We start from the raw sequence: 57,520 nt of genomic DNA, 5'->3' as shown, positions 1-57,520 counted from the left end.
TCCACCGCGCTGAACGGCTCGTCCATGAGGAGCACGGGCGGATCTGCGGCGAGTGCGCGCGCCACGCCGACGCGCTGCTGCTGGCCGCCGGAAAGCTGTGACGGGTAGCGCCCGCCCAGGGACGCCGCCAGGCCCACCACGTCCAGGAGTTCCCTGGCGCGCTTGCGGGCTTCCGCTTTTGAGACCCCGTTCAGCCGCGGGACGGTGGCAATGTTATCCAGGACGGAGCGGTGCGGCAGCAGTCCGGCCGACTGCATCACGTAGCCCATGGACCGCCGAAGTTCCGCAGCCGGTACGGAGGTGACATCGCGGCCGTCCACGGTGATGGTCCCGGACGTGGGCTCCACCATCCGGTTAATCATCCTGAGCGATGTTGTCTTCCCGCAGCCGGATGGGCCAACGAAAACGGTGACGGACCCTTTGGCAATGGACATGGACAACCCGTCCACCGCCGGCTGGCCACCCGGATACTGCTTGGTAACGCTCTGGAACTCGATCATCGCCTGGTCCATGGTGCGGACTTACCTGTTCTCTTGGACGGGCTGTTCCCAGCACCGCGACACTGCCATAAGCACGCTGATAGTTACGGTAACCCAAACGGGGTCAGGCTTCAGCAGCTGGGGCCCTAATCCGCGCAAAGGAATCCCTACTGTAACCATTCGGTACCCCGGCAGGGATGGATGGGTTTCCCGGGGTCCGGCCGTCCGGCGGCTCCTGTCGGGGCGCCGCGGCCGGGCCTACAGTGGAGGCGTGACCAACTTGGAAGTTTCGCCCCAGCAGGAAGTTTGCCCGCCCGCCCCGGAAAGAGGGATGTCCGGCCCCTGCCTGCAGCTGTGGCCCGAACGCGAAGTACCCCTGGGCGGGGTCCGCGCCATGAACGTCAAGCGCACGCTGCCCCAGCGCGGCCTTCCCACGATCGGGGCCTGGTGCTTCCTGGACAGTTTCGGCCCGGACCGGACGGCGATGTCCGTCCTTCCCCACCCCCACATCGGGCTGCAGACGGTCACGTGGCCGCTGGCGGGGCATATCCGCCACCGGGACAGCGTGGGCAGCGACGTGGTGGTGCGTCCCGGGGAGCTGAACATCATGACAGCCGGCCACGGCGTCTCGCACTCCGAGTTCGCTGTGCTTCCTGCCGACGGCGGGGAGTTGCCGGTGCAACGGGGCCTGCAGCTGTGGGTGGCCCTTCCTGGCGGGGACCGGCACCGGGAACCGGCATTTGAGCAGCACCGCGAGCTGCCACGCGCCGCCGGACCGGGCTATACGGCAACGGTCATGGTGGGCGAGTTTGCCGGGGCGGCCTCCCCCGCAACAGTGTTTTCGCCGATCGTCGGCGCGGACATTTCGTGCGAAGGGGAGGCGGCGCTGCCGTTGAACCCCGGCTTTGAACACGGCATCCTGGTGCTCGACGGCGGCCTGGCGGTGGATGGGCAGGACCTGCCGGCGGGGCCGCTGGGCTACCTCGGCACCGGCCGCAGCGAATTGAGGGTGGCGGCACTGCCCGGTACGAGGTTCCTGCTGATTGGCGGTGAGCCGTTCGCCGAGGAACTGCTGATGTGGTGGAACTTTGTGGGCCGCACGCATGATGAAGTGGAAAAGGCGAGGGACGACTGGGAGGCGCAGGCCGGCCTGCCGGACGCTGAAACAGCAGCGGCCCGCTACGGCCTGGTCCCGGGACACGGACCGGATGCCCGGGCGGAAGCCGGACGCATCCCGGCTCCCCCGCTCCCTGGCGTCCGGCTGACGCCGAGGAAGCGTTCGGTGGGCTAAGCGGGTTCTGCCACCAACTGCAGCACTCCGAATACCGGTTCCTGATCCAGCACCCTGACGTCCGTGACCCCGGTTTCGGCGAGGTGCCGGCGGAAGGACTCCTGCAGGGGTGCCACATTCATGCCCAGCCCGCCGCCCAGGATCACCGGACCTTTGATCTTCAAGAGGCCCAGCACCTGGCCGGCCAAGGCAGCGAGGTCCTGCCCGGCCTGGTCCAACAACGTTGCGCTGTCCCGGTGCCCGGCAGCCGCGGCTTCCACGACGTGCCTGGCCTGCTGCGCCCAGAAGCGCCTCCCGGTGTCCGGTGAGTGGAACAAGGCGATGAGCTTGTTGGGATGGTCCAGCCCGCAGGACACCAGGAGTGCCTCCGTGAGCTGGTCGACGGGCAGCCCCTGGTTCATCCTGCGCAGGCTGTGCCGCACCGCTTCCCTGCCCAGCCAGTAGCCGCTGCCTTCATCCCCCAGCAGGTAGCCCCAGCCGCCGGCCCTGGCCTCACCGCCGTCGGCATTGCGTCCCCAGGCGGCCGAGCCGGTGCCCGCAATGACCGCCACGCCCGTGGTGGCGCGTCCCGCGGCCAGCAGGAGGCGGGAGTCATGGACAACGGTGACACGTGCTTCGGGGGCAAGGGGCTGGATCAGCGCGGCGAGGGCGGCGGCGTCCTCGTCGGTATCGATTCCGCCGGATCCCGCGTACACCCGGTCCACGGGTCCTCCGCCGATCCTGGCGAAAAGGTCCGCGAGGTTGCGTGCGGCCTGCTCCCGGCTGACATTCTGGACGTTCGAGCTTCCGGCCGATTCGTCGGCCACGGGGACACCGTCCTCGAAACGGATACCGTGCGTTTTGGTGCCGCCGATGTCCAGCCCGATCGTGATGCCGTGCAATGGACTGGCCGGGGAACCTGCCGCTTGGTCAAACGGAGCGGCAGGGGGCTTCTGGGTGTTTGTCACGTCACAAGGGTACTTGCCTCGTGCTGTTTGGTGCCCTGGCCCTGGGCCCCGGAAGCCAGCCCGCCGCCGTCGGGCGCTTTCTCCGCTCAGCGTCCTGCCCTGGTGACCAGCCCGGCCAGCAATCCGGCGCCCTGCCCCACCACCATCTCCCGGAAAAGCCGGGCAGGGACCGGTTCGCTCCCCGGTTTCCGGCGGCGCCAGCTCACGCCGACTTCCCGGAAGGCGAGCGGCGAGTCCAGCGGAAGTTCCACCCACCCCAGGTCCCCCGTTTCAGGACGCGGATTCCGGCCGGGGGGATCGCCGCCGGGCGGGAGGATACTGACGCCAAGGCCCGCGGAAACCAGCCCCCGGACGGTGTGGGAATCCTGGCTTTCGAAGGCGATCCGCGGGCGGAAGCCGGCCTCGCGGAAAAGTGCATCCGTGAGGGAACGCAGCCCGTAGCCGGGCCCGAGCACCACGACGGGTTCCGTTCGGATGTCGGCCAGCCGGGCCATCCGCTGCCGGGCGAGCGGATGGGCGTGATGCACCACCAGGCGCAGCGGCTCGCGGTACAGGGGTGCGGAGTCCAGGTTCTTGCCCGGGGGCGCAACGGGTGCCGTGAGGGCGAGGTCCGCCTCCCCCGCTGACAACTCATCCAGGCAGGTGTCGCGGGCCCCCTGGCTGAGGCGGAATCCAGTCCCGGGATGCCGTGCCCGGAAGGCACTGATCAGCAGCGGCAGGGTGGCCTCGCCGAAGGTGTGCTGGAAAGACACCGATATTGTGCCCCTGACCACCTCGGATTCATTGCGCACCAGGTCCAGTCCGGCCTGGAACTCTGCGAGCGCCTGCTCGATGTAGGGCAGCAGTGTGCGGGCGGCAGGAGTCAGCCGGACACCGCGTCCGTCCCTGACCAGGAGGTCGGTGCCGACGGCGGCGCTGGCGGTCGCCAGCGCCCGGCTCACCGTTGACTGGGGTACTCCGAGCAGTTCCGCCGTTTCCGTCACGTGCTCGGTCCGGCCCAGCTCTGCAAGCACCGGCAGCAGCGGGAGCAACTGCGCCAGTTGTTTCCGGTCCGGCTCCATCGGCAGTTCCTTCCAGGCAAAAACAATCCATATTTGCTATTACTTTGGCATAAAGCATGCATTGGAGGCATCCATCTACCGGGACTACGCTGGCTGGATGCCTCAGAACGCAAGCGCCGGAACTGATGCGTCGCCTCTCTGGACCGGCCACGCCAAGGGATCCAGGGCGTACGGGCGGATCCTTGCCGGCCTGTCCTGCGCGGGCGTGGCCACCTTTGCCCAGCTCTACTCCACCCAGGCGGTCCTCCCCCTCCTGGCCGCGGACCTGCGCATCACGGCCGCCGAGGCCGCCCTCACCATTTCGCTCGCCACCGTTGGCCTGGCTGCCACGGTGATCCCGTGGTCCTTCCTGGCGGACAGGATCGGCCGGGTCAGGGCGATGATGTGGGGTATCACCGCGGCCACCGTCCTGGGGCTGCTGGTGCCGATGGCCAGCAGCTTCACCATGCTGCTGGCGCTGCGGCTCCTCGAGGGAATGGCCCTGGGCGGCATTCCCGCCATCGCCATTGCCTACCTCAACGAGGAAGTCAGCAAAGCCCACGCAGCCGTTGCCGCGGGAAGCTATGTCGCCGGCACCACACTGGGAGGACTGTCCGGGCGGCTGGTCGCGGGGCCGGTTGGGGAGATCTGGGGGTGGCGGTCGGCAGCCCTGGCCGTGTCCCTCCTGGCGACGGTTGCCGCCGTCGCCTTCCTTGTCCTGGTACCGCGGGCCCGGGGGTTCCTCCCGGCCCAGGCCTCCGGCTTCCGCAGTGCGGTCCGGACTCTCGGCGGACACTTGCGGAACGTCAGGCTGCTGGCCCTGTACGCGCAGGCCTTCCTGATGATGGGCGGATTCGTGGCCGTCTACAACTACCTGGGCTTCCGGTTGTCCGGTGCACCGTTTGGGCTTCCGGCCACGGTCATCAGCCTGATCTTCCTGGCCTACCTGTCCGGAACCTTCTCCTCCCGCTGGGCCGCGGGCATGACCACCAGGTACGGCCGCCGGAACGTGCTGCTGGCAGGACTGGCGCTTGCCCTGGCAGGACTTGCCCTGACCCTCACTCAGTCCCTGGTCCTGATCCTGGCCGGGCTTGTGGTGTTTACCGGCGGCTTCTTCGCCGCCCACAGCATCGGCTCCGGCTGGACGGGCGCCATCGCCAGGACCGGACGGGCGCAGGCGGCGTCACTGTACAACCTCGCCTACTACCTCGGCTCCAGCCTGCTGGGCTGGGCCGGCGGCCTGGTCTTCCAGGCCTGGGGGTGGAACGCCCTTGCGGGAGCGGTCATGGTCCTGGCGTGCCTGACTGCGGCAACTGTCGCCGTCGTCCATCCCGGGACAGAGCACACCCTGACGCCGTAACCTGCCGGCGAATTAACCGGTTACGAGCAGCCCCCGGGGTGTCAGGATGTTCGGCAGGACGCGCTCCTGCTGCGCAGCTTGCGGCGATTCTGCGGTCTAGGATGAACTAGGACCGCTTGGAAGGAACCGCAGTGAGTACGAATGCAAGGAACACCAGGCCCGGGGCGCACCTGGAGCCGCTGGACGCCATCGACGAGCGTCTCCTCGCGGCCCTGGTGGCGGATGCCAGGATTTCGAACAAACAGCTCGCCGAGATGGTGGGAATCGCCCCCTCCACAGCCCTGATGCGCACCCGTGCCCTTTCGGAGCGTGGCATCGTCCAGGGTTACGAGGCGAAGCTGAGCCTGTCAGCCATCGGCAGGTCCGTGCAGGCACTGGTGGCTGTTCGGCTCCGCGCCCACGACCGCGACCAGATCGACCGCTTCACCGCCCGGGTGCCGCACCTGCCCGCAGTTCTTTCCACATTCCACACCTCAGGTTCGGTCGACTACCTGCTGCACATCGCCGTCGGGAGCACCGAAGACCTGCGGGACTGGGTCCTGGACAACCTGGCCACCGACCCCGTGGTGGGCCACACCGAAACCACCCTCGTCTTCGAACACATCCAGGGCAACCACGGACCACTTCCGGACTAGCACCCGGGGCGGCCGGGGCCGTTCAGGAAACCTTCCGCCGTGCCGATTGCACCAGCGTCACGGCTGCAAGTCCCAAGGCCGCCCCGCCGCAGAGCAGGACGAAGCCCTGCACGGCCGCTGCCATCCCAAACGCCGCGCTGGCCCAGCCCAGCCCCAGGACGGGGACTGCGCTTCCCAGGTAGGTGATCACATAGACGGTGCTGATGATCTGCGCATGGCGGGCCGGTTCCACGCGGGCCGCCACATCGTTAAAGACGGTCCGGAACGCCAGCCCCTGCCCCACCCCGGCGGCGACGGCGGCGCTGACCAGCATCATGGGACTGTGCCAGGCCCCTGCGGCACCCAGCAGCATGACAGAGACGCCCAGGACCGCCAGGCCAGCCGGTACCGTCCGCCGGCCGTGCACGGTCACCAACTGGCTAAGGGCCGACGCACCGAGCGGCAGGCCCGCGAGGACGCCGATCAGTGGCCGGGAGTCGGTGCCCAGGACCTGTGCGAAATAACCCGGGGCCAGTGAGAGTGAGAAGCCGAACACGGCGAAGCTGAGGAAGCCGACGCCGGATGCCAGCCAAAAGGGGCCCCTCGCCTGCCGCGACACGGAGGGCCGGCGGGGCGCCAGGGCATGCAGCGGCCGGGACACCGCGGGAACCATGATGGCCGGGCGGGCACGGATCAGGTACAGCGGCACCAGCAGCCCGGCCATCAGCAGGGAATGGACGGCATAAGGTGCCGTGGTGGCTCCGGGAAGCAGCGACAGCAGGCCGCCGATCACGGGTCCCGCCGCCACTCCCCCGGACGAGGCCAGCAGCGTAAAGCGCGAAGCCCACTCTGGCCGGGACGGAAGCAACTCCCGCAGGGCGGCCGCGCTGGCTCCTGTGGCAAGCGCAACTGCCGCGCCCTGAAGTGCCCGGCCGGCGCACAGTGCGGCCAGCGAGTGGGCTTCGGCAAAGATCCAGCCGCCCGCCAGTCCCGTCAGCACGGCGACCAGGAGGGCCGCCCGGCGGCCGATGTGGTCCGACCAGTGCCCGGCCAGGAGCAGTGTTCCCACCAGCGCCAGGACATAGCTGGCGAACGCTGCGGTCACCTCCAGGCTGGACAGTCCCAGGTTGGCCTGCAGCAGCGGGTACAGCGGGGTGGCAAGGTTGGCGCCCACCAGGAGCATGAAGATCACCGCCCCGGAGATCACCAGCCGCGCAGTGGTGGAGGCATTCCAACCGCGGGGCATGGCTGTCGCCGGACGCATGCGCAATTCGCTGAAGACCGTCATTTGTGCCGCCTTAGGGGTTCGCCGCGGCGGGTGGTCCTTGTGGGAGCCCGGCGCGGATACAACTGTGTTGGTTCAAGAGTGCGGCAGTGCTGAGTAATTCATCCAATAACAGGTGGATAATTGAGCAAAATAGTCAACATGGGCATTCCTGGATGATGGAGAGTGACGTTCTTGAACAAATTGGACCCCACGGATTTGAGGATTCTGCTGGCGCTCATCAGGGATCCCCGGATCCAGATCGGAGAGCTCAGCGATTCCCTGGGCATCGCCCGCAACACGGCGCAGTCGCGTGTGCGGCGCCTCCTCCGCGCCGGCGTACTGCGGCCGGGCGGCCGCGAGGTTGACCTCGAAGCGGTGGGTTACGACGTCGTGGCGTTCGTGACCATTGAAGTCTCACACCGCGAGCTCGACGGCGTCGTGGGGGCGCTGCGCCTCATTCCGCAGGTTCTGGAAGTCCACGAAATTTCCGGCCGCGGGGACGTCTGGTGCCGGGTGGTAGCCACCGATACCCACAACCTGCAGTCCTCCCTGCGGCAGGTCCTGAGGATCAAGGGGGTCATCCGGACAGAAACCGTCCTGGCCCTGCACACCCACATCCCGTACCGGACCGAACCCCTCATCAGCGGTCTCAGCAGTGCCGCCGCCCCGGCTAGGATTTCCTGAATGACCATCATCGATAACGCCGTCTACGTCAACGGCGTCCGCCACGCGGAGCCCGAAAGCCTTGAACAGACCTTCGAGACCCTCGCCAGGCACGGAGGTATGGCCTGGATCGGGCTGTACCGGCCCACCGCGGAAGAGATGACCGCCGTCGCCAACGAATTCGGGCTTCACGCCCTGGCAGTGGAGGACGCCGTGTCGGCCCACCAGCGCCCCAAGCTTGAACGGTACGACGACAACCTCTTCACCGTCCTGCGGCCCGCAAGGTACCTGGACGTGGATGAGACGGTGGAGTTCGGCGAGCTGCACGTCTTCACCGGGAAGAACTTCGTCGTGACCGTCCGGCACGCGGAAACGGCTGGCGTGGCCCGGGTGCGGCAGCGGCTGGAGGCACGGCCGGACCTGCTCCAGCACGGGCCGGAAGCGGTTCTGTACGCCCTGCTGGACCGTGTGGTGGACGACTACGCTCCGGTGGTGGCCGGACTGGAAAACGATATTGACGAGATCGAGGACCAACTGTTCAGCGGCGATTCCTCGGTGTCGCGCCGGATTTACGAACTGGCGCGGGAAGTAATCCAGTTCCAGCGTGCCATCCATCCCCTGCCGGAGATGCTGGACCAGCTGAAGAAAGGCTTCGAGAAGTACGGGGTGGAAACCGAACTGCGGCACAACCTCCGCGACGTTGAGGACCACGTGGAGCGGGTGATCTCCCGGGCCGACTCGTTCCGGGACTTGCTGCAGAACGCCCTGACCCTGGACGGAACCCTGACCGCCAACCGGCAGAACGAGGCCAGCGCCGAGCAGAACGAACAGGTCAAGAAGATCTCATCCTGGGCAGCAATCCTGTTTGCGCCGTCCTTCGTCGCCGGCATCTACGGGATGAACTTCGACAACATGCCCGAACTCCACTGGGCCGCGGGCTATCCCTACGCCTTGATCCTCATGGTTGCGGCCGGGGCCCTCATGTACGGAATCTTCAAGAAGAAGGGCTGGATCTAGGGCCGGATGTCCCGGGTTCCGGTACATCCAGCCCGGGGTCTAACCGGCGCCGCTCAGGCGGCCACTCCGGCGCCCCGGACGCTCTTTGCCCGGGCCGGCCGGCCCGCGGCCAGCGCAACCCGGGCGTTGCCCGCGGCGTGGACGATGGCAGCAACAACCAGGAACGCAACCAGCACCTGTGCGGTGGAGACAAACACCGTCGCCCACCCGCCGTCGAGCGTTGGATCCAGGAAATCGTAGACGTACCACCCGTCGAGACCCCCGCGGATCCAGGAGAACGCCAGGAAAGCCACGGGGTAGCCAAGCCACGCCAAGGGCCCCCACCACGTCCCGCGGACGGTCCTGGTGACCAGGAGCCAATCGAGCGCGGTCACCAGCGGAGCAAGGCGGTGGTGGACCATTTGGGGCCAGTACAGGTCCCAGCTCCACCAAGGCTCCCCCGGCGGAGCCACCAGCACAACGTAGATAATCCCCGTCTTCACCAGGTAAAGGACCAGAGCGCCGAAAATGTGGTCCCACCACAGGGGCAGCCGGCTCCGTGGCCGGACACCCGAAAGTATCAAAACGAGCCCTAAGGCAAGGTTCCCCTGCACGGTGAACTCCGAGAACAGTTGGGCAACATCCACATCGTTACCGGGAAGGGTGGCGTCAAAGGTCTTCTGGACCTGCGCTGCGAGCACGAAAATCCCGACGGCGATGCGCACGGCCCGGATCCAGGGGCGGTCAGGGTGCAGGGCACGGTTGGCGGCTGTGTTCCTGCGGACGGGCGGAAGAAACTCCCCGGGACCGGATGCGGATTCTCTGCGGCTCATGGGGAAAGCATGGTGCGGCCTGCCGCCGGCGGGCTAGGGTCTTTTGGCCGCCCGGGCCACCCGCGTGCCGGACTGAAAGTTCCCGGTCCGGCAGGCGGATGTTGCTCAGGCGTTCGTTTTGCGCTTCAGCCAGCCCCAGACGCCGGTGGCGACGAACAGGACCAGGCCGATGATGGCGAGCCAGATGAGGCCTTTGACGACGAAGCCGACGATGGACAGGATGAGCCAGATGACCAGAAGGCCGATGATGATTCCCATGGACCCACTCTAGGCCGCCAAATTTCCCCTGCCCCTCATCAGGCGCCGCGTTTTGCACTTCTGCGGCTGGATCGTGCCCCGCCAGCACGAGTACCACCGGACGAACCTTCCAGTGTTACTGACGGGCTTCTGGAAGTCATAGACCATCCCGAACAACAAGACCGGCCGCTGGACTGGGTGTTCGTCATTCGCGGGACAGCATTCATGGTCCTCCGGCTCACGGTCGCAGTCATTGGATGGCGATCCAGGTGGAGCGGTGGCCGCCATCGGGAAGTGCCTCGGACGCGGCCTCGGAACCGTCCTTAGGGCCTGCTAGTCCACCTCGAAGATCACGGATTCGACGGTAGCGCCAGCATCCTGAGGCGGTCATCCCTGGACCCTGATTTACGCGGGTACCCGCACCGCGCGCCTAATGGTCAGGTGGAGGGAGTCGGCGTTCCTTTGGACGATGCAAAATCAATCTCCGGAGGTTGTGGCGAGCAGTTCACGAAGCTGGCCGACCGGGTCAGGGACTTCGGGTCCGTGTGAGAAGAGCATCCTGGCGGGTTGCAACTCGGAGAGTCTCCGCAGTGAGACTTCGGCTCTTGTAGCATCCGCGGTGAACTGTGACGGGGCCCTGGCCATAGTCCCGGTAACAGTCCCGACTGCGTCACCGACAAAGAGAATCCGTTCCTCTTCATGCAGAAGGCTGATGTGGCCCTTCGTGTGTCCTGGCGTCTGCAGCACACGTAGGCCACGAACATAATCGCCTTCCGAAGCTGGGCGAAGCGGCGCCTTTGAAAGTATGTCCCCAATATCTGGTGCGCCGGCCCAGAAGGTGGCACGTTGGGCTTTCGAGGCCACCTGGTCCAAGCCGCCGACGTGGTCCGCGTGTGAATGGGTCAGAATGACGTCAGTGATGTCCGACCAAGTCGCACCAACCCGCCCCAGCGCTTGACCTATTTCGGGAGCACCGCCCTCAGGCCCTGCGTCGACCAATACCAGTCCGGTTGAGCCTCTGACAAGGAAGCACCGTACCTCAAGGTCCAGCACAAATGGCCCCACAATTCCCTCCGGCAACTGAAGGTGTTGAATGACCGGCACCACCTCGGTGTGATGGTCAGCAAAAGGTCCTCCGAGTTCGTTCTCAGCCATGAGGCATGATCTCAAACAGGGCCGGTTCTGGAAGAGCCGTTTAATGGATAGCCCTATGACGGAAATCCAAGAAGGCCCCGCCGGAGGTCAATACCGTCCTGGCAGATAGCGATCTGGCGGCCAAATGAGGCTAACTTCCTGGAGGCTGCCTAAGACAACCCCGTAGGTGAGGCCGAGAAGCAGCGCTCCAGTGAAGCAACTGCGCAACGGGAGGCATTCACGGTGAACAGCGACCCCGGGCTTCGACTTCGGTCTGATCGCCAAGGTCTTCGAGGGAGGCGAACTGGGCGTCCAGGGATGAGGCGGTCAGTTTCTGCTGGCCGGACAATCAAGGCCCAGAAAAAGGTCCGGCCGGCTCGGGCCGGTCGGACCTTCTCAGGGCGCGTTCGGCGCCGGGAACGGACGGTTATCCGACCTTGCCCGAGAGTGCCACGAGCACACCGGCGGTGGCGAAGTACTTGTTGCTTCCCAGGTCGCGGATGGTCTTGATGCCCATGCCGGCGAGCAGTTCGTCGTGCTTGTCCGTCAACCCAGCCAGGGCCGAGGGCGGTGCTGCGAGGACTTCGTCGAGGCTCGCGTTTTCGTAGGCCTTGTCCAGTGCCTTGCCCAATTCAATAGAAACAGCCATCTGCATTTCCTTTCATCGATACGGACCAGCGGCACACCCGCCACCGAACCTGCCAGGCAGGCAAAAGGGGGCTTGCCCGAACGCCGGACAGTTTCCCGCGCCCTTGCCGGATACGCTATCGCAGCGCGGCTCGACCGCGGTCTAGCCACGCCCCGGACCGACACGGCATTAGCGACGAGTTCGTTGCCGCCGATCGTCAGTTTCGCGTTGGACGCCGTTCAAGGCGTCCGTCCCCGTCAAGCATGCGTGGAAGGGAGCCCCACCACAGTTTTGGCAAAACTTTGCGTTGATCGTGGATTTGCCGTTTAGGAAGCCGCCTATATTGGGAGAAATGTCCGGCTGATAAGCACATGCCGTTAGTCCCTGTTGGACCCCTGCCGCTCAGGGTATCCCTTGAGGGCAGTTGCGCCGTGTCAGCCAGCCTGACAGACCAGGAGCACCCATGGCAGGAGACACTCCCTCATTGAGCACCGGCCACATGCGTGCAGGGCTGAGTCCTTTACAACGGGTTCTGGTGCTCGTTCTGTTGGCCGCGGTTGCGAACCACTTCGCCGCCTTCGTCCTTGATGCCGTCACCGGGCGGGACAGCATGTACCGTCGGCTCGGCGGTGTCCTGGTGTTCACCGCCATGGCGGTTGCTGTTGCCGCCTTCACGCGATTCCCCTTCACGTGGAACGTCCGGTCCGGCCAGCTGCTGAGCCTGGCGGCGGTCCTGGCCGTACTCCCGGTATTCGCCAGTGTCCAGTCGGTCGAAACGACCGTCCTGACCGCCATTGTGATCGGAGAAGGAACTTTAGACCCGCAGGGCCTCTGCATGCTTTGAAGGCCGCCCAGCAGCATTAGCGAAAACCGCTGACAAACAGTGGAGCTAAGGAGATTCGAACTCCTGACCTCTTCGATGCGAACGAAGCGCTCTACCAACTGAGCTATAGCCCCGGACGTATCCGCGTCCTGCAGGTTTGCTGCCTGCCGGTGCGGAACCGGTGTCCCTAGGCTACAAATTTTCGTAGCCCAACGCCAATTGACGCGCGGGAGCTGGGGCGGCGCCCCGCAACCTTATGCGCGGCGGCGCTGCAGGACGTCGTCGAGGTTGCTGAGGGCGCTTTGGGCTTTGGACAGCTGCTGCGCTTCCGTTGCGGCAGCTGCCTCAACGGCCGGAGCGGAAGTGGCGCCCTGTTTCAGCGAGGGCTTCCCCACTGCCTTTGGTGCTTCCGGGAGCTCCAGCGGCTTCGGTTCGGGACGCTCGGCCTTGGGAGCCTCAACATAGACGGGCTTGGGAACCTCTACGGGCTCCCATGGGGTGTTCAAGGGAACGGCAGGTGCGGACGCGCCTGCGCTGGTGTCGCCGGCCGCAATGGCGACGGCGAGGGCTGCTTCCCGCAGCTCCACAGCGGTCAGTGGCTTGGCCTTCGGCTCCCCTGCCTCGGCGTCGAAAAGCGGGCTGTCACGCCGTGTGGGGGCGCTTTCGGGCTTCGGCGGGATTGCCTCCGCGGTGTCGGGACGGCGCGCCGGGGCGCTCATCGCGGAGCGGAAGGCGGCGTCCACCTTCGCCTTGCGGTCACGGACGGCGAGCCAGCGCAGCAGTGCCACGGACGCAACCGTCAGCAGGGTGCAGGTGAGCGGAAGGGCGGGCGAACCGATGCCGAAAAGAAGAATCACGCCGGAGATGAAGGCGGTGACGAGTGACAGCAGCCCCACGAGAGCCAACGATGTCCGGCCGTAGCGGATGCGGAACGGCGCCGCAGGTGGAGTACTTGCAGTGCCGGCAGCGGATGCGGCGCTCTTCCTGGGTTCCATGGCTTTCTCCTGCTGGGCGGCGACGTTTCGGACCAGGCCGGACTGGGGGTCCGGCCGCTCATCGGCGGGGGCGTCTGCGAGGAAATCGACGGCGGGCTGGAACTTTTGCCGGCGGTTCCGGAGGACGTAGGGGGCAACCCACACAATCCAGAGCGCGACGGCAACCACAAGGATCACTGAGCTGCTAAGGGGGAAGTCCACACTCAAAACCGTATGAGCATCATGCCTGCTCAGGCCGCATTAGCCGCGGTGTGTCGTGTCCGCATAGGCAAACCGTTGGATTTATGACCGGCGCGATGCCAGCCACGGGCCCAGCAGGCCTTCCGGGACCTCTTCCGAGGTGAGCGCAAACGACCTGTGGTCAGCCCATTTGCCGTTGATGTGCAGGAAACGGGGCCGGTAGCCCTCGTCCCTGAACCCCAGCTTCTCCACCACCCGCAGGCTCGGGCCGTTCTCGGGCCGGATGTTGATTTCCATCCGGTGCAGCCCGAGCGCCCGGAAGCAGTGGTCCGTTACCAGCGCCACGGATGTGGGGGCTATCCCGCGCCCGGCCCGGGACTGGTCCACCCAATAGCCCAACGTAGCCATCATCGCCGAACCCCAGACGATCGAAGACACTGTCAACTGGCCCACGATGGCCGGGCTCCGCAGACCCGGCCTCCACTCGGTGATGAGGAAGGGAAGCGCGGTGGCCTGGGCGGCCTGGATATTCAGGGACCGCACCATGTGCCGGTAGTCAGGAAGTCCGCCCTGCGGGTCCGGGTTGGAGGCCTCCCACGGCGCCAGCCACTCGCTGTTCCGGTACCGAACTTCGGTCCACTCTTTTTTGTCGCGGTACCGGATGGGCCGCAGGACCAGGTCGCCGCACTCAAGGGTGACCGGCCAGATGGTTCCAGTGCGCACGGCGCTACCGGGAAAGGCCGGCGGTGAAGCCCGGCAGCCATTCCCGCAGGCCCGGGCCCAGGTCCTCGCTGTCGATGGCCAGCTGGACGCAGGCCTTGAGGTAGCTCAGCTTGTCGCCGGTGTCGTAGCGGCGTCCACGGAACACCACGCCGTACACTCCGTGCCCCTCGCCGTCACCGGTGGCCAGTTCCTGGAGGGCATCGGTCAACTGGATTTCGCCGCCACGGCCGGGCTTTGTGTGCTCAAGGACTTCGAACACGGCGGGGTGCAGGACATAGCGTCCGATTAGCGCAAGGTTGGACGGCGCTTCCTCGGGCGAGGGCTTCTCCACCAACCGGTTGACCCGGACGTAGTCTCCGCCGTCGATCTCCTGGACGTCGGCGCAACCGTAGGCGCTGATCTGGGACGGTTCCACTTCGATGAGGGCGACGACGGACCCTCCGGTTTGGGCCTGCACGTCGATCATGGTGCTGAGGAGTTCGTCGCGGGCGTCGATGAGGTCATCGCCCAGCAGGACAGCGAAGGCTTCATTGCCCACATGCTGCTTTGCCCGGAGCACTGCGTGCCCCAGCCCGTGCGGATCGCCCTGCCGCACGTAGTGGATATCGCCCAGCTGGCTCGCTGCCTGAACGGACGCGAGCTTTTCGGTGTCGCCCTTTTCCCGGAGGGTCGATTCGAGGGATGGCACCCTGTCGAAGTGGTCCTCAAGGGCCCGCTTGTTGCGGCCGGTAATCATCAGAACGTCGCTGAGGCCCACGTGGACGGCTTCCTCCACGACGTACTGGATGGCAGGCTTGTCCACGACGGGAAGCATTTCCTTGGGCATAGCCTTGGTGGCAGGGAGGAACCTGGTGCCCAGGCCCGCTGCGGGAATGACGGCTTTGCGGACTCTGGGATTACTGGTGTTCACCGGACTAATCTAACGTCAGCGTCAAGTATTTCAGTAACTACCGGTGCGACGGGCCGGCACCCGGGCTGCAGGCTGCGGACTACGGGGCGACGCAGGGAGGACAACATGCTGCAGGAGTCGAACGCCATCAAGGACGGGATCCGGGCCAGTCATCGCCGCAGGCGGGCAGGCCTCGCGCCGGCGCAGCTAGAAGCAGCGGGCCTGGCTCTGGCCACCCACGGGGACGCGTGGGCGGGATCGGTAACGGAGGGCCGCCCAGGCATTGCGTGCGTCTACCTTGGCGTGGGCCAGGAGCCACCGACCCTGCCGCTGATCAACGCCCTGTACCGCAGCGGGCACAAGGTCCTGCTGCCGGTGTGCGAACCCGCACGGGAGCTGAGCTGGGTTTTCTGGACGCCGGACACCGGCTACGAACGCAGCAGGTATGCCCCCATTTTGGAGCCTGCGGGGCACCGCCATGGCCCCGAAACCGCGGGCGATGCGTCGGTGCTATTTATTCCGGCCACAGCGGTGGACCTTGCCGGCAACAGGATTGGCCAAGGCGGCGGTTACTACGACAAATTCCTGGGGCACCTGGCCACGGCCGGGAAGGAAATCCCTTTGTCCGCTGTTATCTACGACGATGAATTACTGCCCGCCGGCAGCATCCCGGCAGAGGAGTTCGACCGGCCCGTTCCGGCCGTTCTTTCGCCCGCCGGGCACCGGCCCCTGTTTGGGGCAGCCTGAGCACACGGCCGGTGGCGCAGTGATAGAATTAGCACTCAGGCCCTGCGACTGCTAATGGTTAACCATGTGGCAGCACGGGACCTCTCGTTTGCCCAAGAGGAGGAGCACCAGTGCCAACATATGCTTACGCCTGCAAGGACTGCGGCCACGCCTTCGACATCGTGCAGTCGTTTTCGGACAGCAGCCTGACATCCTGCCCTGAATGCCAGGGCACGTTGCGCAAGAAGTTCAATAGCGTTGGCGTGGTCTTCAAGGGCTCCGGCTTCTACCGCACGGACTCCCGCGATTCCAAGGGCAGCTCCGTCTCCCCCGCTTCGGCTCCGTCCGCACCCGCTGCCGCCCCCGCCGCGGCGGCACAGGCAGCTGCCGCGAGCTAACGGGCACATTCTTTCGACGGCGGCCGGCGCGTTCCAGCGCCGGCCGCTTTTGTCCACATAGCCGCAGTCCCGGCCCCCGGGCGGTTGCGGCTACAGCTAGCGTGGGCGCATGCCTATATTCCCCCGCCGTGGCCTCGCCGGCCTCAGGTATCCAACGAACACTGGCGGCGTCGGCCGCAGCGCCAGGAAGCGTCCGCCTGCGGCCCGGCTCGCCGCCTGGCTGAACCGCAACCGCAGGCTTGCCGCTGCCCTGCTGCTGTCAGCAGCCGCCGCTGTCGCCGTCCAGCAGGTCACCCCCGCCCCGCTCTCCACAGCTACTGCGCTGGCCGCTGCCCGCGACCTGGCCGCGGGGACAGCGGTGACCGAAGCGGACGTGGCGCGGGTCCAGGTGCCGCCCGGCATGGTCGCCGATGGATTCCTCCAGGATGAGGCCGCCGCCAAGGGCAAGCAGCTGGCCGCGCCGATGCGGAAGGGCCAACTTTTGTCCGATGCCCAGCTGGTGGGCCCTGGGCTCCTAGCAGGGACGCCGCCTGGGTCTGCCGCGGTGCCACTGCGAATGGCTGACCCTTCGTCCATCCAACTGGTCTCCCCCGGCCAGCTGGTCAATGTGGTGCTCACATCAGCCAACGGGTTCGACCAGCAGGGTCCCTCCGAAGTACTGGCGTCCGCGGTCCCGGTACTGTGGACCTCCAACAAGGGCGGCCAGAGCGGACAATGGCTGGGTACCTCGGAGACGGATGGCCTCATCGTGGTGGCAGCCACGGCCGAACAATCATCCCGTCTGGCCGGAGCCTCCACCCAAGGCAGGCTGTTCTTTGTTTTGGTCGGCCCGCAGTGACCTGGTGGCGGTCAGCCCCAGTGCGGCGGCTTCTGTTCCTTCAGCCACGCGTCGTGGTCCTCCTCGCGGTCACCCCAGCTGCGGGCATCGTCCTCCGCGGCCTTGGTGGGGAGGTCCGCCCCGGTACCACCCGGAGCCGTCCGGGACGTGGGGGTGGCTGCGGCCGGCCCCGCAGGGACTCCGCCATCAGCTGCTGTTTCCGGCTGCTTGTTCACGTTCTCGTCCTGGCGCATCTCTTCCTCGCGGCCGTTTTCCTCAGGCCTGCCGTCTGCAGGCTTCTTTTCCTCAGTCATGGGGTCCGCCTCCTGGCGTCCACCGCCGCCGTCCCGTGCTGCGCCGGAATCCCGGGACAGGTAGGAAGCTCCCGCGGCCGGCGCAGAATCAATTCCATTGAGCGCCTGGTCAACGTCGTCGTCAAGGAACCCCACGGACTGGCTGGCGCGGCCCGGAAGCACCATCTTTTCCAGGCCCAGGTAGCCGGCAATACGGTCCGCGCAGGACGAGGGGTCCGTGAAGACCTCGATGGTCCACAGCGGCATGTACCGCCAGCCGAGGCGTTCCAGCAGTTGCGGGCGCAGCCTGCTGCGCTCACGCACGCTCATGGTGCGGTACTGCGCAGTTCCGTCGGACTCGATCGCTACGGGTCGCGGAATGTCGGAATCATCCTGACCCATCGTGTTCAGGGGGTCCGCGGCCGCAACCACGTCAATGGCACCGTCGTATTGGTGCCAGACCCTGGCGCCACGGGCACGCAAACGGTCGCCCAGGTCCGCCACCAACGGGTCCGCGCCAAGTGCCTGTTCACTGGCGGCAGCACGGGACGCGGGGGTACCGAGGTCCGTGTTGCCGGAGATTTCCCGGTCCAAAAGCGCGTACAGGTCCACCGCGCCGTGGGTAAGCCGGGTGTGATCCAGGTCTTCGGGCCGGAAGCAGGTGAGCACGTGCAGGGAACGGCGGGCCCGGGTCATGGCCAGGGCGAACTTCTCCCGGCCGCCTTCAGCGGACAGCGGCCCAAAGTTGTGGAGCGCACGGCCGTGCGGGGTCCGCCCGAATCCGGGCGAGAAGATGACGTGGTCGCGGACCAGGCCCTGGGCTCGTTCCAGGTCCACCACGCGGAAGGACTCCGGGCCGGCGCCGAAGAACCCGGCCAGGCCCGGCTGGTTGGACAGCTGCAGCCTGATGGACTCGCCGATCCGGGCGGCGTGCCGCAGGCTGGCGGTGACGACCGCCAGGGAGGTCCGCGGACGCAGGCGGGCGTGTTCGAACACCAGCTCCACTACCCTGTTGACCTCCGCCACCACGGACTCCACGCCCTCGTGGTCAGCGCTGGGAAGGCCGGTGCCGTCCGGCAGGTATTCCACCAGCAGGGACCGGTCCAAGCCCGTGGCTGACTGGCCTTCGGGCAGACGGCGCAGGCCGCCGTCGTAAAAATTCTTGCTGAGCTGCAGGACCAGGTCCTCGTCCACTGCCCGGTACACCACGTTGAGCCGCCACACCGGCAGCACTGCAGAGAGGGCGGTGAATGCGCTCTCGACGCGGTGATGGGCGGGCTCTCCGGCGGCCAGCCGCTCCACCCCTACCGTGAACGTCCGCGGCGTGGCAATGCGGGGATCGCCGAACGCAATCACCTGCCGTGACCGGGCAATGGAGGGCAGGACAGCCTGCAGCGAAGTGGCCTCGGCGTCAAGGATGACGACGGCGTCAAAGTGCTGTTCGGCCGGTAGCAGTCCGGTCATCAGGTAGGGGCTGACCGACCACACCGGAACCAGGGTGCCGATCAGCTCCGGTGCCTGGGCAGTCAGGGACGCCAGGGAAACCCTGCCGTCCTTGAGCAGGCTGCGCAGGAGGTCTGCCTGGCGCGGCTGGGCAGAGATGGCTGTGCGCCACCGTTCCGCGAGGTCCCACCGCAACCGGGCGGCGCCGCTGGCAATGTGCGCGTTGTCAGCCAGCCGGTACTCTGCCTCGAGCTGGCGGAGGGCATCGCCGTCGGACATTGCCAGGTAGTCGTCGCCGCTGATCATCGCCTCCAGGGCGGACTGCCACCAGGCCAGCTCCAGCTCCGCGGCGACGGATCGTTCCGGAACTTCCCGTTCGGCGAGGTCGGCGAGAAGTTCACCCAGCCCGTGTTCGCGCATGTTCTCGATGAGGAGCGTGCGTTCGGGCAGCGTCTTGAGCGTGTCGGTGTCCGCTACCAGGCGTTCCAGGCGCTCCATCAGCTGCGCGTAGGGAACGGTGGAAAGTGCCCCGCCGTCCTCCGTGTGCCGCAGTGCCTCGCCCAGCTGTGCCAGCTCCTGGTCAAGGGACCGGTACATGGCAATCATCTCGGCCAGGCCTGAGGGAACAGCGGGATGGCGCTGCGTGGTGGCGTAGGCCGCCCAGAGGGCACGCTGTTCCTGGACCAGCACCAGGGACGAGTGCAGGTCGGCGATGTGGACACCCGGACGGACGTACTCCTTGGCCACCCGGCGCAGCCTGGAACGCTGCATGGCGGTCAGTTCAATGCCGCGCTCACGCCGCCAGGCGGACGGCGCCGTGGCGGAGATGAGGTCGGTCACCGGCCGGTCGAAGATGTCAGGGGTGAACTTGTCCAGGCTGCCGCGGACGGCCACCAGCAGTTCAAGCTGTTCGCCCCACTCGGCGAAGGATTCGCCCAGGCGGATTTCGGCGTGCTCCGCTACGGCGTCCATGCGGTCGCGCAGGGCGGGAAGGCTCTTGGCCACGGAGCGGACCAGGTCCTGGGCTTCCTCGGTTTCCTTGCGGGTCAGCAGCCTGGCGCCGTGCCACGGGCTGGTGGTGGCGGCCTTGCTGAAGCTGCCCAGTTCGGCCGCGCGGCGGAGGCGGCCGGCCAGTTCTTCACGGTCCCGGATGCTGTCCAGGACGCTTCGCTTGAGCCGGACGGTGGTGGCCGGCGCAGGGTGGATGGAGGTGAGTTCGGCAAGCGACTGCATTGCCTGGTAGGGCGAGCAGCCCCACCGCTCGCGGACGTTGTGGAGCGATGCCACGTGGTCCATGAGGGCATGCCGGTGTTCGGTCAGGGTGGTATGGAGGTTTCCAAGTTGCGGTTCCAACGACTTTTCGTTGCGGACGATTGCCCGGACCAGTTGGCCCTTCAGCTGTTGGGCCGTGACGTTTCCGGTCAGCTGGAACAGGATGGATTCCAGTCCCAGCGACTCCAGGTGTCCGGAGACCTCATTGAGGCTGGCGCGGCGGTCGCCCACCACCAGCACCGTCTTGCCGGCATCCACCAGCGCGCCGATGGTGTTAATGGCGGTCTGGGTCTGGCCGGTTCCCGGCGGGGCGCTGACCACCAGGGAGTCGCCCGCCCGGGCGGCGTCGACCACGTACTGCTGGTCCGTATCGGCGTCCAGCAGCAGCAGTTCGTCTTTGGGGTGCCGGTTGTCCAGGTGCGGGAAGCGGGACGGGTCCGGATCCTCAACATCTATCACTTCACCGCCGGCAGCGGTGGCCAGGGCGGAGACGATGGGGTTGGAATCGTTGATCCAGGGGTCGTCCAGGTTGCCGGACAGGTCGGCAAAGGTGGACACCAGCAGGTTGTGCTGGGTTTCGGCGCCGTGGATGGGCCGGATAAGGGTGGCCAGCCGGTCCAGGACGGGCTGGGGGTCGAACCGGGCGGTGCTGTAGGCCAGGCGGGTCACGGCATTGACGTCGAAAACGATCCCGTGGATGTTTTTCAGGTGCCGGACCAGGGCGGGATTGATCTGGGCCTGTTCGGTGAGCTGCAGTTCGAAGTCATCCTCTCCCGGCCGGACCGTGAGGGAGATGGCGGTCAGCATGACCGGAGCGGAGACGCGCTGGGGTTTGCCTCCGACGGCGGACGTCCACACTACGGTGCCTGCGGACAGGTACCCGGCGTCGATGCCGCGGTCGTTGGCGAGTTCGAAGATCTTGGACCGGATGTTGCGCGACGCCCTGGCGGCCACGACATACTGCTGCCGGTCACGGATCAGGGTGGACAGGCGTGTGCGGCGCCCGGCCATGAGCTGGGCGAGGCCTGAGGGGTGCGCCGAAGTGAGGTCGATGGAACCTTCCGGCGTCTTGGTGAAGCGCAGCATCGTGTCCGCGCCGGTGACGGGTTTGAGCCCGGAGAGCCATTTACGAAGCTCTTCGGAGCCTTCCGGGTGGCCTTGACCAACTGACACTTCTGCCTTCTTTTCTGCGTTTGCACGTGACGCCCTGGACCATACCGGCATAGATTCGAGAGTAGCCGCTCCGGCGCCGGACTTGAGAGACCGCAACACTGGGGCACGGGAAATTGCCGGGGAATTCGCTGGGAAAAGGCAGTGGCCGGCCTCCGCTGACGGAGGCCGGCCACTAGGACGCTATTCCCACTCGATGGTTCCCGGCGGCTTGCTGGTAACGTCCAGCACCACCCGGTTGACGCCGTCAACCTCGTTGGTGATCCGGTTGGAGATGCGGGCCAGCAGGTCGTACGGCAGGCGTGACCAGTCGGCGGTCATCGCGTCTTCGGAGGACACCGGACGGAGCACGATGGGGTGGCCGTAGGTGCGGCCGTCGCCCATGACGCCCACGCTGCGGACCTCCGCGAGCAGGACCACGGGCATCTGCCATACTTCGTTGTCCAGCCCGGCTGCGGTCAGTTCGGCGCGGGCGATGGCGTCGGCCTTGCGGAGCAGTTCCAGCCGCTCCTTGGTGATGTCGCCGACGATCCGGATGCCGAGGCCTGGGCCGGGGAACGGCTGGCGGCCGACGATTTCCTGCGGCAGGCCGAGCTGGGCGCCCACGGCACGGACCTCATCTTTGAACAGTGCGCGCAGCGGCTCAACGAGCTCGAACTGCAGGTCCTCGGGGAGGCCGCCCACATTGTGGTGGCTCTTGATGTTGGCTGCACCTTCGCCGCCGCCGGATTCGACGACGTCCGGGTAAAGCGTGCCCTGGACCAAGAACTTGATCTTCTCGCCGTGGGCTGCGGCCTCGGCGATGATGGCCAGTTCTGCTTCTTCGAAGGCGCGGATGAACTCCCGGCCAATGATCTTGCGCTTGGTCTCGGGATCGCTGACGCCGGCCAGCGCGGACAGGAAGCGTTCCTGTTCGTTGGCCACGTACAGCTTCACGCCGGTGGCGGCCACGAAGTCGCGCTCCACCTGTTCGGCTTCGCCTTCGCGCAGGAGGCCGTGGTCCACGAACACGCAAGTGAGCTGGTCGCCCACAGCGCGCTGGACCAGGGCTGCCGCCACGGCGGAATCGACGCCGCCGGAGAGGCCGCAAATGACACGGGCATCCCCGATCTGCCGGCGGATGCGCTCCACCTGTTCTTCAAGGATGTTGCCGGTGGTCCAGTTGGGTTCGATCTTGGCGCAGTTGAACAGGAAGTTCTCGAGCACCTGCTGGCCGTAGGCGGAGTGCTTGACCTCAGGGTGCCACTGCACACCGAAGAGGCCCTTTTCCTCGTTGGCGAAAGCGGCCACTTCCGCGCCCGCCGTCGTGGCCAGGACTTCGAAGCCTTCCGGCGCCCGGTGGACGGAGTCGCCGTGGCTCATCCAGGTCTTCTGGTGCTGGGGCATGCCCTCCAGCACGGAGCGCCCCTCGCCCAGGATGGTGGTTTCCGTGGATCCGTACTCCCGCAGCCCGGTCTTGTCCACCTTGCCGCCCAGGGCGTTGGCCATGGCCTGGAAGCCGTAGCAGATGCCAAAGACGGGAACACCCGCTTCGAAGAGGTCGGCACCCACGCTGGGGGCGCCGTCGGCATAGACGCTGGAAGGTCCGCCGGAAAGGATGATGGCGGCGGGATTCTTGGCCAGGAGCTGCTCGGTGGACCAGGTATGCGGAACCACTTCCGAATACACGTTCGCTTCCCTGACGCGGCGGGCAATCAGCTGCGCGTACTGGGCACCGTAATCAACAACCAGCACCGGCTTCTGGGAAGTCTGGGATGCAGTGGGAGTAGTCACCGTAATAGCCTACTTTGCGCCCTTGCACCGGCGCACCTTGAGAGGCCCGGCTGTGACGGAGCAGACGTCCGACGGCGGGTGGCCGGCGGGCGCGAGGCACGTTTCAGTAGCGCTGAGGTGCCTGCGGGTTGGCGGCCAGCTCGGCCTCCACCTCGGCGTGGAACTTCTTTTCGACGATGAAGGACAGGAACGGCACCACGCCGCCCAGTGCCAGCAGGACAAGTTTCAGGAACGGCCAGCGCATCAGGGACCAGAGCCGGAAGTTCGAGATCAGGTACACAACGTACATCCAGCCGTGGACGATCAGCACGGTGACGGAGACGTTCATGCCGTTGAGCACCCCCGCCGGTTCGGCGTCGGCAAACCCGAAGCCGAACGGGTGCCCGGTCACCGCGTTGGTCCCCCCGGCGAACAGGTACTGCCCGAAGCCGTAGCGTGCCACCAGTTCCGCACACAGCAGCAGGAGCATGGTGCCGGTGAGGTAGGCCATGACCTTGTAGAACTTCAGGGCCGACCGGATCTGGGCCTCGGTACCGCCGAAACGGCGTTTCTTCCCGGAGCTCTTGCCGGAGGCCTGCGATGAGGGGGTGGCCGGTTTCGGATCAATCATGGCTGTACCTTCTGCTGGTGCTGGTCAGGCTGCTGGTGCTGTTTGGCCTGCTGTGGAAGCTGGTGCTGTTCGTCGTGCCCGTCATCGTCGGCGTCGTCAAGGGCCTCCTCGAGGTCCCGGTGGTAGTCATCCTTGACCAGGCGCCACCAGATGAAAAGCGCGAAGCCGGCGAAGACAACCCACTCGATGGAGTAGAAGAGGTTGAGCCAGTTGATGTGCTGGGCGGGCGGCTGGGGTCCGATGTCCAATGGAAGGAGGTTCCCTGGCACCGCGGAGGCACTCACGTCCTGGCCGCCCACCACCTCTGCGGTGGCGGAGACGAAGCCGGGATAGCTGCTCACCTCCCAGTAGTTGATGAGTTCCGCCACGGAGACGGCGGAGGCCTCCCCCGCTTTGGGTGCTTTCCCGGCCACCGGCGCTTCGGACGGCAGCAGCCGCCCGGTCAGTTCAACAAGGCCCGACGGCGGTGCTGCCGCGTCCCCGGGTTCCGCGACCCACCCGCGTGCCACCGGGATCCAGGTCTGCGGTGAGGCGCCTGCACCGGCCAGGGCCGGGGCATCTTTGACGGCGAAGGCTGAAACGACCCAGTAGCCGGTCTTGCCGTCGTGGAGCCTGCCGGGAACCAGGACCTGCTTGTCCGGGCTGTACGTCCCCTGCGCGGTGACCATTTGGTCGGCTACGCTGCCGTGGAAGAATTCACCCGGCTGCAGGGTGGTGGTGAGTGGCTGTACCTGTTCAGTGGCGGGGTTGACCGGAACCTCGGGCTGGGTGGAGCGGCCGAACTGCCACTGGCTCAGCAGCACGAAGACCCCGGAGAGAGCGATCGCGAAGATAAAGCCTGCGATCCATCGGGGCTTAAGGGCTGTTTTCCACACGTCTTAACCGTACTTCGTACTTCTGTAGAACAACTAAACGCCAAGGGCGTCCGGGCTCGGAGGCGGGACCCGGGATGCGCCTAGTGATCGAAGAACACCAGGCTGGAGTTGATGAGCTCGGCGATTACTTCTGCGTCATAGGCACGCCGCAGCGACTCGCGGAATGATTCCTTGGAGAGTGACCGGGCCAGTGTGGCCAGGACTTCCAGATGGTCGGAGAACGAGCTGGCCGGGGTGGCGATCAGCAGGATGACCGTGGCGGGGCCGTCGGCGGCTCCGAAATCCAGCGCGTGGCCGTACTTGGCAATGCCGACGGCGATGGAGGTTTGCGATACGAACTCGCTGCGGGCATGCGGCAGCCCGATGCCGCCCGGGAGCCCCGTGGCCAGCTGATGCTCCCGGGCGTTGACGTTCTTCAGGAACCCGTCAAGATCCGAGATCCGCCCGGCGGCGTAGAGCCGCTCTGCCAGTTGGTTAGTGGCGTCGGTCTTGTCCTTCGCCTCCATTTCCAGGATCACCATGTCGGCGGTGGTCAGGTGGGCGTCATACGGGTCCAGTGGTTCCGCCAAGGCGTATCCCTTCGGTCAGCAGTGGGGCGAACGGCCCCTCAACGCAAGGGCACGATGTCTTCCGCGCCCAGGCGGGCGGCGTCTGCGGATTCGTCGTCCGGCTGTTGCTGGCTAAGGCGTTCGGCCTCCACGCGGGCAAGGTAGTGGCGGACTTCGTTTTCACGCTGCGTGTCACTCCAGCCGAGGACGTCACCCATCAGTTTAGCGACAACGGGAGCGGCCGACACTCCGCGGTCCCAGGATTCGATGGAGATCCTGGTGCGGCGGGTGAGGACGTCCTGGACATGGCGGGCACCTTCATGGCTTGCGGCGTAGACCGCCTCTGCCTGCAAGTAATCGTCGGCGCCGGGGAGTGGCTCCGCCAGCTCCGGGTTCTGCTCAATAATGGCCAGGACCTCAGGCGTCATGGAGCCGTACCGGTTGAGCAGGTGCTCGATCCGCGCCACGTGGACACCGGATTCCTCTGCGGTGCGGTTCCGGCGGTTCCAGGCCGCCCGGAAACCGCTGGCACCCAGCAACGGGATGGTCTCGGTGCAGCTCGGCGGGACCCGCTCATCCATGGTGCGGGTGGCCTCGTCGACGGCATCCTTGGCCATGACCCGGTAAGTGGTCCATTTTCCACCGGCAACCACCACCAGCCCGGGGACGGGGTGCGCCACGACGTGTTCGCGGGAGAGCTTGGCGGTGGAGTCGTTTTCGCCGGCCAGCAGTGGCCGCAGCCCCGCGTAGACTCCTTCGACGTCTTCCCTGGTCAGGGGCCGTTTCAGCACCTGGTTGACGTGTTCCAGGACGTAGTCGATGTCCTTGCTGGAAGCGGCAGGGTGGGCCTTGTCCAGGTGCCAGTCCGTATCGGTGGTGCCGATGATCCAGTGCCGTCCCCACGGGATGACGAACAGGACCGATTTCTCGGTGCGCAGGATCAGGCCAACCGTGGACTGGAAGCGGTCGCGGGGCACCACAAGGTGGATGCCCTTGGAGGCGCGGACCTTCAGCTGGCCGCGGTCGGTGACCATGGCCTGGGTTTCGTCGGTCCATACGCCGGTGGCATTGATGACCTGTTTGGCGCGGATGCTGAACTGGCTCCCGTCTTCGCGGTTTTCCACTTTGGCACCGACCACCCGCTCGCCTTCGCGGAGGAAGTCCACCACTTTCATCTGGTTCACGGCATGGGCGCCGTAGTAGGCAGCAGTGCGGACCAGGTTGGCGCAGTATTTGGCGTCGTCCACCTGCCCGTCGTAGTACCGGATGGACCCCACGAAGGCGTCGTCCTTCAGGCTGGGCGCGGCGCGCAGGGTGCCCCGCCTGCTCAGGTGCTTGTGGAACGGGACGCCGCGGCTGTGCCCACTGGAGATGGACATGGCGTCATAGAGGGCGATGCCGGCACCAACATAGGGCCGCTCGATGAAGGGTTTGGTCAGCGGATACAGGAACGGCACCGGCCGGGCCAGGTGGGGGGCAATCTCGGAGAGGAGCAGCCCGCGTTCCTGCAGGGCCTCCTTGACCAGGGCAAAGTCCAGCATTTCCAGGTAGCGCAAGCCACCGTGGATAAGTTTTGAAGACCGGGATGACGTCCCCGCAGCCCAGTCGCTTGCCTCGACGATGCCGACGCTCAACCCCCGGGTCACGGCGTCAAGGGCGGCTCCCGTGCCGACGATGCCGCCGCCCACAATCAGGATGTCGAGTTCCTGGCCGGGTTCCGTGGTGGCGCGCAGCCGCTGGATGGATGCTTCCCTGGCTTCGGGGCCAAGGACCCCGCCGTTTGCAGGAACACTCTTCATTGAACGCCTCCAGTGCCTCTAGTGCCGGTAGTAAACCCACACTACTTGCTCGTGGCGTGCTTGGGCAGGGCGGGCCAGCGCCCGCCCTGCCGCGGAGCCTTAGTTGCCGGCGTAAGGCGACACCACGACGTCGACCCGCTGGAATTCCTTCAGGTCGGAATATCCGGTGGTGGCCATGGAGCGCCGCAGGGCGCCAATGAGGTTGGACGTGCCGTTGGTGTGGTGGCCGGGCCCAAAGAGGACCTCCTGCAGCGGGCCGACGGTGCCCACGTTGGCGCGGTCTCCGCGGGGCAGTTCGGTGTGGTGCGCTTCCTGGCCCCAGTGCCATCCCTTGCCCGGTGCTTCTTCTGCCCGGGCCAAGGCACTCCCCAGCATGACGGCGTCGGCGCCCATGGCGATTGCCTTGACGATGTCGCCCGAGGTGCCCATCCCGCCGTCGGCAATGACGTGGACGTAGCGGCCGCCGGACTCGTCCATGTAGTCGCGGCGGGCGGCTGCGACGTCGGAGATGGCGGAGGCCATGGGTGAGTGGATGCCCAGGGCGCGGCGGGTGGTGGTGGTGGCGCCGCCGCCGAAGCCGACCAGGACGCCTGCGGCGCCGGTGCGCATGAGGTGCAGCGCCGGGGTGTAACCTGCTGCGCCGCCCACGATCACCGGGACGTCGAGTTCGTAGATGAACTGCTTGAGGTTCAGCGGCTCGTGGTCCTTGGAGACGTGCTCGGCGGACACGGTGGTGCCGCGGATGACGAAGATATCGACGCCGGCCGCCAGGACGGTCTTGTAGTGTTCCTGGGTGCGCTGCGGGGTCAGGGACCCGGCAACGGTGACGCCGGCCTCGCGGATCTCAGCCAGGCGGGAGGTGATGAGCTCCGGCTGGATGGGGGCCTGGTAAAGCTCCTGCATGCGCCCGGTCACGGCGGGGCTGTTGGTTTCGTCCTCCAGCGCCGCAATTTCGTCCAGGACCGACTGCGGATCCTCGTACCGGGTCCAGAGGCCTTCCAGGTCCAGCACGCCAAGGCCGCCCAGCTTGCCGAGGGCGATTGCGGTGGCCGGGGACATGGCCGAGTCCATCGGCGCGGCGATCACCGGCATCTCGAACTGATAGGCGTCGATCTGCCAGGAGACGGAGACGTCCTTGGGGTCGCGGGTGCGACGGTTGGGGACGATTGCAATGTCATCCAGGGAGTAGGCACGACGCCCACGCTTGCCACGGCCGATCTCGATCTCATAAGTCACTGCTCTAGGTTATCCCAGCGGCTTCGGTGAACTGGCCCGGCTGTGTCCGTCCGGGTAGCGCTGCCGGTTGGAGCGTTGCCATCGAAGGCGGACCCGTCCTGGCCTCCCATTAGAGTGGCGTGATGGGCGCACGCTGGATTTTCGACGGGCACATCGCCGGGATTGGCACTGCCTCCGGGCTGCGCACCGTCGTGGGCATCTGGCAGGACTCCCCCTTTGGTTCATTTGCCGATGTCATGGTGCAGCAGCCTTCGGGGCACCGGATGCTGCTGGCTCCCTCACCCGAAGTGGCTGGCTTCATATCGGCCACATACAGCTTTGACGAGGTACAGGTCGGGGAGGTTCACGCCTCGCTCGCCGGACAGGTGTTGACGGTCGACGCCGGCCCGCTGGCCATCCGGGCTGCCACCGGACCGCGTACCCTTCTCGGAACAGCGCTGCGGGCAGTGCCCCGGCGCCTTGCGGTCCATCCCCGGTGGCTCGCCGCGGTCAATCCGCTCGCCGCCCTCGCGGCACCCGGCGCCCGCACGTACGGCACTGCCGGCAGCGGCAGGGCTGAGTTCTACGGGGTGACTGACCTGCACCACGTGACCTCCGCCGTCGTCAGCTGGGAAGGATCCGACGCCGGGGCGCTGGCTCCCATCCGGCCCGCCGTCACGTTCGGCTTCAGCAGCGTGCCGCCGCGGCCAAGCCTTGCCCGTGTCCGAACCACAGTTGTGGAGGCATGACGGGCAGCCGCGTCAGACTTCTTCAGGTTCATCGACCGTCAGCTGCGATTCGAACATCCTGAAGTAGCGGCCGCGCAGGGCAACCAACTCCTTGTGCGTGCCCTGCTCCACCACTTCCCCGTCCTCCAGCATGTACACGACGTCCGCCTTCTCGATGGTGGCGAGCCGGTGGCTGATAGCGATGATGGTGCTGCTGCGGTCCGCAAAGAGCCGGGTGAAGATGCGGTGCTCGGCGAGGGCGTCGATGGCGGAGGTGGGCTCGTCCATCACCATGAAGGACGCGTCCCGGTAGAAGTTCCTGGCCATGGCAAGGCGCTGCCACTGGCCTCCCGAAAGGCCGCTCCCCTTCCGCCCCCGTGGATCCTCCATCCAGTTGCTGACGTGGTTGTCCAGGCCGTTGGGCAACCTGTTGATGAATTCCAGGGCCTCCGCGTCCGAGGCCGCCCTGCGGATGCGTTCATCATCCCGGGCCGAGTCGACGTCCCCGAAGTAGATGTTCTCGGCCGCCGTGGCGAACTCATACTTGAGGAACTCCTGGCTGAGCACGGCCAAGTGCCGGTGCCAGGAGGTGACGTCGACGGCGGCGAGGTCCACGCCGCCGAGCAGGACCTGGCCGGAGTCAGGCCGGTAGAGCCCGGCGAGGATGCGGATCAGCGTCGACTTCCCGGCCCCGTTCTCACCCACGATGGCGATGTGCTGGCCCCGCCGGATAGTGAGGCTGATGCCCCGGATGACTTCGATGTCGCTTCCGGTGTAGGTGAAGCGGATGTCCTTCAGCTCAATTTCCCGCGGGGCTTCCAGCAGCGGCGGGGCATGCTCAAAGTGCACGGGCATCGCCATGAACAGCTCGTAGTCCTTCAGGTTCGCGAGGTCTTCGTCAATGGAGCTGAGCGAGGACACCAGGTTATTGGCCGTGGACAATGCACGGCTGACGATCTGCTGTACGTAGAGGAACTGGCCCACCGGGGCTGCGCGGGCAATGATCTGCCCCACCACCCAAATCAAGGACACCACCTCGGCACCGTACTGCAGGGCGTCCGCAGCCAACTGCCTGGGAATGTACCGGCGCTGGTAGTCCAGCCGGCGACGCTCGTCCGCATCACGAAGGCGCGAGCGAAGGTCCATGAGGAAACTGACGATGCCGTAAAGCCGCATTTCGGCAATGTGCTGCGGCCGGAGGAGGTTGGTCTCGATCATGCGGCGCTGGCGGCGTGAATCAACCTGCGTGTTCCAGTGCGCGATCTGCTCCCTGGACAGCTTGAACTGCAGGTACACGCTGGGGACGATGGCCACCAGGACGATGACGGCGATCCACCAGCTGACCAGCAGCAGGGCGCCGATGGCCAGGATGACTGAGATCAACTGGGTGAAGATTGCTGCGATGCGGTCCAGGACGCGCGCATACGAATCCGAAAACCGTTTGGCACGGTCGTAGAGGTCCACTGTCTCCTTGTCGTCGTACCGCCAGAACTCGAGGGCAAGGAAGCGTTCGTACATCTGGTCACCGACGATGGCCCCCACCTTGAAGCTCATCAACTGCTGGATATACCGGTCGATGCTGTTGAAGGCGCCCCAGAAGAGACCCAGCGCGGCAGTGACGACGACGTAGACGATCGCAAGGCGCCCCGCCGCGGCGTCGCCCGCGTAGGCTGCCGCCAAAGCCGTGGTGGTGAGGGACGCGAAGTAGGTGGTGACCAGCGGCAGCACGGCCGAAATCAGCGAGCCAAGCACTTTCATGACCACCGCGCCCGGGGAGGCGCGGAAACTCACCCGGAGAACCTGGGCCACGGCCTTGGCATAGGGACGCAGCGCCAGCCGCTTTTGCGGGTCGCGTTTAGGGGCCAGTTCCGCCGGATGGCGCGGTTGGGACATGGAATCAGCCTAGCGCCGGACTGGACATGAAAGACGGCCGCTAGCCAGCGAGACGCAGCACGAGTGCTTCCTCCAGAATGCTTCTTTGCCCTGGCAGGCTTCCTGGTGGCCAGTGGGTTGGTTCTGAATCCTGGTGTTCCGGGTTGTAGAAGCGCCCGGTGGGTGAGGTCCAGCCCGGTGGGTCCTTGCTCGTGGCCGGGCCCGGGGTCCATTGGCTGTGATGTTTGAGCCGATGATGCTTGCGGCAGAGCTGGGCCAGGTTGCTGACGTTGGTGGTGCCACCGTCTTGCCACGCGGTGAGGTGGTCGGTTTCGTTGTCGGGGGTGCGGTTGGTGCAGCCGGGGAACGTGCATTGGGCATCGCGCAGCCTGATCCAGCGTTTGATGGCCCCCGTGAGCCGGTAGTTCTTCCTGCCGATCTCCAGGGGCGCCCCGTCCCGCGGGTCGACGAGGACCCGGTAGAACGACTCCGCCCCACCGGCGACGAGTTTCCGTGCCATCGATGCCGGGATCGGCCCCAAACCATCCAGCACTGCGGGTTCGTCAGTGAGGCCGAGGAGCGAGAACACGGGCACGGTGACCAGCACGTCGGCCCGTGGGGTGGGAATTTCAGCAAGGTCGGTGGCGGTTCCAGCCCCCAGCAACAGGGATGCGGCGATGTCGGGGCGGAGTTGCGTAAGCGTGCGGGGTTCGTTGGGGCCCTGGAGGCCGCGGGCGGTCGCGGTGGTCCGGTTCCAGATCGCGCACGCGGTATCGCCGGGAAGGTAGAGGGAGACCCAGGCCATGCCGTCCCGGTCCGGGGTGTATTCCATCCGCCGGTCAGCCACCCCTTTCGCATGGCGCTTTTGGATTGATTCGGGGTGGTGGCGTTCCCGCCAGCCCCGGATCTTGGCCCGGAACCGGGACGGGACCAGTTCACCGGGCGCGGCACCCCGGGCCGGATCGGGGGTGGCGGGGTCGAAGAAGTGCGCCACCAGCCCGGCAGCCCCGACAGCGTCAAGGCCCTCGGTTTCGTCCGCGACGACGCGGGCGTGCTGCCAGGACATGGTTCCGGTGGACAGGGCCTGGAACACCGGCGGTAGGGAACAGATCCGGCGGGACTGCTCCACCAGCGCCCCGGCTGCGGCGGAGCTGATGGTGAGGACCGCGGCGATCTCCTCCACCACCGACATCTGCGCGTACGTGCGGTCCTGGACCGAGGCGTCCGGCGGGGTCATCGCCTCCTGGAACCCGGCGGCGTCGGCGGCGTCCCGTGCCTTCATCCCTGCAAGCTGCGCCTCCAGCCGGGACGTAAGCTCCAGCCGCTCCAACCGGATCTCATACCGCCGCTGCAACACATCCACACCGGCACCAACACCGAAACCAACATCCAAACCGGCAGCCAGGGAGGCGTCCTCCCGCTCCAGCGCATCAAGGGCAGCAACAGAGGCACGAACACCCTCCAGCACCACCCCAACACCACCGCCGATTCCCATACCCACAGCATCCAACGAGGGTCCGACATTCAAGGACGAGAAGGGCTCCGCGGAGGAAAAGAAGAGGAGGCAAGGTCAAAACCTTGCCTCCTCTATTCAGTCCTGTGTCTAGCGCGAGCCGTAATTCGGCGCCTCGACGGTCATCTGGATATCGTGCGGGTGCGATTCCTTCAGCCCGGCGGAGGTGATCCGTACGAACTTGCCCCGGACCTTCAGCTCGGGGACGGTGGGTGCACCGGTGTAGAACATGGTCTGGCGCAGGCCGCCCACCAGCTGGTACGCCACGGAGGACAGCGGGCCACGGTACGCCACGCGGCCTTCGATGCCTTCAGGGATCAACTTGTCGTCACCGGAGACGTCAGCCTGGAAGTAGCGGTCCTTGGAGTAGGACGTGTTCTTGCCGCGCGACTGCATGGCGCCCAGGGAACCCATTCCACGGTAGGACTTGAACTGCTTGCCGTTGACGAAGATCAGGTCGCCAGGGGACTCGTCGCAGCCTGCCAGGAGCGAACCCAGCATCACGGTGTCGGCTCCGGCCACCAGGGCTTTGCCGATGTCGCCGGAGTATTGCAGGCCGCCGTCGGCGATCAGCGGAACTCCTGCCGGAATGGCAGCCTTGGCGGATTCGTAGATGGCCGTGATCTGGGGGACGCCGACACCGGCCACGACGCGGGTGGTGCAGATGGACCCGGGACCAACGCCCACCTTGATGCCGTCGGCACCGGCGTCGATCAGGGCCTGGGCGCCTTCGCGGGTGGCAGCCTGGCCGCCGATGATGTCCACGTGGGCGGCGACGGGGTCGGACTTCAGCCTGCGGATCATGTCCAGGACACCCTGGGAGTGGCCGTTGGCGGTATCCACGAACAGGGCGTCGACGCCGGCGTCCACCAGGGTCATGGCGCGCTCCCAGCCGTCGCCGAAGAAGCCGATCGCGGCACCCACGCGGAGGCGGCCCTCATCGTCCTTGGTGGCAAGGGGGTACTGCTCGGCCTTGGTGAAGTCCTTGGTGGTGATCAGGCCCTTGAGCCGGCCCTGCTCGTCCACGAGCGGGAGCTTCTCGATCTTGTTGGTAGCCAGCTTGTGCGAGGCTTCCTCGCGGCTGATGCCTACATGCCCGGTGACCAGGGGCATCTTGGTCATGACGTCGCTGACCAGCCGCAGCGGGAAATCGGACTCCGGCACAAAGCGGGTGTCGCGGTTGGTGACGATGCCAAGCAGCCGGTTGTCCTCATCCACCACGGGAAGGCCGGACACGCGGTAGTGGGCGCAGAGATCATCGAGCTCGCGCAACGTTGCCTCGGGCCGGATGGTCAGCGGGTTGGTGATCATCCCGGACTCGCTCCGCTTCACCCGGTCAACCTGGTCCGCCTGGTCGGCGATGGACAGGTTGCGGTGCACCACGCCCAGGCCGCCCTGGCGGGCCATGGCGATGGCCATCCGGGATTCCGTCACGGTGTCCATGGCGGCGGAGAGCAGCGGGGTCTGGACCGTGATCCGCTTGGAAATCCGCGAGGACGTGTCGGCCTCGGACGGGATGACGTCCGTGTGCCCCGGCAGGAGCAGGACGTCGTCGTAGGTCAGGCCGATAAAGCCAAAGGGATTGTGTTCGGGCTCGGTCATGAGTGCGCCTCTTACCTTGGTTGCTGGGTCACGGGTAGGGGTTGCAGCCGATGACCAGCCCGTGATTACGGAACTGGCCTGTGCAGACGATCCTGCGGGAGCACCGCGCAGGACGGCGTTCCGGGGGCAGAAAGTGTTGAGTAAATATTAGAACCTCGGCGCCGATCCCCCTATTCCACGCCGCCAATGTGAGCAACCCCACCCACGGTCCGGCAACCGTGACGGCTCAGCTCCAGCCGGTGGCAGCCAGCAGCCGCTGTTCGAACATGGGAATCATGGACTCGACATAAGTCCTGGTGAGGTGGTTGTCGTCCTTGTAGACGTACACATTCCCCACCACGGCCGGGCAGACGCCCCGTGCGCAGATGAAGTCGCTCATGTCCATCAGGTGAAGCCCCGGAAGCTTGCCGCGGTAGTTTTCCAGCGGCGACGGCTCCACCAGGGACTCGGCCAGAGGCGGGTTGCACGCGGGTGCGCCGGCACCGTTACGTTGGGCGCACTGCGGCATATTGAAGGTGAACCGGGGGTTGTCCCGGATGCCGACGATCTCGATTCCAGCATCCGCGAACGGCTTCACACCATCGAGGTATCCCGGAACCTCAGTTTCGAACGGGGCCTCCTCGTGGGTCAGCGACGCCACGGTGAACACGGCATCCGGCAGGTGCTCCAGGACGTAGGCGGAGCTGGCGCGGTTGTAGGCGTTGCATTCAGCGTTCCTGGCGTCCGATTCGGCTCCGAAGCGGCAGGCAGGCATCAGCAGGGTGACAATCTCCCAGCCACGGGCGGCCGCCACCGGCGCCAGGGCGGCAAGGTACTGCTGGGCGTGGGAGTCGCCCAGGACCACGATGCGCCGGGTGGCCGGTTCCTCGGGAAGCTCCTGCCGGCAGCCCTCCAGGATGGGGTCGGCCGTGGCGTTGGCACCGGTGCAGGGCGAGTCGATGCCGGCCCAATCGTTGTCCAGGGCCGTGGGCCCGGGGATGGTGCGGGCCCTCGGCGCGGGCGAGTCTTCGTTCTCCGGGGTGAGCGCCAGCGCCCCGGGCGTGAGCTCCCTCGGTTGTGCCGCCGTCGCACTTTCCTCAGCGGTGAGTGATGTCTGCCAGACCGCGACGGGCCCGGCCAGGACAGCGCCACAGGCAACAACGACGACGGCGGTCCGCCACGTTCGGAGCTTGGGCCAGTGCCAGTCCCGCAACGGCTTTTCCACGAAGCGCGTGGTCAGGACGGCGAGGACGATGGCGGCTCCAACGATGCCGAGGCCCTGCATGAGGTTCGGCGCTTCGACGCCGGTGGCCGCGAGCGCCAGCACCAGGACGGGCCAGTGCCACAGATAAAGGGCATAGGAGTTGTCGCCCAGGGCCACGGCGGCCCGGCTGCTGAGCAGGCGGTCAACGCCGAAACGGCTGCCGGTCTGCCCGGCAACGATGATCGCGGCGGCCGCAAGCGTAGGCCACAGTGCCACGTACCCCGGGAAGGACCGGTCAACGGTCAGCACCAGTCCGCAGGAAATCATCGCGGCCAGTCCGGCCCAGCCCAGGGCAATGCGCACCATGCGTCCGGGCCGCAGGTACGGCAGCGCCAGCGCCAGCAGGGAGCCCAGTGCAAACTCCCAGAGCCGGGCGCGGGTGTCGAAGTAGGCGTAGGCCTGGTTGGTGGCTGTCTGGTCAACGGAGTAGGCCAGTGACACCGCGAAGACTGCACCGAAAACCAGGGCCAGCAGGCCGCGGTACGTCAGCCCTTGCAGGCGGGATACCCTGCGCAGCCCGGCCAGAACGGCTGCCGTGGCGGCAAAGACCAGCGGCCACAGGATGAAGACCTGCCCTTGGATGGACAGGGACCAGAAGTGCTGCAGCGGGCTGGCACCGGCGTGGTCCTGCGCGTAATAGTCCACGGATAAGTCCGCCAGGAGCCAGTTCTGGCTGTACAGCAGGGACGCCCAGGCCTGGTCCAGTACCTGCGGCCAGCGGCCCTGCGGCAGGATCAGCCAGGTGCCGGCGAGCACGCCGAGGATCACCACGACGGCGGCCGGCAGCAGCCGCTTTAACAGGTGCAGCCAGTGCGCCGGCAGCTTGAAGGGTTTGCCTGACTCGGCTTTCCGGACGAACGACAACGTGAGCAGGAAGGCCGAGATGAGCAGGAAGATATCGACTCCGCCGGACACCCGGCCCAGCCACACGTGGTAGGCCACCACCATCAGGACAGCCAGCGCCCGGAGCCCTTGGACCTCCGGACGGAAAGTGGGCTTCCGCGGGCGTTCAGAGGGGCCGGATCCGGGTGCCTTCGGGGCTTCCGTTACGGACACTAGAACCCCTCACAACAGCCGCCAGCCAAAGCATCAAGCCTAGCCAACGCGCTGTCCAACAGCCAATCACGCCGCCGGTTCAGACTATGCTGGGCCCAGTCGTGGAAGGGAGCGGGCGTGGTTGTCCAGCTGCGGATTTGTGTGCCCGGGGAGCTGTCCGACGTGACCGTGCAGACGTGCCGCGACCAGCGTGGAACGGCAGAGGTCACTGTGGTCCGGGGTGCCTCCGTGGTGCCAGAGGGCGATGTCATTGAGGTCCTGGTCGCCCGGGAATCGGTGGAGGAACTTCTGGAGAAGCTCAGCATCCTGAAGGTCCGCGATGTTGGGTCCATTTCCATGTCCACACCCGAATTCGTGCTGTCCCGGAACGCCGACCAGGCTGAGCGCGCCGCCCCGGGTGAGGGCGCAGACGCTGTGATCTGGGAGGACGTCACCCGGCAGACCGGCGAGGACTCCCGTTTGACCTGGAACTTCCTTGCCTTCCTGGTCCTGGCAACCCAACTCGCCGGAATCGGTATTGTGACCGACTCCCCCATTGCCATTGTGGGCGCCATGGCAGTGGGTCCTGAGTTCGGGCCACTGGCCGCCCTCGCGGTTTCGATCGCCACCCGAAAGTGGAGGCTTGGCCGCCGTGCCGCAGTAGCCCTGGCCGTGGGCTTCCCGGTTGCGATGCTGCTGGCCGCACTGACGGCGTGGCTGTCGATCCCGCTGGGCCTCTTTCCGCGCGATGCCCTGGACAAAGGCTCGGCAGTGGAGTTCATCTACCACCCCGGCCCGTATTCGTTGATCGTTGCCATCCTGGCGGGGATCGCCGGGATGCTGTCCATCATCGGCCGCCGCTCGGCCGCCCTGATCGGTGTCTTCATCTCCGTGACCACCGTGCCGGCGGCCGGATACGTGGCGGTAGCTTTGGTACTGGGCGAATACCCGAAGGCTGCAGGCTCCGCGCTCCAACTGCTGCTCAACCTTGTAGGCATCGTGGTGGCCGCCGTCGCCGTCCTGCTCTTCTACCGCATGATCTCCAAGCGCCTGCCGGATGGTGAGGCCCGGACCCTACGGCGCCAGGGCAGCAGAAGCCGCAACTGACGGACAACGGTTCCTTGCCATTACGAGCGCAGCAGGGAGCGGAGGGTCTGGATGGTGTCCGCTTCGGCCGGGGCCTTGTCCTCCCGGTAGCGCTTGACCCGGGCAAACCTCAGGGCGATCCCGCCCGGGTAGCGCGGCGACTGCTGCACGCCGTCAATGGCTATTTCGACGACGGTCTTCGGCTCAACCCATACGGTGCCGGCGGTGCGCCGCACCTCAATTTCCTGGAACCTGGCCGTCTGCCAGCGCAGCAGTTCATCGGTAAGGCCCTTGAAGGTTTTTCCCACCATCACGTAGCCGCCGGGTTCGCCGAAGTCGCCGCCGGGATCCAATGCCCCGAGGTGCAGGTTGGACAGCATCCCTGTCCGGCGTCCCGAGCCCCATTCGCAGGCAAGCACCACCAGGTCGTAGGTATGCACCGGCTTTACTTTCACCCAATTGGATCCGCGCCGGCCGGCGGCGTAGACCGAGTCGATCGCCTTCACCACCACGCCCTCATGGCCCGCGGCCAGCGCATCCTGGGAAACGCGCTCGGCGACGGCGGGGTCGGCGGTGACCTCCCCCGGGATCCGGTGTGCAGGGGCCACGCGGTTGAGGATGTCGATGCGGGTGGCCAGTGGTTCATCCAGCAGGTCACGGCCGTCGATGTGCAGCACGTCGAAGAACCAGGGGTGCAGCAGCGTCTCCCGGACTGCGTCTGCGCCAAAGCGCGACATGGTTTCCTGGAAGGGCCGCGGGGCGCCCTCTTCATCCAGGGCGAGGGTTTCGCCATCGAGGATGACGTCCTGTACCGGCAACCCGCGGACCAGGTCCACCACCTCGGGCAGGCGGTGCGTTACATCGGCAAGGTTGCGGGTGAAGATGCGCACGTCGCTGCCGGACCGGTGCACCTGGATGCGGGCGCCGTCGAGCTTATATTCCACCGAAGCCTCCCCGGTGGCTTCAAGGGCCGCGCCCGCGCTGCCGGCGGTGGCCGCGAGCATGGGCTGCACCGGCCGGCCCACCACCAGGCCGACGGCATCAAGTTCCGCGGCGGTGCCCATCAGTGCAAGTAGCGCCGTACCGCCGAGGTCGCCGGAGAGCATGGCCGCACGCCGCACTGCGTCGACGGGCCGGTCCGAGGCGCGTGCGACGGCGTCCGTCAGCACTCCTTCGAGGGCGCCGGTGCGCAGTTCCCCAAGCAGGACGCCGGCGATGAACGACTGCTCGGGTTCGGTGGCGGCAGCCATGAGCGTCCGGAGGATGGCGGCCCGTTCCGCACCCGACCCGCTGCCCGCTGTTGCCAGGAGCCTGTCCAGCGCGGTATCAAAATCCGACACGGTGAGGCGTGGCTCCGCTGCCGGATCCGCCTTGGCCGCAGCCACGGCGCTCCAGCCAACCCCAACCCGGCCCTGGCGGGGTTTGGCACTGAGCAAGCCCACCGCCGTCGGAATCTCCGCCGGTTCCAGCCGGCGCAGCAGGTGGGCCAGGGCGTCCACCTTTGCCAGCCGGGAGCGGGTTGATGCGACGGCTTTAGTGGTTTCCACGAGCTCAAGGAGCAGCATGGCACCATCCTGCCACGGGCACTGGACCGGCACCCTGGATCGGAGCACTGGACAGCGTGCAGGCGCGGGTCCACAATGTGCGCGTGGGGATCATCGTGGCAAACCTGTTCATCACCCTCGACGGCGTGTACCAGGCGCCGGGCGGCCGTGAAGAAGACCCGGAAGGCGAATTCGCGTTCGGCGGCTGGCAGGCGCCGGTGTCCGACGACGAGGCCGGCGCTTCGATAGCGGACGAGATCAGCCGGATGGATGCCCTCCTCCTCGGCCGGAAGACCTACGACATCTTTGCGTCCTACTGGCCGCACCAGTCCGGTGACATTGCCGATGCCCTCAACCGGGTCCCCAAGTTCGTTGTCTCCGGCACAATGGCGGACCCGGACTGGGCCGGCACCACTGTCCTGCCGGATGCCGCGGCCGCGGGCGGCCTACGGGACGGGTTTGGGCAGATCCATATGTTCGGCAGCGGGGTACTGATCCGGTCCCTCATGGCGGCCAATGTGCTGGACCGGCTCCATTTCTGGCTGTACCCGGTGGTCCTGGGCCAGGGAAAGCGCCTGTTCGGCACTGGAACGGTGCCCTCCACCTTCACGCTGGCCGAGCCGGCCCGCAGCTTCCCGAAAGGGGCGGTCTCGCTGGTGTACGAACGCGCAGGAGAAGTGGAGACGTCCGAGATGGTCCCCACCGCAACCTAGCCTGGCATCCTGTGAAGGGCATGAAAAAGGCTGGCCCGGCAGATGCCGGACCAGCCTTTTCAGCGGAAAGCCGCTAAGGTGCAGCCCTAGTGGCTGTGGCCTGCGTGCTCGTCCTCTTCGGCCGGCTTCTCCACGACCAGGGTCTCGGTGGTGAGAACCAGGGCGGCGATGGAGGCCGCGTTGCGGAGGGCTGCACGGGTGACCTTGACCGGGTCGATGACGCCCGCGGCGATCAGGTCCTCGTACTCGCCGGACTTGGCGTTGAAGCCGTTGTTGGTCTCCAGGTCGGCAACCTTGGAGGTGACAACGTAGCCATCGAAGCCGGCGTTCTGGGCAATCCAGCGCAGCGGCTGCACCAGTGCGCGGCGGACGATGCCCACAGCTGCGGCGGCGTCGCCTTCGAGGGCCTTCACGGAAGGTTCCTCGTCCAGTGCCTTGAGGGCGTGGATGAGGGCGGTACCGCCACCGGCCACGATGCCTTCTTCAAGGGCAGCGCGGGTGGAGGACACGGCGTCCTCGATGCGGTGCTTCTTTTCCTTCAGCTCAACCTCGGTGGCAGCGCCAACCTTGATGACGCCGATGCCGCCGGCAAGCTTGGCCAGGCGTTCCTGGAGCTTCTCGCGGTCCCAGTCGGAGTCGGTGCGGGTCAGCTCGGCGCGCAGCTGGGCGACGCGTGCAGCCACGTCCTCGGCCGAACCGGCGCCGTCCACGATGGTGGTGTTGTCCTTGGTGACGGTGATGCGGCGGGCAGTACCCAGCACCTCCAGGCCTACGGAGTCCAGGCTCAGGCCCAGTTCCGGGGAGACAACCTGTGCACCGGTGAGGGTGGCGATGTCCTGCAGCATGGCCTTGCGGCGGTCGCCGAAGCCGGGAGCCTTGACGGCCACAACGTTCAGGGTGCCGCGGATGCGGTTGACGATCAGCGTGGACAGGGCCTCGCCCTCAACGTCCTCGGCGATGATGAACAGCGGCTTGGAGCTCTGCAGGGCCTTTTCGAGCAGCGGCAGGAATTCCTGGATCGAGGAGATCTTGCCCTGGTTGATCAGGATGAGTGCGTCCTCGAGGACTGCTTCCTGGCGCTCCGCGTCGGTGACGAAGTACGGGGACAGGTAGCCCTTGTCGAACTGCATGCCCTCGGTGAGGACCAGTTCGGTCTGGGTGGTGGAGGACTCTTCGATGGTGATGACGCCATCCTTGCCCACCTTGCCAAAGGCCTCGGCGAGGAGCTCACCGATCTCGTCGCTCTGCGCCGAGATGGCGGCAACGTTAGCCACCTGGGTGCCCTCGACCGGGCGGGCGTTTTCGAGCAGGCGGGCAGCCACGGCCTCAACCGCAACCTCGATGCCGCGCTTGATCTGGCCGGGGGCAGCGCCGGCTGCAACGTTGCGCAGGCCTTCCTTGACCAGGGCCTGGGCCAGGACCGTGGCGGTGGTGGTGCCGTCGCCGGCAACATCGTTGGTCTTGGTGGCTACTTCCTTGGCCAACTGGGCGCCAAGGTTCTCGTAGGGATCGTCCAGTTCCACTTCGCGGGCGATGGTGACGCCGTCGTTCGTGATGGTGGGGGCGCCCCACTTCTTGTCCAGGACGACGTTGCGGCCGCGGGGGCCGAGCGTCACCTTGACGGTGTTCGCGAGCTTATCGATGCCGGCCTCAAGGGACCTGCGGGCAGCGTCGTTAAACGCAAGCTGCTTTGCCATGGTTTTGTCCTTTCAAAGACAGAAACCCCGCACTGCCGGCCAGCATGAGCATGGCCGGCAGCACGGGGATCCGAAGAGTTACTTGACGACGATTGCCAGGACGTCGCGGGCGGACAGCACGAGGTACTCGGTGCCGCCAGTCTTGACTTCAGTTCCGCCGTACTTGGAGTAGATGACGACGTCGCCAACTGCTACGTCAACGGGAACGCGGTTGCCATCTTCGAAGCGGCCGGGGCCAACTGCAACAACTTCGCCTTCCTGCGGCTTCTCCTGTGCGGAGTCCGGGATGACCAGGCCGGAAGCCGTGGTCTGCTCGGCTTCGAGCGGGCGGACAACAATACGATCCTCAAGAGGCTTAATAGAGACCGACACTCGGACCTCTCCTTTTCGTCAGCAAATTCGTGGACTGGAAAGCTTTCCGCCGTAGCTGGCAAACCGTCGTCGCGGTGCCGGCAGCAGCCTGGCTGGCAGCTCTTCATGTGTTAGCACCCTCCTAGGGAGAGTGCTAATGAAGACTCTATGTAAGGGTTAGCACTCGGTCAAGGTGAGTGCCAACGTTTCGTCATGGGCGTACACCCTCTGGCGCCCGACGGCGGTGGGCCGCCGGGGATGGTAGGCACCCCATCCCGGCAGCCCGGGTGGTCGGTGCCCCGCGTCGTCACCGGCCCAGGTCGTCGAAGTCCACGTCCTCGCCGCCCTCGGCATCGCCGTCGTCCTGGTTCCGTCCCCTGTACAGCACCCAGCCGGACACTGCCGCGGCGAGGAGCGCAGCAACGAGGAAGAAGATGCTCCCGGCCCGCGCGCCGTCGTACAGCCCTCGGATGTCCCTGGCCTCCTGGGTGTTGTCCTGGACGTTTTTGCCGCCCACCGAATAAACGGTCGCGTTGAAGGTGTCCAACAGGAAGATGATCACCATCAATGCGATGCAGACCACGGCCACCACGGCGGCGGCAATCAGGACGGGACGGGCGAACCTGGCCGGCCCGTGGTCCCCCGGTTCGTGGTCATCGGGCTCGCGGGGGGCTGCGCTCTCATCCATGGATTCAACAGTATCCGCATCCCGCCCATGCACTCCTCCACTAGGCTGGAACCCATGGCTCACGCTCCCCAGGACCAGATGGCACAGGACCAAATCGCACCGTTGCTGACCCCGGAGGGCTGGGAGTTGCTGGCGTCCCTGGGCCCATACCGCGATGAGGACTCGTTCGAGCTCAACGCTGCACTCCGGAAGGCAGGTCACCCTGCAGGACTCGTCTCGGCCGTCCTGACCCAATCGCGGCTGCGCACCAGGGCGGAGTCCAAGTTCGGCGAATTCGCCCGGCAGATGCTTTTCACGCAGGCTGGGTTGGAACAGGCCACGCGCCTGAGTGTCGCCGCCCACCACGCCCGGCGGTTCGCCGCCGCCGGGATCAGCCACGTGGCGGACCTTGGCTGCGGCCTGGGCGCGGACTCCCTGGCCCTGGCCTCCCTGGACCTCAACGTCACTGCCGTCGAAATGGACGAAACCACCGCGGCCTGCGCCACCGTGAACCTCATTCCCTTCCCCAACGCCACGGTGGTGCATGCCGACGCCTCGTCCGTCCCCCTGGACGGGATGGACGGCGTCTGGCTGGACCCGGCCCGGCGGGTCACCACCAGCTCCGGCACCAAGCGGATCTGGGACCCTGAGGCATTCTCGCCGCCGTTGTCCTTCGTGGAGTCACTGGCTGCCCGGGGCAAGGCCGTGGGCGTGAAGATGGGCCCGGGCATGCCGCACGAGTCCGTGCCTGCGGGCTGCGAGGCGCAGTGGGTGTCGGTGGCCGGTGACGTCACGGAGGTGACCCTGTGGTTCAACGGCGTTCGCCGGCCCGGAGTCCGCCGCGCCGCGTTGGTCCTGGGGCCGCAGGCACCTGCGGAGTTGACCAGTGCCGAGGACTTCGGCGCGGGCCCTGCCGCGCCGGTGGGCCCCGTGGAGGGGTACCTGTATGAACCGGACGGCGCCGTGATCCGTGCCGGGCTGGTGGCGGACGTGGCGCTGCAGCTCGGCGGCCACCTGGTGGATGAACACATCGCCTACATCTGCGCGCCCAGGCTCCTGGCCACCCCGTTCGCCCGTGCCTTCAAGGTCCTGGAGGTCATGCCGTACAACGTCAAGTCGCTCAAGGCATGGGTAAAGCGGGAGGGCATCACCGTGCTGGACATCAAGAAGCGCGGCATGGCGGTCACTCCGGAAGAGCTGCGGAAGCAGCTGCTGCCCGGCGGAAAGAACGCGAAGAAGGGCGGTAGGACGGCCACCCTGGTCCTGACGCGCATCGGCGAGGACCGGGTGGCCATCGTGGTGGAACCAGCCTGACGCACGCCTTACTGGGCGCGCATGAAGTCCTCGGCCGCCCGCACTTGGTCCGGCGTGGGACGCACGCCCGTGTACAGGACGAACTGCTCCAGCGCCTGGATGGTGGCCACCTCGGCCCCCGTGATCACTGGTTTGCCGGCCGCACGGGCGGCGCGGATCAGCGGTGTTTCGGCGGGCAGCGCCACCACGTCGAACACCAGGCGGGCCGCGTCAATGGCCTCGGCGGGGAAGGACAGGCTGTCGGCTTCCGCACCTCCCGCCATGCCGATCGGGGTGACGTTGATGATCAGGTCAGCCGTCCCGCCGTCGAGCGCTGCACGCCACTGGAAGCCGTACTGGTCCGCCAGCGCACGCCCGGCGGCCTCGTTCCGGGCGATGACGGTGACGTCTTGGAATCCAGCGTCCCGGAGGGCTGCAACGGTGGCCTTGGCCATCCCGCCGGCGCCCTGCACCAGCACCGAATAGTCGGTAGGGACTTCATTGGTGGCGAGGAGCTGTTCGATGGCGGTGTAGTCCGTGTTGTACGCCTTGAGATGCCCGTCCGTGTTCACGATGGTATTTACGGAGTCGATGGCCTTGGCGGAGGGGTCCATCTCGTCCACCAGCGCGATGACGTCTTCTTTGTAGGGCATGGAGATGGCGCAGCCACGGATGCCCAGCCCGCGGACACCCGCGATGGCCTGTTCGAGGTTGGTGGGCGCGAACGCCTTGTAGATCCAGTTCAGGTCCAGCTGCCCGTAAAGGTGGTTGTGGAACCGGGTCCCGTTGTTGCTGGGACGGGCCGAGAGCGAGATGCAGAGGGTCATGTCTTTATTCAGAATGGGCACCAGACCATTAAAGCGTTCCTGCGGGCGTGCGCGGCCAGGGGCTCAGGGGCAGCCGGTTCCGGCCGGGAAGGGCCCGACGGCGGCGGGCAGCTTTCCCGGGGCCGGGGCCTTCCCTGCCAACACGGCGGCCAAGGCGTCAAAGGCGGCATCGGTGCGGCCGTACAGTGCCAGCTTCACCGTGGCGCTGGACCCCTGGAGCGGCCAGGGAGCGTCGAGGGACACGGCGATGTCCCCGCCCGCCGGTTTGCCGCCGAATCCGATGAGGTTGACCACCGGCCCTGACCCCACGGCAATCCCGGCGCGCGCGGCGGCGGCTTCAAAACGTTCCCGGTCCCCCGGTCCCCCGCCGGCCACCCGCACGGAGCCGGGAACCAAGGGTCCGCTGCAGGGGCCGGAGACAACCGTGACGGCCGATGCCGAGACCTGGGCCGACAGCGCTGCCCCGCTTCCCGCCGGAGCACCCGCGCCCGGGGTTCCGGCAGGCGGCGTGGTGCGGGCATGCCAGATCATCATGGTGGCCACGCGCTGCGCTGCCTCATCCAGGCGTGCGGCGGGAAGGGTCCCGGCGGCCAGGGCCTGGACGATGGCGGCGTGCGCCTGCTCCACGTCCGCAGGCATCAGCAGCAGGTCGGCGCCGGCGGCCAGTGCTTTCACTGCAGCGGCGCCGGCCGGGTACTGGTTCTCGACGGCGCCCATGTTGAGGGCATCGGTCACGGCCACGCCCTTGAAGCCCAAACCCCTGAGCGCCGCGTAGCTCGGTGCGGAGAGCGACGACGGCACACCGGGTTCCAGCGCGGGCACGGCAATGTGTCCGGTCATGACAATGGGCAGGCCCGCGGCGACGGCAGCCTCGAAGGGTTTCCAGTCCCGGCCCCGCAGCACGTCGAGGCCTGCCTGCTGGACGGGGAGGCTGAGGTGGGAATCCGCCGTCACCGAGCCGTGCCCGGGAAAGTGCTTGACGGTGGGGAGCACCCCTGCGTCCAGCATGCCCTGGGAGAAGGCCGTTCCCTGGGCTGCCGCCGCAGCAGGGTCAGAGGACATGGAACGGGCGCCGATGGTGGGGTCCGAGGGGCCGACCGTCACGTCCGTGTCCGGCGCGAAGTCGAGGTCGAAGCCCAATGGCACCAGCTCGCCGGCCAGGGCTTTGCCCGCCTGGCGGGTCAGTGCCTGGTTGCCGGCGGCCCCGTAGCTCATGGGCGCGGGCCACTCGGTGAGGGGCTGCCCCAGGCGTGCCACCGCTCCGCCTTCCTGGTCTACGCTCATGATCCCCGGCCAACGCCGGCCGTCTGCCGCAACAGCCTGCTGCAACCGCTGGTTCACGGCACCCATTCCGGGCACGTCCACCTGGCCCCGCGGGTCGCGGGGCACGTTGTCCCCCATGATGATGGACCCTGCCAGGTGGAGGCGCTGGATGAGCGCCGCCTGCGCCTCCACCTGGTTGCCCTTGAAGAACGGGAGCAGGACCTGCCCGGCTTTCTGCTCGGGCGACATGGCCGCGACGGCCGCCGCCGCGGCGTCCTGGTCCCGCTGCTCCGGCCCCCACCCCAAGGGCCGGGAACCCGGATCAGGCGACGGGGAAGCCAAAGGGGGCGCCGGCGTCGTACTTGCTGATGCGGACGGGGACACCCCGGTGGGCGGCGCGGACGACGACGCCGGGGCGGCGCCCGGGGAGGCCGAACAGGATGCCAGCGCCAGCGCGGAAAGGGCGGCGAGGAGGGGGAAGGATTTGGCAGGACTATGACGCGGGGGGAACGGTGCCATCAGTACGATGCTACCCCTGCACTAGACTTGAACCACCCGTTCCCCTGCCGGCAGCAGCCTGTGAGCGGCTTCAGCCAGCGGCAAACCGGACAGTAAGGAAACGTGTGAAGATCGACTTCGCGTCATCGAGGCAGTCAACCCTCGGTGTTGAGTGGGAGCTTGCCCTGGTGGACGGAAAGACGGGCGAGCTCGCTTCCGTGGCCAACCAGGTGCTCCGCGGCGTGGCCTCCCGCCACCCCGAGCTCAACGAAGACGACGAACATCCGCACATCAAGCAGGAACTGCTGCTCAACACGGTGGAACTGGTCACCGGGATCTGCGAAACGGCCGCCGAGGCCAAGGAGGACCTCAACAGGTCCGTCGCTGCCGTGCGTGAAATCACCGACCCCATGGGTGTGGAGCTCTTCTGCGCCGGCAGCCACCCGTTCAGCCCCCCGCAGCTGCAGCCCGTGACGGACAAGGAGCGCTACGCCAAGCTCATCGACCGGACCCAGTGGTGGGGCCGGCAGATGGTCATCTACGGCGTCCACGTCCACGTGGGCCTGGACCGCCGGGACAAAGCCCTTCCGGTCCTGGACGGCCTGGTCAACTACTTCCCGCACTTCCAGGCGCTCTCCGCATCCAGCCCGTTCTGGGGCGGCGAGGACACCGGATACGCCTCGCAGCGTGCATTGATGTTCCAGCAGCTTCCCACCGCGGGCCTACCCTTCCAGTTCACGTCCTGGGCGGAGTACGAGTCCTATGTCCAGGACATGTTCACCACGGGCGTCATCGACACCATCTCGGAGATCCGGTGGGACATCCGGCCGGTGCCCGCCCTGGGCACCATCGAGATGCGGATCTGCGACGGCCTGGCCACCCTGGAGGAAGTGGGGGCAATTGCGGCGCTCACGCAGTGCCTGGTGGATGAGTTCTCCACCACCCTGAACAATGGCGGCACCATCCCCACCATGCCGCCGTGGCACGTCCAGGAGAACAAGTGGCGGGCTGCCCGGTACGGCCTGGACGCCATCATCATCCTCGACGCCGCGGGCAAGGAGCAGCTGGTCACCGACCACCTGCTGGAGACCCTGAACCGGCTTGAACCGGTCGCGGCCAAGCTGCGCTGCTCCGACGAACTGGCCGACGTCGAGAAGATCATCAGCCGCGGCGCCGGGTACCAGCGCCAGCGCCGGGTGGCTGCCGAGAACGGCGGGAACCTGCAGGCCGTGGTGCTGGACCTGGTCAAGCAGATGCGCAACGGCCCCACCGCCTGACCAACCCCCTTCCCGTTTCGCAGGGTTTGCCGGGTGTCAGGCCGGCAGCGAGACCGAGGTGACGGGCATCGAGGAGTCCGGGGCGAAGCCGATGCCGCTTGGGTCGGCGCCGGCCATCACCAGCTGCGCGCCGAGGGCGGCTACCATGGCGCCGTTGTCCGTGCACAGGTCCAGCGGCGGGACGTGCAGGCGGATACCGGCGGAGGCGCAGCGTTGCCCGGTCAGCTCCCGCAGGCGGGAGTTTGCCGCTACGCCGCCGCCCAGCAGGACATCCTTGATGCCGTGCTCCCGGCAAGCCAGAACCGCTTTGGAGGAGATCACGTCCACCACGGCTTCCTGGAACGCCGCGGCAATGTCGGCCACGGGAATCTCTTCGCCGCGGGCCTCGAACTGCTCTACGCACCGTGCCACGGCCGTCTTGAGTCCGCTGAAGGACCAGTCGTACCGGTGCGGGCCGGGTTCATCGGCCGTGCCCATATATTTCGGCTGGCTGAGGCCCCGGGGGAAGCGGATCGCCTTGGGATTGCCGGTGCGGGCCACCTTGTCGATGGCCGGTCCCCCGGGGTAGCCCAGGCCCAGGATGCGCGCCACCTTGTCGTAGGCCTCGCCTGCGGCGTCGTCGATGGTGGAGCCCAGGAGCTGCACGTCGCTGGTGATGCTGTTGATCCGCAGGATTTCGGTGTGGCCGCCGGAAACCAGCAGGGCTCCGAGGTTCTCCGGCAGCTCCTGCCTGCGGCCGGTGGCACGGTCGTCCAGGAGTCCGACGCCAACGTGCGCCACCAGGTGGTTGATGGCGAACAGGGGTTTTCCGGTGGCCACGGCGAGCGCCTTGGCGGCGCACACGCCCACCATCAGCGCGCCGGCAAGCCCAGGTCCGGAGGTTACGGCGATGGCATCCACCTCGTCCAGGGTCACGCCGGCGTCGGCCAGGGCCTGTTCGAGGGTGGGAACGAAAGCATCGAGGTGGGCCCGGGAGGCGATCTCGGGGATGACTCCGCCGAAACGGACGTGCTCGTCCATGGAGGAAGAGACCGTATTCGTCAGGAGGGTGGTGCCACGCACGATGCCCACGCCGGTTTCGTCGCAGGACGATTCGATGCCCAGCACCAGGGGCTGCGTACGGTTCATGCCTGGCCTGCTTCCGTTGCTTCGTGTCCGTCAGTTTCAGGCGCGGCCAGCTGGAGCCGCATGATGAGGGCGTCCACGCCGTCGCGGTAATACCGGGGGCGGATGTGGATCTGTTCGAAGCCGAACCGCACGTAGAGCTGTTGTGCCCGAGGGTTGTCGGCCCGGACCTCAAGAAGGACGTCAGCGGCGCCGCGGTGCCGGGCCTCGTCGATCAGCTGCGTGAGGAGCGTGCTGCCGATGCCGCGCCCCTCGTGCTCGGGGACGACGGCGATGGTCTGGACGTCAGCGATGGGCTCGATGCACATCAGCCCGGCGTAGCCCACGATGCCACCCGTGGTCTCCGCCACCAGGTAGCGCCGGGTCTCCGGCTGGGAAAGTTCGTCCAGGAACATCTGGACAGGCCACGCGTCAATGGGGAAGAGCTTGTGTTCCAGTGCGCCGACGGCGGGAATATCGTCCAGCGTCATGTCGCGGACGGTGACGTCAGCCGCGCGCGGGTCCGGGGTGGTGCTCACAATGCCCGCTTCCGTGGTCCGGGCACCTGGGCATCGGATTCGCGCAGGTACAGGGGGGTGGAGTCCAGCAGGGTGTGTCCCGACGCCAGCCGGGCCAGGGCGAACTGGCCGAGATAGAGGGCATCCGGTTGCTCCGCGGCGAAATCCGGATGGGCCCGGAGCACATCGGCGTAGAGTCCCGCGCCGGCGCCGAAAGCAGGCAGGTCCGGGAGGTCAGACGCGAACCCGACGTGGGGGCCGTCCTCCAACACGGGCAGCTGTCCGTCAGCCAAGCTGTACCGGGCCCAGTAGACCTCTTTGCGGCGGGCATCGGTCACCACCAGGAACTCGGCGACGGCGGCGGTGGACTCGGCAACTTCCAGGGCCATCGCGTCCAGGCTCACCAGTCCGTGCAGCGGCTTTCCCCACACAAAGGCCAAGGTGCGGGCGGTGGCGATGCCGGAGCGAAGCCCGGTGAACGGACCAGGACCAACCCCCACTGCCAGGGCGTCCACATCCTGCCCGGTCACGCCCGCGGACGCCAGCATGGCGTGGATTCCGGGGGCAAGCACCTCGGCATGGCTCCGGGTGTCCTCCGTGGCAAAGCTGGCCAGCACGCTTTCGGGGGCATCGTCGGTGACCAGCGCTGCGCTGGCCACGGCCGACGTGTCAATGGCGAGGATCAGCATGCCGCTCCCCCATCCGGTCCGGCCAGTGCGGGGAAGTTCACCCAGCGGGGACCGTAGCCACGCACGACGATGGTCCGGGGCTCGTCGGTGTCTTCGGCGTCGAAGTCCAGGCTTCCTGGGGTGGCCGCCGGGGTGGCCCCGAGCCCGATGGCACGGTGCAGGTCGATTTCGAGCCGGCTGTCGCTCAGGTGCTCCACGCGCTCATGTCCCCACTCGACCACCGTCACCGATGAATCCATGGTGTTTTCGAGGTCGATGTCGTCAATTTCCGCCGCCGACCCCAGGCGGTAGGCGTCCACGTGCACCAGGTCCGGGCCGCCCGGGCGGGGGCCGTCCGGCAGGTTGGGGTGGATCCGGACCAGGACGAACGTCGGCGAGATGATGCCCGGGCGGACGCCCAGGCCTTCGCCCAGACCTTGGGTGAAGGTGGTTTTCCCGGCACCCAGCTCGCCGGACAGCACCAGCAGGTCCCCGGCCTGCAGCACCTCCGCCAAACGGGCGCCGAACGCGTGGGTCTGTTCCGCCGTCGTCGCCGTGAAGGTCTTTTCCCAGTTGGCGGTCAGTTCGTCCGGCGCGCTCATGCCGCTCCGGCCTTGCTGGGCGCGCCGGCCATGGCCTGGCCGCTGCCAGCGGATTCGTCCTCGTTGATGAAGCGGCGGGGTACGCGCGGACTGATCCTGGTCACCACCTCGTAGTTGATGGTCCCGGCGGCGCGCGCCCATTCGTCAACGGTGGGTCCGCCGTCGGCACCGTTCCCGAACAGTTCCGCTTCCGCGCCCTGCAGCGCCGCCCCGGATGCCTCGGCACCGAGGTCGATGACCATCTGGTCCATGGCGATCCGCCCCACCACGGGATAGGTCTTCCCGGCCACCCGGACGGGGCCGCCGGTGGCCACGCGCGGGACGCCGTCGGCATAGCCCAGTGGGATCAGTGCCAGGGTGCTCGCTTCCCGGGTGCGGTAGTGGAGGCCGTAGGAGACGCCCTGTCCCGCGGGCACCTCCTTGCACTGCGACACCAGTGTGCGCAGCGTCATGGCGGGCCGGAGGCCGAGCTCGGCGGAGGTCGTCCCGTCGAACGGTGAAAGCCCGTAAATGCCCAGGCCCACGCGGACCATGTCGAAGTGGGTGTCCGGGCGGGAAAGGGTGGCGGGGGTGTTGGCCAGGTGCCGGACCTCGGGGTCCACGCCCGCGTCCTCGGCAATGGCAAGGGCCTCCCGGAATGCGGCCACTTGCTCATCGGTTTCGGGCCGCTCCGGCTCATCAGCCACGGCGAGGTGGGAGAAGATGCCCACCACGCGCAGCAGTCCCTGGTCCTGGTACTCCACGGCCTCCCCCACCAGGCGGTCCCAGGCTTCCGGGGTGGCGCCGTTGCGGCCGAGCCCCGTGTCCACCTTCAGGTGGATCCGGGCGGGGCGTTCCTGCTCACGGGCCGCAGCAACGATGCGTTCCAGCTCCCACCCGGAGCAGCCAATGTCGACGCCGGCAGCCACGGCGGCGCCGAAGTTGCTGTCGGCGGTATGCAGCCAGGCGAGCAGGGGCGCATCGATGCCGGCGGCGCGGAGCGCGAGGGCCTCGGAAATGTGCGCCACGCCCAGCCAGGACGCGCCTGCCTGCAGGGCTGCACGGGCCACGGGGACGGCGCCGTGCCCGTAAGCATCTGCCTTGACCACGGCCATGACTTTCGCGGGGGAAGCGGCGGCGGCAAGCCGGCGGACGTTGTGCCGGATGGCCTCCAGGTCGATCACGGCGGACCGCTCATGGTGGGGGTCCGGCCCGGAGGCAGCGCTGAATTCACCGGTTGTTGCGGGGTAGGTCACCTAACTGATTCTAGTGCGGGCACTTCGCGCCGAATAATCGGGCGTCCGGCGCTCCTCAGGCGTCGGATAGGTGCGCGATGGTGGCGGCCGCGCGGCGCTGGGCGGCGAGGGGGACGTCCTCGATGATTTCCGCGAGGAATCCGAAGCGGCGCAGCCACTGGCTCATCTGCCGTTCCGGGCGGGCGTTGGCGCGCTTCCACCAGTCGGCGATGTCCCCCCAGCCAGGGGCGGCCAGCGATCCGCCAACCTCCTGCACAGCCAGCGAGGCGCACAGGTTGGCGAAACGCAGCCTGTCCCCCAGCGGCCAGCCGGCCAGGGTACCCACGATGAACGCCGCGTCGAAGCAGTCGCCTGCTCCGGTGGGATCGTGCGCCTTGACCGGAAGCGACGGGACCCATTCCTCTTCCCCGGTTTCCGAGTCCACGGCCATGGCGCCCTGCGCGCCCAGGGTCACCACCGCCACGGGCACGCGGTCCGCCAGAGCGTAGAGGGCACTCCACGGATTGTCCTTGCCGGTGAATGCCATGGCCTCGCGCTGGTTGGGCAGGAAGGCGTAGAAGTACTGCAGGTTTTCCAGCCGCACCGGCGCCCACTCCCCGCTGGGATCCCATCCGACGTCCCCGAACAGGCGAACTCCTGCGCCGTGGGCTGCCCGGGCCCACGGTTCAATTTCCATGCCGACCTCCGCGATGCCGGCGAGCGCCTGGGGCGGGCTTCCGATCAGCTCGGAGTTGGTCACCGGTGCAGAGTGGCCGTGGGTGACCATGGAGCGGTCCTGGTCCACGCAGAGGGAGACGGTGACCGGCGAGTGCCAGCCCGGGACGCGGCGGGAGAGGCTGAGGTCCACGTGTTCCTGGCTGGAGAGGATCTTCCAGTTGAAGTCACCGTAGCCGTCGTCCCCAAACGCCGCCGCCAGCCCGGTCCGCAGCCCCAGCCGCGCCGCGGCGATGGCCTGGTTGGCCACCCCGCCGGGACAGCTGCCCATGCCGTCGCTCCAGATTTCCGTGCCGGGTTCGGGCCCGTGCGGCAGGCCGGTGAAGATGATGTCCTGGAAGACGGTCCCGGCCAGCAGCAGGTCGAATCCAGGTTCCGCCGGCGAGCGGACAGCGGCCAGCGGATCGAAGCGGCGGGCTGGCGTGGCGTCCATGAGCGCAGGATACGCCGTGGGGCAGGGGCTCCGGTAGGGGCTTAGGAAGCGGCCTGGACAGGGTGTCGGAGGCTGGTCCTAGACTGCATCCATGCGGCTTCTGATTGCCGGCGGCGGGGGTTTCCGGGTGCCGTTGATATACCGGGCGTTGGTGTCCGGGCCCTTTTCCGGGCTGGTCACGGAGTTGGTGCTGCACGACGTCGATCCCGCCCGCCTTGACGCCGTCACCGCTGTGCTGCGCAGTATGCCCACAGGACAAGGTGCGCACCTTCAGGTGGATGCCACCACCGATCTTTCCGCGGCCCTCCCCGGAACCTCCATGGTGTTCGCCGCGATCCGGCCCGGTGGGACGGCAGGCCGCGTGGCAGATGAAAAAGTGGCGCAGGACCTCGGGCTGCTGGGCCAGGAAACCACGGGGGCGGGCGGGATCTCCTACGCTTTGCGGACCATCCCGCACATGGTGGACCTTGCCCGGCTGATGCGCGAGCGCTGCCCGGGCGCATGGCTGGTCAACTTCACCAATCCGGCCGGGATGGTCACCGAGGCGCTGCGCCCCGTCCTGGGGAACCGGGTCATTGGGATCTGCGACTCGGCGGGCGGCCTGGTGCAGCGGGCGGCGCGGGCTGCCGGTGTGGCCTTGCCGGCGGGACGGCTCGACGGCGTGGGGTACTACGGGCTGAACCACCTGGGCTGGTTGTACCGGCTGGAGTCCGGCGGAAGGGATTTGCTCCCAGGCCTTCTGGCGGACGCCGCGGCGCTGCAGTCCTTCGAGGAGGGCCGGCTGTTCCCGCAGCCGTTCCTTGCCGGGCTGGGCCTGCTCCCCAACGAGTACCTGTATTACTACTACCAGGGCGAGGCCGCCCGGCAGGCAATGCAGGCCATGGCGGGCACGCGCGGGCAGACGATCCACAGCCAGCAGCAGGAGCTGTATCCCCGGCTTGCCGCGGCCGGCCCGGACGCCTACCGGCTGTGGGAGGCAGCGCGCCGGTCCAGGGAAGAGGGATACCTGGCCGAAGCCCGGGGTGCCGGCGAGCGCCGGAGCGAGGAAGACCTCGCCGGCGGCGGCTATGAGCGTGTTGCCCTCGCCGCCATGCGCGCCCTCGCCGGCGGCGGAGGCACGCAACTGGTCCTCAACACTGTGAACGCCTTGCCGGCGGCCCCGGCACCCGGGCGCGCCGGTGCTACCCCGTCCCCGCCCCAACCTGCCATTCCCGGCCTGCCGGCGGACGCCGTCGTCGAGGTCCCCTGCACTGTCACCGAGGCCGGCGCCGTCCCGCTGCCCCAGCAAACCCCGGCGGAACCGCAGCTGGGCCTGCTCCTGCGGGTCAAGGAGGTGGAGCGGCTCGTTGTCGTGGCTGCGGGCGCCGGCAACAGGGAGGCGGCCGTCGAAGCCTTTGCCCGGCACCCGCTGGTGGATTCGGCGGACCTGGCCGTGAAGCTGATGGCCGGGTACGAGCGGGCGTTTCCGGATCTGGGGAAGATGTGGGAGGGCGGCGGGCGTTAGGGGAAGGAGTAATGTTTTATCGGATGTGCACTGAGCCGGCACCCCTGACACGCGCCGGCGGCCGGAAGGAGGTCCCGTGGCACTGATCCGCAGGGTCGCTTTGCTTTCCCTCCACACCTCCCCCATGGAACAGCCGGGCTCCGGTGATGCTGGCGGAATGAACGTCTACATCCGTGAGCTGGCCTCGGCGCTGGCCGAGGCAGGTGTGGAGGTGGAGATCTTCACGCGCGCCACCTCAGCCGACCAGGCCGCCGTCGAGCATCCCGACCCCGGGGTGTGCGTTCACAACGTCTTGGCCGGCCCGCCGCGGAAGATCCCCAAGGAGGAGCTGCCCGGGCTGCTCCACGCCATGGTCGCGGAAATCGAGCAGATCCGGCGCCGCCAGCCGCACGGCCGGTACGACGTCATCCACTCCCACTACTGGGTGTCCGGGATCGCCGGGCTGGAGCTGTCCGAGCTGTGGGGCGTGCCGCTGGTGCACACCATGCACACCATGGCCAAGGTCAAGAACCTGCTGCTGGAATCCGGTGAGCAGCCTGAGCCCCGGCGCCGCGAACTGGGCGAGCACCGCATCGTGGACGGCGCGGCCAGGCTCATCGCCAACACCAGCTCTGAGGCCGCCGAACTCGTCTCCCACTACGGCGCCACCTACGACCGCATCGACATCGCCCCGCCCGGCGTGGACCTCGCCACGTTCACTCCCGCCTTCCGGGCACGGTCCAGGGCCGGGCACGGCGTCAGCCCGGAGACGTTCCACTTGGTTTTCGCCGGCCGCATCCAGCGCCTGAAAGGCCCCCAGGTCCTGGTCAAGGCCGCGGCGCTGCTGCGCAAACGCCGCCCGGACATTGACCTGCGCGTCACCATCCTGGGCGCTTTGAGCGGCAACAAGGAGTTCAACCTCCGCTGCCTGGTGGCGGAGGCGGGAATGGACGACGTCGTCACGCAGCTTCCGCCGGTGAAGGCCCCTGAGCTGGCGTCCTGGTTCCGCGCGGCCGACGTTGTGGTGATGCCTTCCTTCAGCGAATCCTTCGGGCTCGTGGCACTCGAGGCCCAGGCCTGCGGCACGCCTGTGGTGGCCACCCGGGTTGGCGGCCTGTCCCGTGCCATCTTCCACGGCCGGACCGGGCTCCTGGTGGACGGCCACCACGCAGCCGACTGGGCCGATGCCTTGGAGGCCCTGTACGACGACCCCGCCACCCGTGAGGACCTGGGCCGGGCCGCTGCCATCCGGGCCCAGAACTCCGGCTGGCAGCGCACTGCCGCCATCACGCTGGAAAGCTACCATGCCGCCGTCGACAACTTCGTGGGCCGCCGCCTGGCCCCGGCGGTTCCCGCGTCCTGAAGCCCTTTTCCGTGGTGACGTCGGAACCGCGTGCCGTTGGGGCTGCGTGCTGTTAGCTTAGGGGCAGGTATCCGGCGCCGGCCGGTGCAGGAAAGGACAAGGATGTCTACTCTCCCATCTGATCTTGAGATAGCCCGCGCTGCGCGAATCCGGCCCATCGAGGAGATCGCGGCGGCCGCAGGAATCAACCCTGACGCACTGGAACAGTACGGCCGCTACAAGGGGAAGATCGACCCCACACGCCTCGACGCGCCCCCGCCGGCCGGGAAGGTGGTGCTGGTTTCGGCGATGTCTCCCACCCCGGCCGGCGAGGGAAAGTCCACCACCACCGTTGGCCTGGCAGACTCGCTGGCCCGGGCCGGCCACAAAGTCATGATCGCCCTGCGGGAACCGTCCCTGGGCCCCGTGCTGGGCATGAAGGGTGGCGCCACCGGCGGCGGCTACTCCCAGGTGCTGCCCATGGACGAGATCAACCTGCACTTCACGGGCGACTTTCACGCCATCACGTCCGCCAATAACGCCCTGATGGCCTTGGTGGACAACCACATCTACCAGGGCAATACGTTGAACATCGATCCGCGCAGGATGACCTTCAAGCGGGTGCTGGACATGAACGACCGCGCCCTGCGGGAGATAGTGATCGGCCTGGGTGGCCCCTCCCAGGGCGTGCCCCGGCAGGACGGCTTCGACATCACCGTGGCATCAGAGATCATGGCCGTCTTCTGCCTGGCGACGGACATCACCGACCTTCGCGAGCGCCTGGGCCGGATCACCTTCGGGTACACCTATGACCGGACACCTGTCACCGTAGCCGATTTGGGCGTCCAGGGCGCCCTGACCCTGCTGCTGAAGGAAGCCATCAAACCGAACCTCGTGCAGACCATTGCCGGTACCCCGGCGCTGGTGCACGGCGGCCCGTTCGCCAACATCGCGCACGGCTGCAATTCGCTCATTGCCACGCAGACCGCCCGGCGCCTGGCGGATATCGTGGTGACCGAGGCGGGATTCGGCGCAGACCTCGGGGCAGAGAAGTTCATGGACATCAAGGCCCGGATCGGCGGCCTGGCACCCTCCGCCGTCGTGGTGGTGGCAACCGTCCGCGCCTTGAAGATGCAGGGCGGCGTAGCCAAGGCCCGGCTGACCCAGCCGGACCTGGCGGCGCTGGAAGCAGGTGTGGTGAACCTCCAGCGACACATCCACAACGTAGAGAAGTTCGGCGTCACGCCCGTGGTTGCCATCAACCGGTTCTCGTCCGATTCCGCAGAGGAGCTCGACTGGCTGCTTGCCTGGTGCGCGGCCGAAGGTGTCCCGGCGGCCGTCGCAGACGTGTGGGGCCGGGGCGGTGGCGGGGACGGCGGTGATGAACTGGCTGCCCTGGTCGCCGGGGCAGTGGCCGGCCCCAACAGTTTCCGGCACCTCTATTCGCTGGGGCTGTCGGTTGAGGACAAGATCAGGACCATCGTCCAGGAAATCTATGGCGCCGACGGCGTGGACTTCTCCGTGCCCGCGTTGAAGCGGCTTGCCGACATTGAGCGGAACGGCTGGAGTTCGCTGCCCGTGTGCATGGCCAAGACCCAGTACTCGTTCACTGACGATGCCTCCCGGCTGGGCGCCCCCAAGGGGTTTACCATCCACGTCCGCGACCTGCTGCCCAAGACCGGCGCCGGGTTCATAGTGGCCCTCACCGGGGCCGTTATGACCATGCCTGGCCTCCCTGCCGTCCCGGCTGCGCTGCGCATGGACGTTGACGCGGACGGGAATCCAGTGGGCCTCACCTAACCCCACGCCCCATCACCTTCCGACCCCAATTCACCAACGCCCGATCACCTCCCGCCCCAACGCACCAACGCCCCATCACCTCCCGCCCCAACGCGCCAACGCCCCATCACCTCCCGCCCCAACGCACCAACGCCCCATCACCTCCCGCCCCAACGCACCAACGCCCCATCACCTCCCGCCCCAACGCACCAACGCCCCATCACCTCCCGCCCCAACTCACCAACGCCCCATCACCTCCCGCCCCAACTCACCAACGCCCCATCACCTCCCGCCCCAACTCACCAACGCCCCATCACCTCCCGCCCCAACGCACCAACGCCCCATCACCTCCCGCCCCAACCCACCAACCCCCCATCCCCTCCCGCCCCAACTCA

General features: G+C 67.2%; 51 protein-coding genes and 1 tRNA gene (1 of these 52 cut by a window edge). 17 read left to right on the top strand and 35 right to left on the bottom strand.

From position 1 onward, the window contains the following. A protein-coding gene (locus tag J2T23_RS03395) for an ABC transporter ATP-binding protein (protein ID WP_307357242.1) crosses the window boundary here: on the bottom strand, nt 1-512 show its beginning. It extends 589 nt beyond the left edge of the window; only the first 512 of its 1,101 coding nucleotides appear in the window; it begins with the start codon at nt 510-512; the stop codon falls past the left edge of the window. Between the two features lie 238 nt (nt 513-750). On the opposite strand from J2T23_RS03395, the gene J2T23_RS03390 reads away from it, so the two are divergent. Next, complete coding sequence (locus J2T23_RS03390) at nt 751-1,770, top strand: pirin family protein (protein WP_307357240.1); 1,020 nt, start codon at nt 751-753, stop codon at nt 1,768-1,770. Here the strand turns inward: J2T23_RS03390 and J2T23_RS03385 are convergent. Continuing rightward, nucleotides 1,767-2,717 (bottom strand): N-acetylglucosamine kinase, encoded by a 951-nt coding sequence (locus J2T23_RS03385; RefSeq protein ID WP_141181997.1) that lies wholly within the window; start codon nt 2,715-2,717, stop codon nt 1,767-1,769. The two genes, J2T23_RS03390 and J2T23_RS03385, sit on opposite strands and share 4 nt — an antisense overlap. Nucleotides 2,718-2,803: 86 nt before the next feature. Continuing rightward, nucleotides 2,804-3,778 carry a LysR family transcriptional regulator gene (locus J2T23_RS03380; RefSeq protein ID WP_307357234.1) on the bottom strand — a complete coding sequence of 325 codons (975 nt, stop codon included), beginning with the start codon at nt 3,776-3,778 and terminating at the stop codon, nt 2,804-2,806. 97 nt (nt 3,779-3,875) lie between these two features. Between J2T23_RS03380 and J2T23_RS03375 the strand changes: the two genes are divergently transcribed. Together J2T23_RS03375 and J2T23_RS03370 are read left to right on the top strand one after the other, a co-directional pair. After that, complete coding sequence (locus J2T23_RS03375; RefSeq protein ID WP_307357231.1) at nt 3,876-5,117, top strand: MFS transporter; 1,242 nt, start codon at nt 3,876-3,878, stop codon at nt 5,115-5,117. A 131-nt stretch (nt 5,118-5,248) separates the two neighbouring features. Beyond that, entirely contained in the window at nt 5,249-5,752 is a 504-nt protein-coding gene (locus J2T23_RS03370) for an Lrp/AsnC family transcriptional regulator (RefSeq protein WP_026265760.1), read from the top strand. Between the two features lie 22 nt (nt 5,753-5,774). Here the strand turns inward: J2T23_RS03370 and J2T23_RS03365 are convergent, their stop codons facing one another. After that, complete coding sequence (locus tag J2T23_RS03365; protein WP_141159855.1) at nt 5,775-7,019, bottom strand: MFS transporter; 1,245 nt, start codon at nt 7,017-7,019, stop codon at nt 5,775-5,777. A gap of 171 nt (nt 7,020-7,190) precedes the next feature. Between J2T23_RS03365 and J2T23_RS03360 the strand changes: the two genes are divergently transcribed. Further along, nucleotides 7,191-7,682 carry an Lrp/AsnC family transcriptional regulator gene (locus J2T23_RS03360; protein ID WP_210411212.1) on the top strand — a complete coding sequence of 164 codons (492 nt, stop codon included), beginning with the start codon at nt 7,191-7,193 and terminating at the stop codon, nt 7,680-7,682. Next, nucleotides 7,683-8,678: a magnesium/cobalt transporter CorA gene (gene corA / locus J2T23_RS03355; protein WP_141159853.1), complete on the top strand. Its 996-nt coding sequence runs from the start codon at nt 7,683-7,685 to the stop codon at nt 8,676-8,678. A gap of 53 nt (nt 8,679-8,731) precedes the next feature. Here corA and J2T23_RS03350 read toward each other — a convergent pair whose 3' ends face one another. The 4 genes from J2T23_RS03350 to J2T23_RS03340 form a co-directional block, all read right to left on the bottom strand. Further along, entirely contained in the window at nt 8,732-9,490 is a 759-nt protein-coding gene (locus J2T23_RS03350) for a Pr6Pr family membrane protein (RefSeq protein WP_307357226.1), read from the bottom strand. A gap of 105 nt (nt 9,491-9,595) precedes the next feature. Next, entirely contained in the window at nt 9,596-9,748 is a 153-nt protein-coding gene (locus tag J2T23_RS03345; protein WP_141159851.1) for an LPXTG cell wall anchor domain-containing protein, read from the bottom strand. 456 nt (nt 9,749-10,204) lie between these two features. Next, entirely contained in the window at nt 10,205-10,882 is a 678-nt protein-coding gene (locus J2T23_RS19855; RefSeq protein ID WP_370871385.1) for an MBL fold metallo-hydrolase, read from the bottom strand. A 406-nt stretch (nt 10,883-11,288) separates the two neighbouring features. Continuing rightward, nucleotides 11,289-11,510: a hypothetical protein gene (locus J2T23_RS03340; RefSeq protein ID WP_307357223.1), complete on the bottom strand. Its 222-nt coding sequence runs from the start codon at nt 11,508-11,510 to the stop codon at nt 11,289-11,291. 442 nt (nt 11,511-11,952) lie between these two features. On the opposite strand from J2T23_RS03340, the gene J2T23_RS03335 reads away from it, so the two are divergent. Continuing rightward, complete coding sequence (locus J2T23_RS03335) at nt 11,953-12,333, top strand: hypothetical protein (RefSeq protein ID WP_307357220.1); 381 nt, start codon at nt 11,953-11,955, stop codon at nt 12,331-12,333. Nucleotides 12,334-12,373: 40 nt separating this feature from the next. Here the strand turns inward: J2T23_RS03335 and J2T23_RS03330 are convergent. The 4 genes from J2T23_RS03330 to galU form a co-directional block, all read right to left on the bottom strand. Next, nucleotides 12,374-12,446, bottom strand: a tRNA-Ala gene (locus J2T23_RS03330). 120 nt (nt 12,447-12,566) lie between these two features. Continuing rightward, nucleotides 12,567-13,508 (bottom strand): hypothetical protein, encoded by a 942-nt coding sequence (locus J2T23_RS03325; RefSeq protein WP_246857256.1) that lies wholly within the window; start codon nt 13,506-13,508, stop codon nt 12,567-12,569. Between the two features lie 81 nt (nt 13,509-13,589). Further along, nucleotides 13,590-14,210 (bottom strand): GNAT family N-acetyltransferase, encoded by a 621-nt coding sequence (locus J2T23_RS03320; protein ID WP_307357214.1) that lies wholly within the window; start codon nt 14,208-14,210, stop codon nt 13,590-13,592. Between the two features lie 4 nt (nt 14,211-14,214). Then, nucleotides 14,215-15,120, bottom strand: coding sequence for a UTP--glucose-1-phosphate uridylyltransferase GalU (galU, locus tag J2T23_RS03315; protein WP_141182071.1), 906 nt, complete (start codon nt 15,118-15,120; stop codon nt 14,215-14,217). A gap of 105 nt (nt 15,121-15,225) precedes the next feature. Between galU and J2T23_RS03310 the strand changes: the two genes are divergently transcribed. From J2T23_RS03310 to J2T23_RS03300, 3 genes are all read left to right on the top strand, one after another. Continuing rightward, complete coding sequence (locus tag J2T23_RS03310; protein ID WP_307357210.1) at nt 15,226-15,846, top strand: 5-formyltetrahydrofolate cyclo-ligase; 621 nt, start codon at nt 15,226-15,228, stop codon at nt 15,844-15,846. Nucleotides 15,847-15,956: 110 nt separating this feature from the next. Next, on the top strand, nt 15,957-16,223 hold the full coding sequence (locus tag J2T23_RS03305) for an FmdB family zinc ribbon protein (protein WP_307357207.1): 267 nt from the start codon (nt 15,957-15,959) through the stop codon (nt 16,221-16,223). A gap of 109 nt (nt 16,224-16,332) precedes the next feature. Then, on the top strand, nt 16,333-17,061 hold the full coding sequence (locus tag J2T23_RS03300; protein WP_307357205.1) for an RcpC/CpaB family pilus assembly protein: 729 nt from the start codon (nt 16,333-16,335) through the stop codon (nt 17,059-17,061). 11 nt (nt 17,062-17,072) lie between these two features. On the opposite strand, the gene J2T23_RS03295 is transcribed toward J2T23_RS03300, so the two are convergent. The 7 genes from J2T23_RS03295 to J2T23_RS03265 form a co-directional block, all read right to left on the bottom strand. Further along, complete coding sequence (locus J2T23_RS03295) at nt 17,073-21,272, bottom strand: DUF4011 domain-containing protein (RefSeq protein WP_307357202.1); 4,200 nt, start codon at nt 21,270-21,272, stop codon at nt 17,073-17,075. Nucleotides 21,273-21,401: 129 nt separating this feature from the next. Continuing rightward, nucleotides 21,402-22,991: a glutamine-hydrolyzing GMP synthase gene (guaA, locus tag J2T23_RS03290; protein ID WP_141159843.1), complete on the bottom strand. Its 1,590-nt coding sequence runs from the start codon at nt 22,989-22,991 to the stop codon at nt 21,402-21,404. A 103-nt stretch (nt 22,992-23,094) separates the two neighbouring features. Then, entirely contained in the window at nt 23,095-23,601 is a 507-nt protein-coding gene (locus J2T23_RS03285; protein ID WP_141182075.1) for a DUF3817 domain-containing protein, read from the bottom strand. Further along, on the bottom strand, nt 23,598-24,476 hold the full coding sequence (locus tag J2T23_RS03280) for an SURF1 family protein (RefSeq protein WP_141159841.1): 879 nt from the start codon (nt 24,474-24,476) through the stop codon (nt 23,598-23,600). Before J2T23_RS03280 ends, J2T23_RS03285 begins: the two co-directional genes overlap by 4 nt. A gap of 80 nt (nt 24,477-24,556) precedes the next feature. Continuing rightward, nucleotides 24,557-25,045: a PTS sugar transporter subunit IIA gene (locus J2T23_RS03275; protein WP_141159840.1), complete on the bottom strand. Its 489-nt coding sequence runs from the start codon at nt 25,043-25,045 to the stop codon at nt 24,557-24,559. A 38-nt stretch (nt 25,046-25,083) separates the two neighbouring features. After that, nucleotides 25,084-26,823 (bottom strand): glycerol-3-phosphate dehydrogenase/oxidase, encoded by a 1,740-nt coding sequence (locus J2T23_RS03270; protein ID WP_141182076.1) that lies wholly within the window; start codon nt 26,821-26,823, stop codon nt 25,084-25,086. Nucleotides 26,824-26,922: 99 nt separating this feature from the next. Further along, nucleotides 26,923-28,059 (bottom strand): GuaB3 family IMP dehydrogenase-related protein, encoded by a 1,137-nt coding sequence (locus tag J2T23_RS03265; RefSeq protein WP_141159838.1) that lies wholly within the window; start codon nt 28,057-28,059, stop codon nt 26,923-26,925. Between the two features lie 122 nt (nt 28,060-28,181). On the opposite strand from J2T23_RS03265, the gene J2T23_RS03260 reads away from it, so the two are divergent. Continuing rightward, complete coding sequence (locus J2T23_RS03260) at nt 28,182-28,787, top strand: hypothetical protein (RefSeq protein ID WP_141159837.1); 606 nt, start codon at nt 28,182-28,184, stop codon at nt 28,785-28,787. Nucleotides 28,788-28,799: 12 nt separating this feature from the next. Here J2T23_RS03260 and J2T23_RS03255 read toward each other — a convergent pair whose 3' ends face one another. From J2T23_RS03255 to J2T23_RS03240, 4 genes are all read right to left on the bottom strand, one after another. After that, the gene (locus J2T23_RS03255) at nt 28,800-30,659 is read right to left on the bottom strand and encodes an ABC transporter ATP-binding protein (RefSeq protein WP_307357190.1); all 1,860 of its coding nucleotides are present in this window, start codon (nt 30,657-30,659) and stop codon (nt 28,800-28,802) included. Between the two features lie 40 nt (nt 30,660-30,699). Continuing rightward, nucleotides 30,700-32,133, bottom strand: a complete 1,434-nt coding sequence (locus J2T23_RS03250; RefSeq protein ID WP_307357187.1) for an HNH endonuclease signature motif containing protein — start codon at nt 32,131-32,133, stop codon at nt 30,700-30,702. 108 nt (nt 32,134-32,241) lie between these two features. Next, complete coding sequence (guaB, locus tag J2T23_RS03245; protein WP_141159834.1) at nt 32,242-33,753, bottom strand: IMP dehydrogenase; 1,512 nt, start codon at nt 33,751-33,753, stop codon at nt 32,242-32,244. A gap of 226 nt (nt 33,754-33,979) precedes the next feature. Continuing rightward, nucleotides 33,980-36,052: an acyltransferase family protein gene (locus J2T23_RS03240; protein WP_307357182.1), complete on the bottom strand. Its 2,073-nt coding sequence runs from the start codon at nt 36,050-36,052 to the stop codon at nt 33,980-33,982. A gap of 117 nt (nt 36,053-36,169) precedes the next feature. Here J2T23_RS03240 and J2T23_RS03235 point away from each other — a divergent pair, with 117 nt between their 5' ends. Then, nucleotides 36,170-37,138 (top strand): DUF389 domain-containing protein, encoded by a 969-nt coding sequence (locus tag J2T23_RS03235; RefSeq protein WP_307357178.1) that lies wholly within the window; start codon nt 36,170-36,172, stop codon nt 37,136-37,138. A gap of 20 nt (nt 37,139-37,158) precedes the next feature. Here J2T23_RS03235 and J2T23_RS03230 read toward each other — a convergent pair whose 3' ends face one another. Further along, on the bottom strand, nt 37,159-38,682 hold the full coding sequence (locus tag J2T23_RS03230; protein WP_307357175.1) for an ATP-dependent DNA ligase: 1,524 nt from the start codon (nt 38,680-38,682) through the stop codon (nt 37,159-37,161). An 83-nt stretch (nt 38,683-38,765) separates the two neighbouring features. On the opposite strand from J2T23_RS03230, the gene J2T23_RS03225 reads away from it, so the two are divergent. Further along, on the top strand, nt 38,766-39,374 hold the full coding sequence (locus J2T23_RS03225; protein ID WP_307357173.1) for a dihydrofolate reductase family protein: 609 nt from the start codon (nt 38,766-38,768) through the stop codon (nt 39,372-39,374). An 86-nt stretch (nt 39,375-39,460) separates the two neighbouring features. On the opposite strand, the gene groL is transcribed toward J2T23_RS03225, so the two are convergent. From groL to J2T23_RS03210, 3 genes are all read right to left on the bottom strand, one after another. Next, nucleotides 39,461-41,071: a chaperonin GroEL gene (gene groL / locus J2T23_RS03220; RefSeq protein ID WP_307357171.1), complete on the bottom strand. Its 1,611-nt coding sequence runs from the start codon at nt 41,069-41,071 to the stop codon at nt 39,461-39,463. A gap of 78 nt (nt 41,072-41,149) precedes the next feature. Next, entirely contained in the window at nt 41,150-41,443 is a 294-nt protein-coding gene (gene groES / locus J2T23_RS03215; RefSeq protein WP_003805290.1) for a co-chaperone GroES, read from the bottom strand. A 286-nt stretch (nt 41,444-41,729) separates the two neighbouring features. Beyond that, entirely contained in the window at nt 41,730-42,110 is a 381-nt protein-coding gene (locus J2T23_RS03210; protein WP_141182083.1) for a hypothetical protein, read from the bottom strand. A gap of 54 nt (nt 42,111-42,164) precedes the next feature. Between J2T23_RS03210 and J2T23_RS03205 the strand changes: the two genes are divergently transcribed. Next, entirely contained in the window at nt 42,165-43,403 is a 1,239-nt protein-coding gene (locus J2T23_RS03205; RefSeq protein ID WP_307357161.1) for a class I SAM-dependent methyltransferase, read from the top strand. A gap of 8 nt (nt 43,404-43,411) precedes the next feature. On the opposite strand, the gene J2T23_RS03200 is transcribed toward J2T23_RS03205, so the two are convergent. Together J2T23_RS03200 and J2T23_RS03195 are read right to left on the bottom strand one after the other, a co-directional pair. Then, complete coding sequence (locus tag J2T23_RS03200) at nt 43,412-44,230, bottom strand: shikimate 5-dehydrogenase (protein WP_307357160.1); 819 nt, start codon at nt 44,228-44,230, stop codon at nt 43,412-43,414. Between the two features lie 42 nt (nt 44,231-44,272). Next, nucleotides 44,273-45,721, bottom strand: coding sequence for a glycoside hydrolase family 3 N-terminal domain-containing protein (locus tag J2T23_RS03195; protein WP_307357752.1), 1,449 nt, complete (start codon nt 45,719-45,721; stop codon nt 44,273-44,275). Between the two features lie 374 nt (nt 45,722-46,095). Here J2T23_RS03195 and J2T23_RS03190 point away from each other — a divergent pair, with 374 nt between their 5' ends. Then, a complete protein-coding gene (locus tag J2T23_RS03190) occupies nt 46,096-47,247 on the top strand; it encodes a glutamate--cysteine ligase (RefSeq protein ID WP_307357159.1) in 1,152 nt (383 codons plus the stop codon). 36 nt (nt 47,248-47,283) lie between these two features. Here J2T23_RS03190 and tsaD read toward each other — a convergent pair whose 3' ends face one another. Genes tsaD through J2T23_RS03160 form a run of 6 tightly spaced genes read right to left on the bottom strand, consistent with a single transcriptional unit; the run spans nt 47,284 to nt 52,521 of the window. Further along, nucleotides 47,284-48,375 carry a tRNA (adenosine(37)-N6)-threonylcarbamoyltransferase complex transferase subunit TsaD gene (gene tsaD / locus J2T23_RS03185; RefSeq protein ID WP_141159824.1) on the bottom strand — a complete coding sequence of 364 codons (1,092 nt, stop codon included), beginning with the start codon at nt 48,373-48,375 and terminating at the stop codon, nt 47,284-47,286. Further along, nucleotides 48,372-48,842: a ribosomal protein S18-alanine N-acetyltransferase gene (rimI, locus tag J2T23_RS03180; RefSeq protein WP_141183409.1), complete on the bottom strand. Its 471-nt coding sequence runs from the start codon at nt 48,840-48,842 to the stop codon at nt 48,372-48,374. The genes tsaD and rimI overlap by 4 nt, the downstream gene beginning before the upstream one ends. 44 nt (nt 48,843-48,886) lie before the next feature. Then, entirely contained in the window at nt 48,887-49,558 is a 672-nt protein-coding gene (tsaB, locus tag J2T23_RS03175) for a tRNA (adenosine(37)-N6)-threonylcarbamoyltransferase complex dimerization subunit type 1 TsaB (RefSeq protein ID WP_307357150.1), read from the bottom strand. Further along, a complete protein-coding gene (tsaE, locus tag J2T23_RS03170; protein WP_307357147.1) occupies nt 49,552-50,139 on the bottom strand; it encodes a tRNA (adenosine(37)-N6)-threonylcarbamoyltransferase complex ATPase subunit type 1 TsaE in 588 nt (195 codons plus the stop codon). The genes tsaB and tsaE overlap by 7 nt, the downstream gene beginning before the upstream one ends. Further along, nucleotides 50,136-51,374 (bottom strand): alanine racemase, encoded by a 1,239-nt coding sequence (alr, locus tag J2T23_RS03165; protein WP_307357144.1) that lies wholly within the window; start codon nt 51,372-51,374, stop codon nt 50,136-50,138. Before alr ends, tsaE begins: the two co-directional genes overlap by 4 nt. Nucleotides 51,375-51,429: 55 nt before the next feature. Further along, complete coding sequence (locus tag J2T23_RS03160) at nt 51,430-52,521, bottom strand: carbohydrate kinase family protein (RefSeq protein ID WP_307357141.1); 1,092 nt, start codon at nt 52,519-52,521, stop codon at nt 51,430-51,432. A gap of 91 nt (nt 52,522-52,612) precedes the next feature. On the opposite strand from J2T23_RS03160, the gene J2T23_RS03155 reads away from it, so the two are divergent. The 3 genes from J2T23_RS03155 (at nt 52,613) to J2T23_RS03145 (ending at nt 57,146) form a co-directional block, all read left to right on the top strand. Beyond that, the gene (locus J2T23_RS03155; RefSeq protein WP_307357138.1) at nt 52,613-54,025 is read left to right on the top strand and encodes a family 4 glycosyl hydrolase; all 1,413 of its coding nucleotides are present in this window, start codon (nt 52,613-52,615) and stop codon (nt 54,023-54,025) included. Between the two features lie 76 nt (nt 54,026-54,101). Continuing rightward, the gene (gene mshA / locus J2T23_RS03150) at nt 54,102-55,367 is read left to right on the top strand and encodes a D-inositol-3-phosphate glycosyltransferase (RefSeq protein WP_307357136.1); all 1,266 of its coding nucleotides are present in this window, start codon (nt 54,102-54,104) and stop codon (nt 55,365-55,367) included. A 102-nt stretch (nt 55,368-55,469) separates the two neighbouring features. Then, nucleotides 55,470-57,146 (top strand): formate--tetrahydrofolate ligase, encoded by a 1,677-nt coding sequence (locus tag J2T23_RS03145; RefSeq protein WP_307357133.1) that lies wholly within the window; start codon nt 55,470-55,472, stop codon nt 57,144-57,146. The last annotated feature ends 374 nt before the right edge of the window (nt 57,147-57,520 follow it).

The sequence above is a fragment of the Pseudarthrobacter niigatensis genome, assembly GCF_030812615.1.
In the GTDB taxonomy this organism is placed as follows: Bacteria; Actinomycetota; Actinomycetes; order Actinomycetales; family Micrococcaceae; genus Arthrobacter; species Arthrobacter niigatensis.
This window is presented reverse-complemented; position numbering and strand designations above follow the sequence as displayed.

Excerpts from the sequence above, each read along its gene's own strand:
- J2T23_RS03380 (WP_307357234.1), bottom strand. The coding sequence starts at position 3,778 with ATGGAGCCGGACCGGAAACAACTGGCGCAGTTGCTCCCGCTGCTGCCG.
- J2T23_RS03375 (WP_307357231.1), top strand. The coding sequence starts at position 3,876 with ATGCCTCAGAACGCAAGCGCCGGAACTGATGCGTCGCCTCTCTGGACC.
- J2T23_RS03365 (WP_141159855.1), bottom strand. The coding sequence starts at position 7,019 with ATGACGGTCTTCAGCGAATTGCGCATGCGTCCGGCGACAGCCATGCCC.
- corA (WP_141159853.1), top strand. The coding sequence starts at position 7,683 with ATGACCATCATCGATAACGCCGTCTACGTCAACGGCGTCCGCCACGCG.
- J2T23_RS03350 (WP_307357226.1), bottom strand. The coding sequence starts at position 9,490 with ATGAGCCGCAGAGAATCCGCATCCGGTCCCGGGGAGTTTCTTCCGCCC.
- J2T23_RS03345 (WP_141159851.1), bottom strand. The coding sequence starts at position 9,748 with ATGGGAATCATCATCGGCCTTCTGGTCATCTGGCTCATCCTGTCCATC.
- J2T23_RS19855 (WP_370871385.1), bottom strand. The coding sequence starts at position 10,882 with ATGGCTGAGAACGAACTCGGAGGACCTTTTGCTGACCATCACACCGAG.
- J2T23_RS03340 (WP_307357223.1), bottom strand. The coding sequence starts at position 11,510 with ATGGCTGTTTCTATTGAATTGGGCAAGGCACTGGACAAGGCCTACGAA.
- J2T23_RS03335 (WP_307357220.1), top strand. The coding sequence starts at position 11,953 with ATGGCAGGAGACACTCCCTCATTGAGCACCGGCCACATGCGTGCAGGG.
- J2T23_RS03310 (WP_307357210.1), top strand. The coding sequence starts at position 15,226 with ATGCTGCAGGAGTCGAACGCCATCAAGGACGGGATCCGGGCCAGTCAT.
- J2T23_RS03300 (WP_307357205.1), top strand. The coding sequence starts at position 16,333 with ATGCCTATATTCCCCCGCCGTGGCCTCGCCGGCCTCAGGTATCCAACG.
- J2T23_RS03295 (WP_307357202.1), bottom strand. The coding sequence starts at position 21,272 with ATGCCGGTATGGTCCAGGGCGTCACGTGCAAACGCAGAAAAGAAGGCA.
- J2T23_RS03285 (WP_141182075.1), bottom strand. The coding sequence starts at position 23,601 with ATGATTGATCCGAAACCGGCCACCCCCTCATCGCAGGCCTCCGGCAAG.
- J2T23_RS03270 (WP_141182076.1), bottom strand. The coding sequence starts at position 26,823 with ATGAAGAGTGTTCCTGCAAACGGCGGGGTCCTTGGCCCCGAAGCCAGG.
- J2T23_RS03260 (WP_141159837.1), top strand. The coding sequence starts at position 28,182 with ATGGGCGCACGCTGGATTTTCGACGGGCACATCGCCGGGATTGGCACT.
- J2T23_RS03255 (WP_307357190.1), bottom strand. The coding sequence starts at position 30,659 with ATGTCCCAACCGCGCCATCCGGCGGAACTGGCCCCTAAACGCGACCCG.
- J2T23_RS03250 (WP_307357187.1), bottom strand. The coding sequence starts at position 32,133 with ATGGGAATCGGCGGTGGTGTTGGGGTGGTGCTGGAGGGTGTTCGTGCC.
- guaB (WP_141159834.1), bottom strand. The coding sequence starts at position 33,753 with ATGACCGAGCCCGAACACAATCCCTTTGGCTTTATCGGCCTGACCTAC.
- J2T23_RS03230 (WP_307357175.1), bottom strand. The coding sequence starts at position 38,682 with ATGCTGCTCCTTGAGCTCGTGGAAACCACTAAAGCCGTCGCATCAACC.
- groL (WP_307357171.1), bottom strand. The coding sequence starts at position 41,071 with ATGGCAAAGCAGCTTGCGTTTAACGACGCTGCCCGCAGGTCCCTTGAG.
- J2T23_RS03210 (WP_141182083.1), bottom strand. The coding sequence starts at position 42,110 with ATGGATGAGAGCGCAGCCCCCCGCGAGCCCGATGACCACGAACCGGGG.
- J2T23_RS03205 (WP_307357161.1), top strand. The coding sequence starts at position 42,165 with ATGGCTCACGCTCCCCAGGACCAGATGGCACAGGACCAAATCGCACCG.
- J2T23_RS03195 (WP_307357752.1), bottom strand. The coding sequence starts at position 45,721 with ATGTCGCCCGAGCAGAAAGCCGGGCAGGTCCTGCTCCCGTTCTTCAAG.
- tsaD (WP_141159824.1), bottom strand. The coding sequence starts at position 48,375 with ATGAACCGTACGCAGCCCCTGGTGCTGGGCATCGAATCGTCCTGCGAC.
- rimI (WP_141183409.1), bottom strand. The coding sequence starts at position 48,842 with ATGACGCTGGACGATATTCCCGCCGTCGGCGCACTGGAACACAAGCTC.
- tsaB (WP_307357150.1), bottom strand. The coding sequence starts at position 49,558 with ATGCTGATCCTCGCCATTGACACGTCGGCCGTGGCCAGCGCAGCGCTG.
- tsaE (WP_307357147.1), bottom strand. The coding sequence starts at position 50,139 with ATGAGCGCGCCGGACGAACTGACCGCCAACTGGGAAAAGACCTTCACG.
- J2T23_RS03160 (WP_307357141.1), bottom strand. The coding sequence starts at position 52,521 with ATGGACGCCACGCCAGCCCGCCGCTTCGATCCGCTGGCCGCTGTCCGC.
- J2T23_RS03155 (WP_307357138.1), top strand. The coding sequence starts at position 52,613 with ATGCGGCTTCTGATTGCCGGCGGCGGGGGTTTCCGGGTGCCGTTGATA.
- J2T23_RS03145 (WP_307357133.1), top strand. The coding sequence starts at position 55,470 with ATGTCTACTCTCCCATCTGATCTTGAGATAGCCCGCGCTGCGCGAATC.